Origin of the sequence: Tumidithrix helvetica PCC 7403 (assembly GCF_965232925.1) — a bacterium.
Taxonomy (GTDB): Bacteria; Cyanobacteriota; Cyanobacteriia; order Pseudanabaenales; family Pseudanabaenaceae; genus Tumidithrix; species Tumidithrix helvetica.
Window position 1 is genome coordinate 1 of record NZ_CBDDRA010000030.1, and the last position, 57,671, is coordinate 57,671.

The 57,671-nt window shown below is 45.8% G+C and carries 43 protein-coding genes and 1 tRNA gene (1 of these 44 running past the window's edge); 21 read left to right on the forward strand and 23 right to left on the reverse strand.

All coding sequences use genetic code 11. From position 1 onward, the window contains the following. Positions 1-423: 423 nt before the first annotated feature. Complete coding sequence (gene mscL / locus ACP2WE_RS21415; protein WP_425217566.1) at positions 424-852, forward strand: large conductance mechanosensitive channel protein MscL; 429 nt, start codon at positions 424-426, stop codon at positions 850-852. 89 nt (positions 853-941) lie between these two features. Here mscL and ACP2WE_RS21420 read toward each other — a convergent pair whose 3' ends face one another. Continuing rightward, positions 942-2,315, reverse strand: a complete 1,374-nt coding sequence (locus ACP2WE_RS21420; protein WP_425217567.1) for a 1-acyl-sn-glycerol-3-phosphate acyltransferase — start codon at positions 2,313-2,315, stop codon at positions 942-944. A gap of 567 nt (positions 2,316-2,882) precedes the next feature. Here ACP2WE_RS21420 and ACP2WE_RS21425 point away from each other — a divergent pair. The 3 genes from ACP2WE_RS21425 (at position 2,883) to yidD (ending at position 5,291) form a co-directional block, all read left to right on the forward strand. After that, positions 2,883-3,956 carry a helix-turn-helix domain-containing protein gene (locus ACP2WE_RS21425; protein WP_425217568.1) on the forward strand — a complete coding sequence of 358 codons (1,074 nt, stop codon included), beginning with the start codon at positions 2,883-2,885 and terminating at the stop codon, positions 3,954-3,956. 155 nt (positions 3,957-4,111) lie between these two features. After that, positions 4,112-4,633: a 3'-5' exonuclease gene (locus ACP2WE_RS21430; RefSeq protein ID WP_425217569.1), complete on the forward strand. Its 522-nt coding sequence runs from the start codon at positions 4,112-4,114 to the stop codon at positions 4,631-4,633. A gap of 166 nt (positions 4,634-4,799) precedes the next feature. Next, the gene (gene yidD / locus ACP2WE_RS21435) at positions 4,800-5,291 is read left to right on the forward strand and encodes a membrane protein insertion efficiency factor YidD (RefSeq protein WP_425217570.1); all 492 of its coding nucleotides are present in this window, start codon (positions 4,800-4,802) and stop codon (positions 5,289-5,291) included. Positions 5,292-5,398: 107 nt separating this feature from the next. On the opposite strand, the gene ACP2WE_RS21440 is transcribed toward yidD, so the two are convergent. Then, on the reverse strand, positions 5,399-7,093 hold the full coding sequence (locus tag ACP2WE_RS21440; RefSeq protein WP_425217571.1) for an ABC1 kinase family protein: 1,695 nt from the start codon (positions 7,091-7,093) through the stop codon (positions 5,399-5,401). A 292-nt stretch (positions 7,094-7,385) separates the two neighbouring features. Here ACP2WE_RS21440 and ACP2WE_RS21445 point away from each other — a divergent pair, with 292 nt between their 5' ends. The 6 genes from ACP2WE_RS21445 to gcvT all read left to right on the forward strand — a co-directional run bounded on the left by ACP2WE_RS21445 (position 7,386) and on the right by gcvT (position 17,792). Continuing rightward, complete coding sequence (locus ACP2WE_RS21445; protein ID WP_425217572.1) at positions 7,386-8,105, forward strand: hypothetical protein; 720 nt, start codon at positions 7,386-7,388, stop codon at positions 8,103-8,105. 130 nt (positions 8,106-8,235) lie between these two features. Further along, positions 8,236-11,436 carry an OmpA family protein gene (locus tag ACP2WE_RS21450; RefSeq protein WP_425217573.1) on the forward strand — a complete coding sequence of 1,067 codons (3,201 nt, stop codon included), beginning with the start codon at positions 8,236-8,238 and terminating at the stop codon, positions 11,434-11,436. A gap of 134 nt (positions 11,437-11,570) precedes the next feature. After that, entirely contained in the window at positions 11,571-12,104 is a 534-nt protein-coding gene (locus ACP2WE_RS21455; protein ID WP_425217574.1) for a Rab family GTPase, read from the forward strand. After that, complete coding sequence (locus ACP2WE_RS21460; protein WP_425217575.1) at positions 12,101-13,999, forward strand: adenylate/guanylate cyclase domain-containing protein; 1,899 nt, start codon at positions 12,101-12,103, stop codon at positions 13,997-13,999. The genes ACP2WE_RS21455 and ACP2WE_RS21460 overlap by 4 nt, the downstream gene beginning before the upstream one ends. A 125-nt stretch (positions 14,000-14,124) precedes the next feature. Further along, positions 14,125-16,605 (forward strand): PAS domain-containing hybrid sensor histidine kinase/response regulator, encoded by a 2,481-nt coding sequence (locus ACP2WE_RS21465; RefSeq protein WP_425217576.1) that lies wholly within the window; start codon positions 14,125-14,127, stop codon positions 16,603-16,605. A gap of 44 nt (positions 16,606-16,649) precedes the next feature. Next, positions 16,650-17,792, forward strand: a complete 1,143-nt coding sequence (gcvT, locus tag ACP2WE_RS21470; RefSeq protein WP_425217577.1) for a glycine cleavage system aminomethyltransferase GcvT — start codon at positions 16,650-16,652, stop codon at positions 17,790-17,792. A 7-nt stretch (positions 17,793-17,799) separates the two neighbouring features. On the opposite strand, the gene ACP2WE_RS21475 is transcribed toward gcvT, so the two are convergent. Both ACP2WE_RS21475 and ACP2WE_RS21480 read right to left on the reverse strand, forming a co-directional pair. Then, entirely contained in the window at positions 17,800-18,030 is a 231-nt protein-coding gene (locus ACP2WE_RS21475) for a hypothetical protein (protein WP_425217578.1), read from the reverse strand. Positions 18,031-18,128: 98 nt separating this feature from the next. Beyond that, positions 18,129-18,473, reverse strand: a complete 345-nt coding sequence (locus ACP2WE_RS21480) for a translation initiation factor (RefSeq protein ID WP_425217579.1) — start codon at positions 18,471-18,473, stop codon at positions 18,129-18,131. A gap of 214 nt (positions 18,474-18,687) precedes the next feature. On the opposite strand from ACP2WE_RS21480, the gene ACP2WE_RS21485 reads away from it, so the two are divergent. Then, positions 18,688-20,376, forward strand: coding sequence for a potassium channel family protein (locus ACP2WE_RS21485; RefSeq protein ID WP_425217580.1), 1,689 nt, complete (start codon positions 18,688-18,690; stop codon positions 20,374-20,376). A gap of 146 nt (positions 20,377-20,522) precedes the next feature. Here ACP2WE_RS21485 and ACP2WE_RS21490 read toward each other — a convergent pair whose 3' ends face one another. Next, positions 20,523-21,662 (reverse strand): energy transducer TonB, encoded by a 1,140-nt coding sequence (locus ACP2WE_RS21490; protein ID WP_425217581.1) that lies wholly within the window; start codon positions 21,660-21,662, stop codon positions 20,523-20,525. 15 nt (positions 21,663-21,677) lie between these two features. Continuing rightward, positions 21,678-22,121: an ExbD/TolR family protein gene (locus ACP2WE_RS21495; protein ID WP_425217582.1), complete on the reverse strand. Its 444-nt coding sequence runs from the start codon at positions 22,119-22,121 to the stop codon at positions 21,678-21,680. A 268-nt stretch (positions 22,122-22,389) separates the two neighbouring features. Between ACP2WE_RS21495 and ctpC the strand changes: the two genes are divergently transcribed. After that, positions 22,390-23,670, forward strand: coding sequence for a carboxyl-terminal processing protease CtpC (ctpC, locus tag ACP2WE_RS21500; protein ID WP_425217583.1), 1,281 nt, complete (start codon positions 22,390-22,392; stop codon positions 23,668-23,670). Between the two features lie 465 nt (positions 23,671-24,135). Beyond that, complete coding sequence (locus tag ACP2WE_RS21505) at positions 24,136-26,838, forward strand: ATP-binding protein (protein WP_425217584.1); 2,703 nt, start codon at positions 24,136-24,138, stop codon at positions 26,836-26,838. Positions 26,839-26,928: 90 nt separating this feature from the next. Here ACP2WE_RS21505 and ACP2WE_RS21510 read toward each other — a convergent pair whose 3' ends face one another. Then, the gene (locus ACP2WE_RS21510) at positions 26,929-27,441 is read right to left on the reverse strand and encodes an FKBP-type peptidyl-prolyl cis-trans isomerase (protein WP_330481958.1); all 513 of its coding nucleotides are present in this window, start codon (positions 27,439-27,441) and stop codon (positions 26,929-26,931) included. 171 nt (positions 27,442-27,612) lie between these two features. Here ACP2WE_RS21510 and cobM point away from each other — a divergent pair, with 171 nt between their 5' ends. From cobM to ACP2WE_RS21525, 3 genes are all read left to right on the forward strand, one after another. Then, positions 27,613-28,404 carry a precorrin-4 C(11)-methyltransferase gene (gene cobM, locus ACP2WE_RS21515; RefSeq protein ID WP_425217585.1) on the forward strand — a complete coding sequence of 264 codons (792 nt, stop codon included), beginning with the start codon at positions 27,613-27,615 and terminating at the stop codon, positions 28,402-28,404. Positions 28,405-28,535: 131 nt separating this feature from the next. Then, on the forward strand, positions 28,536-29,921 hold the full coding sequence (locus ACP2WE_RS21520; protein WP_425217586.1) for a hypothetical protein: 1,386 nt from the start codon (positions 28,536-28,538) through the stop codon (positions 29,919-29,921). A 209-nt stretch (positions 29,922-30,130) separates the two neighbouring features. Then, the gene (locus tag ACP2WE_RS21525) at positions 30,131-31,729 is read left to right on the forward strand and encodes a SpoIID/LytB domain-containing protein (RefSeq protein ID WP_425217587.1); all 1,599 of its coding nucleotides are present in this window, start codon (positions 30,131-30,133) and stop codon (positions 31,727-31,729) included. Between the two features lie 5 nt (positions 31,730-31,734). On the opposite strand, the gene ACP2WE_RS21530 is transcribed toward ACP2WE_RS21525, so the two are convergent. Continuing rightward, positions 31,735-35,376 carry a PAS domain S-box protein gene (locus ACP2WE_RS21530; RefSeq protein ID WP_425217588.1) on the reverse strand — a complete coding sequence of 1,214 codons (3,642 nt, stop codon included), beginning with the start codon at positions 35,374-35,376 and terminating at the stop codon, positions 31,735-31,737. Positions 35,377-36,055: 679 nt separating this feature from the next. Between ACP2WE_RS21530 and ACP2WE_RS21535 the strand changes: the two genes are divergently transcribed. Both ACP2WE_RS21535 and ACP2WE_RS21540 read left to right on the forward strand, forming a co-directional pair. Beyond that, positions 36,056-37,405 carry a vanadium-dependent haloperoxidase gene (locus ACP2WE_RS21535; protein WP_425217589.1) on the forward strand — a complete coding sequence of 450 codons (1,350 nt, stop codon included), beginning with the start codon at positions 36,056-36,058 and terminating at the stop codon, positions 37,403-37,405. 44 nt (positions 37,406-37,449) lie between these two features. Further along, the gene (locus ACP2WE_RS21540; RefSeq protein ID WP_425217590.1) at positions 37,450-37,635 is read left to right on the forward strand and encodes a hypothetical protein; all 186 of its coding nucleotides are present in this window, start codon (positions 37,450-37,452) and stop codon (positions 37,633-37,635) included. Positions 37,636-37,662: 27 nt separating this feature from the next. Here ACP2WE_RS21540 and ACP2WE_RS21545 read toward each other — a convergent pair whose 3' ends face one another. The 7 genes from ACP2WE_RS21545 to ACP2WE_RS21575 all read right to left on the reverse strand — a co-directional run bounded on the left by ACP2WE_RS21545 (position 37,663) and on the right by ACP2WE_RS21575 (position 45,510). Then, positions 37,663-38,826 (reverse strand): hybrid sensor histidine kinase/response regulator, encoded by a 1,164-nt coding sequence (locus ACP2WE_RS21545; RefSeq protein WP_425217591.1) that lies wholly within the window; start codon positions 38,824-38,826, stop codon positions 37,663-37,665. 106 nt (positions 38,827-38,932) lie between these two features. Beyond that, on the reverse strand, positions 38,933-43,498 hold the full coding sequence (locus ACP2WE_RS21550; protein WP_425217592.1) for a PAS domain S-box protein: 4,566 nt from the start codon (positions 43,496-43,498) through the stop codon (positions 38,933-38,935). A 223-nt stretch (positions 43,499-43,721) separates the two neighbouring features. After that, positions 43,722-44,030, reverse strand: coding sequence for a HigA family addiction module antitoxin (locus ACP2WE_RS21555; protein WP_425217593.1), 309 nt, complete (start codon positions 44,028-44,030; stop codon positions 43,722-43,724). A 9-nt stretch (positions 44,031-44,039) separates the two neighbouring features. Further along, positions 44,040-44,321 (reverse strand): type II toxin-antitoxin system RelE/ParE family toxin, encoded by a 282-nt coding sequence (locus tag ACP2WE_RS21560; RefSeq protein ID WP_425217594.1) that lies wholly within the window; start codon positions 44,319-44,321, stop codon positions 44,040-44,042. A 308-nt stretch (positions 44,322-44,629) separates the two neighbouring features. After that, entirely contained in the window at positions 44,630-44,995 is a 366-nt protein-coding gene (locus tag ACP2WE_RS21565; protein WP_425217595.1) for a clan AA aspartic protease, read from the reverse strand. Next, positions 44,992-45,264 carry a hypothetical protein gene (locus tag ACP2WE_RS21570; protein WP_425217611.1) on the reverse strand — a complete coding sequence of 91 codons (273 nt, stop codon included), beginning with the start codon at positions 45,262-45,264 and terminating at the stop codon, positions 44,992-44,994. The genes ACP2WE_RS21565 and ACP2WE_RS21570 overlap by 4 nt, the downstream gene beginning before the upstream one ends. Before the next feature lie 39 nt (positions 45,265-45,303). Beyond that, the gene (locus ACP2WE_RS21575) at positions 45,304-45,510 is read right to left on the reverse strand and encodes a hypothetical protein (RefSeq protein ID WP_425217596.1); all 207 of its coding nucleotides are present in this window, start codon (positions 45,508-45,510) and stop codon (positions 45,304-45,306) included. Positions 45,511-45,888: 378 nt separating this feature from the next. On the opposite strand from ACP2WE_RS21575, the gene ACP2WE_RS21580 reads away from it, so the two are divergent. Continuing rightward, complete coding sequence (locus ACP2WE_RS21580; protein ID WP_425217597.1) at positions 45,889-46,551, forward strand: TMEM165/GDT1 family protein; 663 nt, start codon at positions 45,889-45,891, stop codon at positions 46,549-46,551. A gap of 45 nt (positions 46,552-46,596) precedes the next feature. On the opposite strand, the gene ACP2WE_RS21585 is transcribed toward ACP2WE_RS21580, so the two are convergent. The 3 genes from ACP2WE_RS21585 to ACP2WE_RS21595 form a co-directional block, all read right to left on the reverse strand. After that, positions 46,597-46,668, reverse strand: a tRNA-Cys gene (locus tag ACP2WE_RS21585). A 109-nt stretch (positions 46,669-46,777) separates the two neighbouring features. Beyond that, entirely contained in the window at positions 46,778-47,149 is a 372-nt protein-coding gene (locus tag ACP2WE_RS21590; protein ID WP_425217598.1) for a cyclic nucleotide-binding domain-containing protein, read from the reverse strand. Positions 47,150-47,304: 155 nt separating this feature from the next. Further along, a complete protein-coding gene (locus ACP2WE_RS21595) occupies positions 47,305-47,991 on the reverse strand; it encodes a GIY-YIG nuclease family protein (protein ID WP_425217612.1) in 687 nt (228 codons plus the stop codon). 175 nt (positions 47,992-48,166) lie between these two features. Between ACP2WE_RS21595 and ACP2WE_RS21600 the strand changes: the two genes are divergently transcribed. After that, a complete protein-coding gene (locus tag ACP2WE_RS21600; protein ID WP_330484338.1) occupies positions 48,167-48,721 on the forward strand; it encodes a thioredoxin domain-containing protein in 555 nt (184 codons plus the stop codon). Between the two features lie 111 nt (positions 48,722-48,832). Here ACP2WE_RS21600 and ACP2WE_RS21605 read toward each other — a convergent pair whose 3' ends face one another. The 5 genes from ACP2WE_RS21605 to ACP2WE_RS21625 all read right to left on the reverse strand — a co-directional run bounded on the left by ACP2WE_RS21605 (position 48,833) and on the right by ACP2WE_RS21625 (position 57,188). Further along, positions 48,833-50,161 carry a serine hydrolase gene (locus ACP2WE_RS21605; protein WP_425217599.1) on the reverse strand — a complete coding sequence of 443 codons (1,329 nt, stop codon included), beginning with the start codon at positions 50,159-50,161 and terminating at the stop codon, positions 48,833-48,835. A 67-nt stretch (positions 50,162-50,228) separates the two neighbouring features. Beyond that, on the reverse strand, positions 50,229-51,161 hold the full coding sequence (locus ACP2WE_RS21610) for an RNA methyltransferase (protein ID WP_425217600.1): 933 nt from the start codon (positions 51,159-51,161) through the stop codon (positions 50,229-50,231). Further along, entirely contained in the window at positions 51,158-51,520 is a 363-nt protein-coding gene (locus tag ACP2WE_RS21615) for a hypothetical protein (protein WP_425217601.1), read from the reverse strand. Before ACP2WE_RS21615 ends, ACP2WE_RS21610 begins: the two co-directional genes overlap by 4 nt. 17 nt (positions 51,521-51,537) lie before the next feature. Further along, on the reverse strand, positions 51,538-54,327 hold the full coding sequence (secA, locus tag ACP2WE_RS21620) for a preprotein translocase subunit SecA (RefSeq protein ID WP_425217602.1): 2,790 nt from the start codon (positions 54,325-54,327) through the stop codon (positions 51,538-51,540). 203 nt (positions 54,328-54,530) lie between these two features. After that, on the reverse strand, positions 54,531-57,188 hold the full coding sequence (locus ACP2WE_RS21625) for a hypothetical protein (RefSeq protein ID WP_425217603.1): 2,658 nt from the start codon (positions 57,186-57,188) through the stop codon (positions 54,531-54,533). Positions 57,189-57,305: 117 nt separating this feature from the next. Here ACP2WE_RS21625 and ACP2WE_RS21630 point away from each other — a divergent pair, with 117 nt between their 5' ends. Next, a protein-coding gene (locus tag ACP2WE_RS21630) for a 2-isopropylmalate synthase (RefSeq protein ID WP_425217604.1) crosses the window boundary here: on the forward strand, positions 57,306-57,671 show its 5' end (the start). 1,260 nt of this gene lie beyond the right edge of the window; only the first 366 of its 1,626 coding nucleotides appear in the window; the start codon lies at positions 57,306-57,308; the stop codon falls past the right edge of the window.

A 57,671-nucleotide genomic window follows, 5' to 3' on the forward strand; every position in this document is an offset into this window, starting at 1 on the left:
TACCACGTCTAGGTTCTACCATTGGCGTTTTTCCCAAGCCTACCCCTTTTTAGACTTGTGTAGCAACTAAAGTCTCGCACTGAAAGTGCGTAGTTTCGACTAGCGTTTTGGGACAATGAATAGAAGAGCTAGCGGAACTAACCTCTCTTTTGAAGCACTTCTTGGCACAATATTTCCTAAGATTTGCTGTCTAAATGTCAGCACTGTACAGCCAACAGCGTAACTATTTTTTCCAAAAGACTGTTACAATTTTTCGCAGTTACTAGCATCATTCACTAATATTTTATAAAAAATCCGAAAAAATACTATTTTTCTTTTTTGTTTACTAAATGTTAACTTAATTGGTTTTATTACCAAAGTGATTGACAGCAGGCTCTAGTAACGAGTAAGTAAGTTGATAATTGTAGAGATGTAAGTAAAGCTATGGCACTAAGAAACGGAAGAAGATCTGCAACTGGTTTTTTGAGAGATTTTCAGGAATTTATTGCTAAAGGAAACGTTGTCGATCTAGCAGTTGCTGTGATTGTTGGTGGCGCATTTGGCAAAATTGTCGATTCTTTTATTAAAGATATCGTTACCCCAGTGATTTTGAGTCCTGTCTTATCTGCTGCTGGAATTAGCGAACTGGAAAAATTGTCACTTAACGGCATTAAGTACGGTGTATTTTTAGCGGCAGTCCTAAACTTTCTGGTGATCGCGTTTGTGATTTTCCTAATGATTCGTGCCCTCGAAAAATTTAAACGCAAAGAGGCTGCTGCCGAAGCCGAGGTTGCTGCCGAAGTGGATAACACTCAAGAACGGCTGGCAACAGTTTTAGAAAACCTCACGGAAGTCTTAAATCGCAACCGCTAAATCAAATTTATCACTCTATCTAGCCTCCTCTTGGCAACACTTGCGAAGGGGAGGCATTCAATTGCGAGATTAGCGCGTCCCTTTCTATATCAAGCCACGACCGATCGCTCTACCAAGCCTTGAAGAGCATCATGTAAATCCTCAGTGACCTTACTAACGCATTCCTTTGCTGCTACGCGACTCGATTGATAGGTGGCAAAGCGATCGCCGATCGAGATCGGCTCCCCAATCGATAAAATCAGCTTGCGATCGCCCAAATAAGGAGTTTTACCAAAGTTCTCAGTTTTAACCCGACTCAAGGCTCGCCAGATCAGTAATAAAGTTTCGGCATAGCGACTAGCACTAGGTAGCTCGGATACGTAATTACCTGTAACCGAAACAATACTTTCGGCAATTCGCATGTGCCACTGACTCGAAAAGGCTTCTTTTGCCAGTTGATCGGCAAATCCACGTTCCAAGGTTGAGATCGAATCGAGGTCTTTAAAATCAGCGCGAAAAATCCGATCCCAGCCTGCTTGTTCTAAACGGCGACAGCGATCGGTAATTGTTCCTTTGGATGGTATCGCAAATTGAGATTCCGATACCCGCAAAATATGATCTAACACAATTTGAATGCGATCGCCTAGATCTTGAACCTCGGAAATGTTGGTGGCTGGGGTATGGGATGGATAGAATTTTTGATAATGATCGCTGACATATTTCACCAGATAATGCCCGACTGCGTAAAGACGTTCGTAACGTTCTTCGTGTGCGATCGGGGGCTTAACCATGCCACAGTCCCGTTCGATGTGCATCAACATGCGATCGATATTCTCCCAAGATGCGGGGGCATATTCGTATTGCAAACCAATCGGCAGAATCACGACATCCTCAGAACGTCCTGCTTTTGCGAGGTCTTCTGCTGCCCAAAATCCGATTTGAGCGATGCCTGGCTCTAGTTGACCTACGAGTTCGCTCTGTCCGTTTGTTCCACCTTCGGGTGCCATGGATATGGGGAATCTTCCATCAATCATTTGCTTGCGAATCGCTTGTAGCCCTTGCCGATCTAGTTTGCCGCGAAAGATGGGAATTCCACCCAGTCGTGGAAAAAGCCAATTGACAATTTCGCCCGCCCATAGAGGGATACCGCGATCGTAAACAAAATTGGAATGCACGGGCTGAGTGAACTTAACGCCCATTTCTCTTGCTTTTGCCTGAATTCCATGGGAAAGAAGGTAAAGCATGCTGAAGTGATCGTCTGTGGTGGGATGACGAAAGGCAAAAAGATATCTCGTTTTTCCTGCTTGAAATGTTTGTACAGCTTCAACTAAGCGTTCCATGTTACGGGATTCAATCTTAGAAATTCCACATTTCCACCGTATCCACGCAGGTACTAGCAATCTTAGCCATCGCAGCAAATTAATGTCAAAGCTGGGCGGGTAGTATGCGAGAGGGGGTTGAACGCGATTAAGATCCACTGCCATTTCAAAAGCTCAGTACAAATAATGGGTATTAACTCAGAGACTAAAATAGCCTATTTCCGATCGCTTAGACGGCGATCGCTGTGCCAATATTGATTCTGTCCCTTAGAAACCTCGAAAAACCTAAAGATATCTTGGAGAACAATCTGGTTGGGGCTTAGGTTGCATCGATAGGTGCTAGACCAAAAAGAGGATTTTCTCTGGACGCGATCGCTGCGTGAATGGTAACTGAGGCGATCGTATGGGCTAACTGCCGAGAAAAAGCTTTTGGGTGGGTAAATACCCTCAAAACCGAAAAAACTTTAGGTTTGGGGTTGCAAATCCAAAAAACTGTGGTATTAAGTTGTACGTGAAAACATCAATATGTCTTCTTAGCACTGCCAAATTGTCTTACTTAGTATTTTTTGGATTGTTCAAACACTAAAAATTTAAGGACGCAAAAGTAAGCAGAAACGTCAAAGCTAAGAATTATTATTGGAGACGCATTCACAAATCCGCAATCTATAAAAGCGAATTCACCGAAACAATGAATTCGTATCTTGTTCAATTTATATAGATACCTAACGTCAAATGAATATAGAAGAGGCGCTGGTCTTGATCGACCGAGGCGTACCTAGAGGCTTGAATACAATTCAAGAACTTGTGGTTCGTCATACTTGGGAAGATAAAACGTATCACGAAACTGCTGAGATTTGTGGCTATGATGCTTCCTACATTCGGGATGTGGGCTACAAATTGTGGCGTACTTTGTCTGACAGTTTCGGAGAGAAAGTAAAGAAAGGTAACCTTCACGTCATTTTAAGAAAGCAGGCGCAAAGAGCTTTACAGGATCGAATTTCGCCGCGCCAAATTTCGCAAGATATACAAGTTTCGCAAGATATGTCAGATCGGCATTCAGAGCGAGAACGCTCCGATCTCATCAGCGAACTCAGCCCGAATGGATCGAATGTGATCGATTTTCAGAAAGCTGTTGCCAGTAAGCAGAGAGATTTGGGTAATGGGATCGCTTCATCAGTTCTGTTAACAGATATTGCTGTAGAGGAAAGCGCGATCGATGCTTTTCCTGACAAACTTGATGAATTAGAACGCAATAATACCGATCTCATCATGAAAGCCTACAGCAAGAATTCTTTGAGTGGGTTGCAGGAATTGCAAGTTATGCCTTTAACCACGATCTCAGAGATTACCTACAAAACGAACGAATCATCAGATTTACAGGTTTTGCAAAGAGTTTTAGCCGCCGAACGTCCTGCGGGTTTGGCAACATGGAACCACCGCATACTTTGGTTAAATAATCTGTTGGCGCAACATTTTTCTGAAGCTAAGACACAAATTCGCGATCGCTATCTTCCCTTTTACTGGATGGAAGGGACTTTAGAAGAGTTGTATTACGAACTCAAACACCAAACATCGATCAGAAAGCGATACTGCGCTTGGCTTAACGATACGCAATTTGCCGAAATTGATTCAGATTTTGAGGTCGTTCAAATTACTGATGACTGGAATCAGACGATTGATGCTCGGTTAGAATTTGTGAATGAGATGAAGATAATTAAGCCTCCTACGGATCTTTTGCCTCCATCACAGCGCAAAGCCTTGGCAAAAAAGATGCGAGTGGACCTTTCCTATCAACTTATGGGCTGATTGTTTGGGGGATATGGACTCCCCCTTTTGACCCTATACTATGTGATACCCATTTCACTTAAATTTGCCAAAGATCGAGGTTTGAGTTCCGTGCTCCGCGCGGTCTTTTAAAAACAATGCGTCGCATTACTTTTTGAAAATGGTATGAGGTGCAGATGAGCTACATCATGGTTGACGTAGAGGCAGATGGTCCAATCCCTGGAGACTACTCGATGATTTCCTTTGGTGCGATCGTGGTTGAGCCATCCCTATGCCGAACGTTTTACGCCCAACTCAAACCAATTTCAGAGCAATGGATACCAGAAGCTCTAAAAATTAGTGGTTTCACGCGTGAGGAAACACTGACATTTGACGAGTCTCAAACAGTAATGGAACAGTTTGCTGCTTGGATTGAGGCTGAAAGCTCTGGGCGAACTTTCTTTATCTCAGATAATAATGGGTTTGATTGGCAATTTATCAATTGGTATTTCCATCATTTTTACGGAAAGAATCCTTTCGGATATTCATCAACGAATCTAGGTTCGCTTTATAAGGGTCTGGTCAAAGATACCTTTGTCAACTTTAAGCACCTGCGAAAAACTGCCCATACGCACCATCCCATAGATGATGTGCGCGGAAATGCGGAGGCACTTTTGCAACTCAAAGAGAAGTATGGGCTCAAAATCAATTTGACGTAATCTGGAGCAATTCTATGGGCAAGAATTCCTTGAACTCCCATACAATGTACTTTCCTTAAAGACCCCTGAGAATCGCGGTTTCAATTCATTCTCTGTTCAATGAATTGGCAAATGCATGGAGTTAAAGTAGACTCAGACAAATTTGGTTATTGATGCAGCCTTGCCAATGTTGAGAAAGATTACAGCTAAACAATCCTTTGATCGCGTTTTGAGAGATGTAGCGATCGCTTCGATCTCAGGTTATCAGCGTTATCTCTCGCCCTATAAGGGGTTTTCTTGCGCTCATCGGGTTTTGCATGGTAGCGAATCCTGTTCTGCTTATACAAAACGTCAAATTGCTGAGAAGGGCTTATTGCAGGGACTAAACCTATCGAGATCTAGGTTTTATGCCTGTAAGCAGGCAAGTGAAATTTTAAATGCGCCGCGATCGGAAATATACCTCGCGACAAAACGCACCCCGCCCAAAGATCCATATCCTCCTAAACGCAACGTACCATCCAAGGCATACTCAAGAACATCTAAACAGAACAGTCCAAATCAGCCTAAACAAAAAAACGCGAATCAATGCATAGCAGACGAATGTTCGACCCTAACGGTAGACTTTTGCTGCGGTAGCGATCGGCGCACAGGGCTCCCAAATGTTTGTTCCTTTTTCTAAAGATGCTGCGCGAGCTTTTAGATATTGCCTATCTGCAAGAGCGGGTATGCTCTTTGCGCTTTTTAGAAGATCTGAATATCTATGGAGCAGGCTGGAATCCGAACGGATTACTTTTCTGCAATGCGATCGAGCTTTTCGCGAATCGAGAGTTGAATCAGCGATCGCAACAGACCAATCAAAGATAGCCCTGATAGCATAAACGCCGCGATCGCCCAGCTAACATAGCCCCCACCTGCACCTACCAACAAGACTGCCCCCGATAAGAGCGTAAATCCCGTCAAGCAAGCATAGATCAGGCTCTTAACGGCGAGATGAATGCGTTTGAGCGTGCGATCGCTTTCTGTAGACCGCACCTGAATCATCAGTTCACCTCGGTCTAGTCGATCTTCCAACTTACTTAAAAAAACTTCCGTGGCACTAGGCTGATTGAGCTTATAGGTAATAAAATCTCTAGCTTGTCGGGCTAACTCTCCTAATACATTTCCTTGCCCCTTGGCAAGGGTTAGGCTGCGCACAAAAGGTTGAGCCGCTGCGGTCAAGTTATACTCTGGGTCGAGAATGCGTGCAATGCCGTCCAAGGTTGTCAGCGACTTGAGAATGTAGGTCATTTTGGCTGGAAGGCGAAAAGGCTGCTGCTCAAACATGGAAACCAGTTCGCTTTTCATCTGCTCGAATGCCTTGATATCCACAGGACGCTCGGTAAACCGATCTAACACAAATTTCATCATGCGCTTGACAGGACTCATATCAGGTACAGATTCAATCAAACCCATGTTGGTGAGCATGTCGATCACCTCATTGCTATCTTTTCTCAGCACAGCAAAGAAGGTCTTGACCATCTGGTCTTTATCTAGGGATTGAACTTCAGCCATCATGCCATAGTCATAAAAAATCAGATTGCCATCCTGACTGACCGCCAAGTTGCCTGGGTGCGGATCGGCATGAAAAAAGCCATCTTGGAGTAATTGTTTGAGATAGGCGCAAATCCCCAATTGATTGATTTCCTTAGGATTGAGTCCACAGGCTTCGAGGGCTTGGCGATCGTCAACTTTAATCCCTGGCACATATTCCATCGTGAGGACTTGTGTGGTGCTGTACTCCCAATAGACATGAGGAACAACGATGCGAGGGTATCCCTTAAAGTTTTGACGGAAGCGATCGGCGTTTTTACCCTCTTGGGAATAGTCAATTTCTTGATAGAGGACGGTGAAAAATTCGGCATAAATGCCTTCGAGTTGATATTTTCTCGTCCAAGCAAAGTAACGGCGAAACACCTTTAAAAGCTCGCCGATCGCATGTAGATCTAAATCAAATAATTTCTTTAGCCCCGGACGTTGCACTTTTACCACGACATCTTCACCCGTGTGCAACCTTGCTTTATGCACTTGCCCCAAGCTTGCCGCTGCCAGAGGGGTGCGATCGAAATCTCGATAAATCGCGTGAATAGACTTACCTAGCTCAGTTTCGACAATCGTAATCGCTTCGGTCACGCTAAAGGCGGGCACATTATCTTGTAGTGCTGACAATGCCTCGATATATTCAGGTGGTAGTAGATCGACGCGGGTTGAGAGCGATTGCCCCACTTTAATGAATGTTGGTCCCAGTTCTAGCAGATTAGATACCAACCAGTTTGCCCGACGCTTGCGCGTATCTGAAGAGGCATTTTGCCAGAGGTTATCCCACCAGATAAAAAACAGAAATGTGAAAGCCGTCGTGAAAACTTCACGTTGTCGCGCCAAAGGCGAACTTTTTACTCTTTGCCAGCGCAGTGGCTTAGGGTTAGGAACAACAGTTGTGAGCATGTCACGCTTATATTTAGTGCTGATGCTGCCAATATCTTAACTATTTCTGTGAGATTGTGCTGTTTCTTTCCCAAGACTAGGATTTGATGTTTCCCCCTCACAATGTTCAGTTTACCCGTAATTGATAGGCAAACAATCAAGCTAATTAAATGCAGGCAAACTTGCTATGGTAAGATCGCACAAAAAGATGGTGGTTCTGCCTAAATTTTTTTTGGTTAAATTTTGAGTTGGACAGTTAACAGTAACGGCAGAAAATTCCCAAATATTTTAGAGGTGTAAGCGAGGTACAAGCATGGGTGAAATTACAAGAGAGGAGATACGCGAGCGGCTGGGTAATATCGATCAAATTCGAGACATTATTTTTGGCGCACATTTGCGCGAATATACTAGCCGACTCGATAAATTAGAGTCCGATCTGGGCACAATGCAACAAGAAGTGCGCGATCGCATCAATGAAGTCAAAAATGTCCTCTCTATCGAATTAAAATCCGCAGTGGACTCGATTGATAAACGGCTAAAGGTAATTTCCTCAGCAACCCAAGAGGAAAGTGCCGATCTGCGCCAGCAGATCGATCGGGTAAATCGCAAATTTACCAATGGCATCGAAGCCCTTGATGAAGCAGTTGAAACCCAAAAGAATGCCCTCCGCGAAGAACTCACGGATACGCGAGATCGACTGCAAGAAGATATTCGAGAATTGAGAGCCCATGTGTTTGAAGAACTCGACAGACACTTCTCAATGCTCAAAGAGGTGAAGGTTTCCAAGGATGATATGGCAGAGATTCTGTTTGAATTGGGCATGAGGCTTAAGGGAACAGAATTTGTGCAAGAACTGGAAGAAGCGGCTGAACTCGACTATGAGGAGCTTGCACTACCAGAAGCTGCACCTACACCTGCCCCTGCACCTAAGCGTAGTAGTTTGAGTCCAGATGATAGCTCCAGTAATACTAGTACTACTGCCAGCACGTCGGGCAAAACCTCTAGCCGTTCGACACGATCGCCCAAAGCCTAAATTTCGACCAATTGGGATTTGTGCGTTTTTTGCGTAGCATCATAAGTTTAGGGGCGATCTATCGGTTGCCCCTATCTTAATAAGTGAGATTCCTGTAATCTAGATCTTTAACGAACTAGTGTCATAGCCAATGACAAAAGAGTTTCCAAACAACACATTTGAGTCAAATGCCCAGCAAGATCCTGACTCGCTTGATTCTTTAGAGAACTTGCTACGTTTATTGGCAGATCTCAGCATCATCGAGCGTGCTAAAAGAGAAAAAGCTGCAGCGGAAATCCAGAAAGCTACCCTCCCAAACTCCGAAGCCCAAAACGTTAAAATCCCCAACGCTACACCTAAAAACTCCGAAGCCCAAAACTCCGAAGCTTACAGATCCAAACTACCAAAGCCTCACCTCCCAGAACAGAGCAATCGTGGGATTTCTAACGGGAATGGACAGGATTACCAAAGCGATCGCATGAGAGAAGCCCCCAATACAGAACCCTCTCCTATTTCTAAACTTGCAACCAATGATGATTTAGCCCGCGATCGCTTACCGATTCAGAAAGCTGAAATTCAGAACCTCAGAACTCCAGAGCAAAGCAATACAAGGAATGCTAACGGGAATGGGCAGGATTACCAACGCGATCGCATGAGAGAAGCTCCTAGTGCGGAATCTTCTCGGATTTCCAAACTACCAACGAACAATTTCGGGCGCGATCTTCAAAGCTCTGAACTATCGCCGCGCAAAACATCAGATCGAAGAGATTCAGATCGTTCTAACGGCAATGGACAAAAACGCGATCGCAGGTCAGAAATCCCTGCGGCTCCCATGGTGGCAGAGCAAAATTCCTACCGCGATCGCATTAAAAAAATCTTGGCGATGCCCGTGCAGTCAGACTCCTCATTTCTTGAGAAGCTTCAGAATGCCAAGCTAGAGAGCGATGCATCCCCTGCCATACCAAGCTTGTTGGATGACATCAAATTCCTTGAAATCCCCAGCATTCAGCTAGAAGAGGTTCCCGCTGATTTGCCGAGTCCAACGAAGCCACCTCAAAAGCCCGTTCAAATCCCTCCGTTGGAAACTCAATCTAATATTTCACCCGAAGCAGACATGGGCGCATTTCGTCACCTATCCAAATTATTAGGCGATCTAAATGGCTTGGATAGTACGAGAAATTTAGAAGATACTTCTATCTCAGATGAGAAACCTAAGGCGGTTGATGAGACTGCTCAGCTACAGGTTCTACAGAATATTTTAGTCGAGCCAGAATTAATTCAAGTTCGTAACTTTTTGGAAACGGTAGAACTGAAGTTAACGACCTTAGAACATCAGGTGAATGACCCCGCTTTAGAACTGAAGCTCAAAGAACTGGAAACCCAGATGAGCGACACCTCAGAGATCGGGGATATGCAGAGAAAAATGGCAGAGATGGCAAGTCAGCAAACAAACTTGTTAACCAACTTTCCCACAGAACTAGCCAATCTCAAACAGCGATTGATGGATGTCGAGCAGAATCTCTACGAGCCCGAACAACTTGTGAGTTTGTTAATGCCAGTAATTGTCGAACTGCTTAACCGTAAGGTGACAGAGTCTAAGGAGGATATTAGCCAAGCGATCGTGCCGATCATTGACAGCGTAATTTATCAACGCACGCAAGAAGATAAGGTCGCTATGAGCAATGCTTTAGCTGAGATTATTCCCGCTGCTATCTCTCAGCAGATTCAAAACTCTCCCAAAGAAATTGCCAAAGCGATCGGTCCTGAAATTGGTGCTGCCATTCAAGAACAAATCCGTCTAGATAAAGATGTGATTGCCAATGCGCTTGCCCCTGAAATGGGAGCAGCAATTAAACAGCAAATCTTGTTAGAGCGCGATGCCATGGTTGATGCGCTCTATCCTGTGATTGGGAACACCATCAGCAAGTATCTATCGGAAGCCATTCGTGCGATCAACGAGCGTGTTGAGAGAACCTTTAGTCTAGAAGGTATGCAACGCAAGATGCGAGCTAAGATGCAAGGGGTATCTGAAGCCGAATTGATTCTCAAGGAGTCCATGCCCTATGAAGTGCAGGCTGTGTTCTTAATTCAAAAAGGTTCTGGTTTGGTGATGGTCGATCTACAGAGAAGTAGCGACGATCCCGAAGTTCCAGCTTTAGAGTCAGACATGGTTGCAGGGATGTTAACGGCAATTCGCACCTTTGTAAATGACTGTATTGCCCGTTCGGGTAATGTTTCTGAATTAGATGAGATTGACTATGGCGGTTCCAAAATTGTTTTAGAAGTAGCGGGATATTGCTATTTGGCAGTGGTAATTCAAGGGGAACCCGATAAGAAATTTATCTTAAAAATACGCAATACGCTTTCGGAGTTGATTCAGAAACATGATAAGTGGATCGAGCAGTTTGATGGCGATTCCAGCACCATTCCATCGGCAGTGTATAAACTGTTGCAACCCTTACTCGACAAGCCCGATCCCGAAAAATCCACAAAATCAAATCGAGGTTTATTGATTGTTGGGTTCGCGTTGCTGGGGCTCATCCTTGTACCTTGGGGCTTTTATCAATATCGCAGCAGTGTCGATCGCCGCCTTGAGGCAAAAACTGCGAATGCGATCGCTTCCACCCCTGAGTTGGCGGTCTATCGCCTAAATGTAGCTGCCAATGGAGATAGGCTGCAACTCTCAGGACAATTACCCAACCAATATCTGCGCGATCGCGCCGCCCAAGTAACCCAACGAGTCATCCTCGCCGAAAATCCCCAGTTAACGATTGATAATCAGATTTTTGCGGTCGATGTTCCCCCCGACCCCCTACTTGCCGCCGCAGAGGTACAGCGCGTTACAGCGATTTTAAATCAGACGGCAGGAACCGCGATCGCGACCAGTTTTAAAGGAGACAAGATTACGATTACGGGCAAAGTGACCGAACCCGCGATCGCCGATCGGATCACCCAGTCCCTCGCCCAGATCCCTGGGGTTAAATACATCACCAATACGGTTACCATTCAACTCCCTGAAATCAAAACGCGCATCTATTTCTATACTGGCTCTGCCGACCTACGCCCCGAAGATATGGCAAGAATTTTGGAGGTCAGTGCCTTTTTAGAGCGCTATCCCAACTATAACCTCAAGATTTTGGGTAGAAGCGATCCCATCGGCGATCCGTTTTCCAACCAGCAGTTAGCAAGCGATCGAGGGCAATCGGTCTATGATGCACTCGTTCAACGTGGTGTAGATCGAAAACGGTTACAGGTCATTGGCTTAGACCATCATCTCAATAGCACCGATCCCAAAGAACCGCTATGGATGGCAAGGAGGGTAGAATTTATGCCTGTCTTATCTGTCCGCTAAATTGCGTGGTGACCGTCATCAAGTTGTCAATTTCCAATTCTCTCGTATCTATCAGAACTGACCATAGCAGCCATAATCTCGATATACTGCTAGGAAGCAATATTTTACCTTTGAGGGCTGTGTAAGCTGAATTTATGTCAACCATATCGAAAAAAATGTGCATGATTGGTGACTTTGGCGTCGGTAAAACCAGCTTAATTCGCAGATTTGTCGATCGCGCCTTTAGCGATCAATATCTATCGACGGTGGGAGTCAAGATTTCTCGCAAAATGATCGAACTATCCGACAATAATCAGCAAGATAAGGTAGATTTACAGGTGCTGATCTGGGATATTGAAGGAAGCACAAAATTTAAGGCGATCGCGCCTAGTTATCTACAGGGGTCTAAAGGTGCGTTGATTGTTGCCGATGTCACCCGTCCTGAAACGATCGCAAACCTATCGCAACATATTCAGCTGTTTCTATCGATCAACCCCAAAGGGTATGCGATCGTTGCCCTCAATAAGGCTGATTTGGTAGAACCCGAAAAGTTAGCAAAACTCTTAGAAATTTATCAGTTTTCCGATCAAAGTCGTGTCTTGGCGGTCAAGGCAACTTCTGCGAAACTCGGTGACGGGGTCGATCAAATTTTCCACAAGCTTGCCTATAGTATGGTTCAGCCAGAATGAATCCCAAACCCACCAAACTGCTTCTACCTCATCATATTGAGTACCTCATCGTAGATCAGAACTTGGTGATTCAATCCACTTCGGCACAGATTGCACGCTTTGTAGAAGTAGAAGAAGATATCGAGATCGGTCAAGATGTCCGATTAGCGTTTCCTGAACTGTTTGGCTATGAAGAAATTTTGATGGCTGTATTAAAAGGCGAGCAACCTAATTTCGAGCTAAAAGCAGTGACGCGGATCTTTGAAAATCTACAGCCAGAAGAAATTGAGGACTTTAATATTTCCTTAGGGGATGCTCAAGAGAGTTTAGACGCGTCCAATCCAAAATCCCAGATTTATATTGATATCTATGTCAATCAAGCCCGAGATCTAGCTGATGGTCTAGTCGTGTTTGTCGAAGAAGTTACCGATAAGATGACACTCGAACAAGCGCTCGTTCAAAGCCTCAATGAAATGCATCTGCTGTCAGGGGCTTTAGATACTTCCAGCCACTACATCGAGCAGATCGTTACCTCCATGGCAGAGGTTTTGTTAATTGTTTCCCCCTCTGGCAAGATCAAAACGGTCAATCAAACTGCCCAAAGTCTATTTGGCTACAAATCAGAGGAGCTAGTTAACCAATCCCTGTCGGTGCTAAGCAACGATCCTAGGCTGCTGATTCGAGATCTACAGCAAACTCAAAGGGTTGAAGCCGTCTGTCGAAAAAAAAATGGTGAATGCTTATTGATTTCGTTCTCTTGTACGGTTCTTAGCATGGAACCAGATAGTTTGCCTTCCTTGCTTTACATTGGTCGTGACATTACCGATCGCAAACACCGCGAAGTCAAACTCTTAGAAAATGAAGAGCTATATCGTGTCTTGTTTGAAAGCGCGATCGGGCTTATGTTTGAAAATACGAGCGATCTGATTCAGTGGGTGACACCTGAGGGGCGGTTTGTGTATGTAAATCAGGCTTGGCGCGATACGTTAGGCTATGTGTTAGATGGTGACAGCCCTCCATCGATTTTTGAGATTATCCATCCTGACTGCCAAACAGAATTTCGCGAAAGTTTTAATGCCATTCTTGCGGGTGAGAGCATGGAGCAAATTGTGGCAGAACTGATCGCCAAGGATGAGCAAAAGATCTGGGTCGAGGGCACCATTAGCTGTAAGTTTAACGAAGGTAAGCCCATGGCGGTATTGGTGGTTTTTCGCGATGTCACTCCGCGTTTAAAAATTGAGGCACTTTTAAATCAAGAAAAAAGAAATACTGAACGATTGCTATTAAATATCTTACCTGCGCCAATTGTTGCCCAGCTCAAGCAATTAGTTCCCAATGCTGCAAATATTTATCCAAGTGAGGCAGTAATTGCCCAACATTTTGCCGATGTAACGGTTCTATTTGCCGATATTGTTGGCTTTACTCAAATTGCTTCTTCGCTCAACCCAACTACCCTAATCGATTTACTGAACAATATCTTTTCTGTTTTCGATCGCTTAACCGAAAAACATGGTCTAGAAAAAATCAAAACGATCGGAGATGCCTATATGGTCGTGGGGGGACTACCAGTCCCAAAACCCGATCACGTTGAAGCGATCGCGGATATGGCATTAGATATGCAGGTGGCGATCTCACAGTTTAAACTGGCAGGCAGTCCGTTTAGAATGCGGATTGGTATCCATACTGGGCCAGTAATTGCTGGAGTGATCGGAATCAAAAAGTTTATTTACGATCTCTGGGGTGATACGGTCAATATTGCTAGTCGAATGGAGTCGCAAGGTAGCCCGCAAAAAATTCAAGTTACGGATACTACCTATGAGCGCTTAAAAGAGCAGTATATTTTGCAAGAGCGCGGTATGGTGCGAATTAAAGGGAAGGGAGATATCAAGACCTATTGGTTGATAGGTAAAAAATAGATAAGAAATAGGCAAAAAACAGATAAGAACTAAGGGGAAGGCAATTTGTCAAATAAGATATAAGTAGTAAACGGTAATAGTTTTCAATAGTTATCGCGCAGCAATGCCTGGGTAACCTATAGGTAATGAAACAGTCGAGTCTTCTCAAAAAGCTTTTAGTGCCACCGCAAAGGTCATATATTGTGGTGAATCGAGATTTAGTGATTGTTGAAGAATCCTACGGCGTCCAAAGATTTGCTGGGCTCATCATTAAGGTGGCGATCGGGCAGGATGTCAGGCTTTGCTTCCCAGAACTGATTGGACTCGAGCGCATCCTTGATGAAATTTGGCAAGGAGAGCGATCGGGTTTTGAACTCAAAAGCATCAATCGCACCCAAGTCAAAGGCGAGCCTATCTATTTTGATATTTATATTCTGAGTGCCTTTGACGCTGAAGAAAATCAGAATATTCTGATCTGGTTCGAAGATGTCTCCGAAAAAATGAACATGACGCAAAAGTTGGTGCATCGAGCCAACGAAGCGGAGCTACTATCTCACGCCTTAGCCACGACCAATGACTATATTGATAAAATTATTGGTTCGATGGCTGATGCCCTTTTGGTGACCACCACCACGGGCAAAATCAAAACCTTTAATCCAGCGGCTCAAGATTTATTTGGCTATACCCGTGAAGAATTGCAAGATCGGGCGATCGCAGAACTTATTCTCGATACCAAATTTCTAGAATGCGTTCATCAACAACAGGCGCTCACCGACAAACATTTTCTCGAAAATACAGAAACAATCTGCCAAACCAAAGATGGCACGGATATCTTAGTTTCCTTTTCCTGCTCGATCATTCAGACCGATCAAGAGGGCATCTTTAACTATGTCTACGTGGGGCGAGACATCACCGAGCTAAAACGCACAGAAGATGCACTCAAGCTAGCACGCCAGCAAGCCGAACAATCAGCCCAAACCAAAGGCATCTTTTTGGCAAATATGAGCCATGAGATTCGTACGCCTATGAATGGGGTTTTAGGCATGACCGACCTGCTGTTAGAAACCCCCCTTACCTCCGAGCAAAGAGACTATGTCGAAAATATTCGCTTGAGTGGCGATTTCCTCTTGAGTTTGATTAATGAAATCCTCGATTTTTCAAAACTAGAAGCAGGGGAAATGCAGTTAGAAACCATCAACTTCAACTTAATGAAATGTATAGAAGATGTGATGGAACTGCTGGCACCACAGGCTCATAAAAAAGGGTTGGAAATCAATACCTTGATCGAGAGACAGGTTCCGATCTATTTGCGCGGTGATGTAGGGCGTTTACGGCAAATTCTCACAAATTTAGTCAATAATGCGATTAAATTTACGGCTCAAGGTGAAATCATTCTATCCGTTGAAGTGCCTAATTTGCATCTTTCTCTAGAGCGCCAATCAGATCGGGGTGTAAATCAGGTAACAGGTTGCGAACTTCTATTTACAGTAACTGATACAGGTATCGGCATTGCTAAACAGAACCAAAGCAAGCTATTTACCTCCTTCTCTCAAGTCGATCCTTCTACGACCCGCAAATATGGTGGTACTGGTTTGGGCTTGGCGATTTCCAAGCAACTTGTTACGCTGATGTCAGGAGCAATTGGGCTAGAAAGTCCTATTTTAAACGATCGCGGCTCGCAGTTTTGGTTTAAAGTTCCTTTCTTGCGACAGCCAGCCAAGGATGGCGATCGCTATGACATCGAAACAGCTCTGTTTAAAGGGCGATCGCTACTAGTCGTCGATCGCAATGCCAATAGTCGCAGAGCAATTTTCGAGCAGTTGACGCAACTAGGAATTGCAGTGCAGGCTGCTGACAGCGCAACCACGGCTCTGGAGATGCTGCTGCAAACCGATGGTTCCGATCGCCTCTCTAGTCAACTCAGTTATGATGGCGTTTTAATCAATTTTAAGATGGAACCATCGGATGGAATTGCACTGGGTCGTCAAATTCGTGCCATTCCCATTCTTGAGAAACTGCCGCTAATTTTGATGATTCATACGAATCAGCGCCATCTTGTCTCAGAAGCTTTAAACACGGGCTTTAATAGCTATTTGGTCAAACCACTGAAGTTTTCTCGTTTGATGCAAGCGATCGCAGATGTCTGGGAAACACCTCTATATCCCACATTGCCAGCCAGGATATATAAGGAATCAAGGGAAGCTTTCGACCTACTTTCCATAGACGATCGTAATTCTGCGCATTTGAGAATTCTTGTGGCTGAAGATAATCTTGTGAATCAAAAGGTGGTGCTTAAGCATCTAGAGCAAATGGGTTATATTGCTGAGGTGGTCAGTAATGGTGTTGAGGTACTTGAAACCATAAAAATCAAAGCCTACGATATTATTTTCATGGATTGTCAGATGCCGCTTTTGGATGGCTATGCTACCACCCATGAAATTCGTCGGTGGGAAAATGCGAATCCTACACAACATCGAACTGTGATTATTGCGATGACTGCCAATGCCTTAAAGGAAGACTGCGATCGCTGCCTAGCTGCTGGAATGGATGACTATCTCAGTAAGCCATTGCGTCGAGAGCTGTTGCAATCGAAGCTATCTGAGTGGGCAACTCGAATTCTGCCATAATCGCGATCGCCACAACTTACAAAAAAGGACTTTAAAAAATTATTATGACTGCCATTCCAGCCACTCCACTCAAGCAAACGCCTTTATACGACCTACATTTAGCCGCAGGAGCGCGTATTGTCGAATTTGGTGGTTGGTCGATGCCCGTACAGTACAAGGGAATTGTCGCAGAACATCAAGCCGTGCGATCGGGAGTGGGAATATTTGACGTATCGCATATGGGAAAATTCACCCTGATTGGAGAAGGCGTGTTAGAAGCTTTACAACAGCTCGTTCCCTCCAATTTGGCGAGATTACAGGCAGGGCAAGCCCAGTATACAGTTTTGTTGAATCCAGAAGCAGGCATCATCGATGATGTGATTTTCTATCGTCATGCTGACATGGAGAATTCTGCTGGCAAGTCAGAACATTGGTCGGTGATTGTGAATGCTTCTACCACAACCAAAGACAAAACTTGGATTGTGAACCACTTGAATCATTTGGGCGGCGATCGCGCGTCTATCCAATTCTTCGATTATTCCAACGAACAGATGCTCTTGGCAATTCAAGGACCTCAAGCACTTACCACCTTGCAACCCCTGATCGCAGAGGAGCTGAGTCAAATCAAGCGATTTGGGCATCGGCAAGCCCATGTCCTAGGTACGCCTAGCTTTGTGGCGCGTACGGGTTACACGGGTGAGGATGGCTGTGAAATTATGACCGATCTTGCGACGGGGCGGCTACTATGGCAAAAACTGCTCGATCTGGGTGTGGTTCCCTGTGGTCTGGGCTGTCGCGATACCCTACGGTTAGAGGCAGGTATGCACCTGTACGGTCAAGATATGAATGACGCAACCACGCCCCTAGAAGCCGATTTGGGTTGGGTCGTCCATTTGGCAGAGAAGGGTGACTTTATCGGGCGATCGCCTCTGGAGCAGCAAAAAGCCTCGGGTATACAGCGCAAACTGGTGGCATTAGAAATGGAAGGTCGGAATATTGCCCGTCACGATTACCCAATTTGCTATGACGGCGAGAAGGTTGGCATTGTAACGAGTGGAACCATGTCACCAACTCTGGGAAAAGCGATCGCCTTGGGCTATGTCCCCACGACACTAGCGAAACTCGGACAATCTTTGCAAGTACAAATTAGAAATCAAGAATATCCTGCGCGTGTGGTCAAGCGGACTTTCTATAAACCAGCAAATTGATGGCAGATTAGGAAGGATCTTTAGAAGTGGCGGCCTTGAGTACGAGGACATCCAACGCGATCGCGACAGAAACTCCCAAGGGAATTGCCACATTCACGCCCTCTTTGCAAATTTTAGAAGGATCGAAATCTGCCCCACAGGATTTGCTGCCGATGTGCCACTCCATGAGCCCCACCCAACCGCTTAAAATAATCACCATGGTCACCAAAGGCAAAAAGTGATTTGTTGTAATCTTCATAGCCGATCTAACTTTGTTAACGCTTTCGTCAGTATCGGAGACAATCCGCTGGGGTAGGCGATCGCTTGTGCTAGTTCTCTAACTGACACATGCCAAATTTAGCCCCCACTGATTTTGGCTTTGTAGCCTAGGTCGAGCAAAATCTTCTGAATCTTGGGGGCATGATCGCCTTGAATTTCAATTTCATTCTCCTTGATCGTGCCACCTGCGCCGCACTGAGCCTTGAGTTGTTTCATCAGCGCGTTTAAGGTTTCGGGCTTCATCTGAAATCCAGAGATCGTGGTGACGGTTTTGCCTTTGCGTCCCTTACGCGATGCCTGAACGCGCAAATTTTGCTCTTTGGGTGGTAATTCTTGCGCGGGGCGTTCAAATGCTTGCTCTTGGCTGGCAGAACCAAATTCCTGATAGACAATGCGAGGCTTGGCTGATTTGTCGCTACTCATGTGTCAATTGGGGCTAAAGGTTACAGCTTTTTATCGGTGTTGATTCTGGCAGTTCGCGGAATCGATCGAACAGAATCGATACTACTCAAGGTTAGCGTAAAGCGATCGAGAATTCATCCAGCTCTGGTGCTTTCAGCTACATTCCTCGCGATCGCATTCCCGCACAATAAAAAATAGACCAGTTTTAGGATTGCGCTGCGGAAATTACCTAAACATGAAACCACGTATTATTGTCTGTGGCCTAGAGCGCACAGGCTTTAAAATTCTTACCCTGCTCCAGCGGCAGGGAGCCTTTGTTGTCGGAATTAACGATCGCCCGATTCGTAATGCGGATGCTGAGATTGTGGTGGGGGAGTTGCAAGCAGCCGAGACCCTACTCGCCGCAGGTATTCGAGATGCCCAAACCTTAATTTTAGCTTCTTCCGATGATGCCCTCAATCTCACCATTTTGATGCAGGCAAGGGTACTGAATCCCCGCGTACGTATTATCAACCGTCTATTTAATACCAGCTTGGGAGTGCGGCTCGATTTAACCATTCCCGACCACTTAACCATGAGCGTGGCAGCGCTAGCAGCACCAGTATTTACATTTAGCGCGATCGGCAGCGAAGCCATCGGGCAACTGCGCCTATTTAATCAAACTTGGCCGATTCACGAAGAATATATTGACGAACGCCATCCTTGGCGCGGCAAGAAACTCACGGAGCTTTGGGAAGATCGCACGCGCATGTTGATCTACTATTTGCCCATTGACGATTCCGTCGATTTAGTCACAGCGGTGGTGCATGGACGGAATCTTCGTCTGGGCGATCGCCTGTTGATCGGCACGCAACCCAGTGTAAGAAGTACCTCAAAGACTCTATTTCAGCGTTTGAGTAAGTTGCTAACCAGCTTTAAGCATTTGCAGCAACATAGCCGCTCGATTCTTTTAATGGCACTGGCTCTGCTGCTTACGATTTTCTCAGCAACCATGGTTTATACCAGTTTTCAAATGGATGTTTCGCCAGTTGATGCCCTCTATTTTTCAGTGGGGATGGTTACAGGTGCTGGGGGGAATGACAAAATTCTGGTAAATTCGCCTGATAGTATCAAAATCTTTACAATTGCCATGATGCTCGTGGGAACGGCTGTGGTCGGGATTTGGTATGCCCTGCTCAATGACTTTATCTTAGGTACGCGCTTGAGGCAGGTTTTAGATGCCGCCAAAATTCCCCAACGCGGTCACTTCATTATTTGCGGTCTAGGTAGTATTGGCGTGCAAATTGCCACACAACTGGTCGGCTATGGCTATGAAGTTTTAATTATCGACCGAGATACTGCTAATCGTTATTTAGATACAGTGCGATCGCTGGGTATTCCCGTCATTCATGGGGATGCCAGTCTACCAGCAGCGCTAAAAACTGCCAACCTAGAGCATGCTGAATGCTTGTTGGCGGTTACCAGTAACGATACGGCTAATTTAGAAATAGCCCTCAATGCCAAGGGTCTGGCGCCAAGATGTCGCGTCGTTGTGCGCTACGAAGACCCCGACCACGCCCGTATGGCACAGCAGGTCTTTGAGTTTGAATCTGTACTCAGTCCCCCTGAAATTGCCGCACCGGCGTTTGCTGCTTCGGCTTTAGGAGGCAGAATTTTAGGCAATGGCATTGTGTCGGATAGTTTATGGGTGGCTCTCGCTACCCTGATCACGCCCAATCATCCCTTTTGTGGCAAGTTGGTCAAAGAGGCAGCGATGTTATCTGACTTCGTGCCGCTTTATGTAGAAACGAGTTCGCAAAGTTTGCATGGATGGAATCTGCTCGAAGCTGCCCTCAGTGCAGGAGATGTGCTTTACCTGACCATGCCTGCCTCTCGACTAGAACAGTTATGGCGGGTTACACCCTTTCAGGTAGCGGCTAGTTAACCCCTGCGATCGCCTGTTATACCATTTTCAAAAAGTGATGCAACGCATCTTTTTGAAAAGACCGCGCGGAGCGCGGAACACAAAACCCGATCTGTAGCAATTTCAAGAGAAATTGGTATTACAGAACTTCAATTGGTTGTAAGTATTTATCTTGATGAGGGAAAAGAATACTTGATCGTGACATAGCGGTACTTGCCTTTGTGTTGCTCTTCTTTGATCGGCTGAAATTTGTCATAGTAGCCATTTACAGTTTCCCGTGCGATTTTATCTAGTTCAGCAACACCACTAGACTTAAAAAAACTCTCTTCGACTTTACCATTGGGCGCAACCAAAAGCGCAACCTCAACCGTGCCCTGCTTCCCATTTACATCAGTAGTTTTGGGTGGAATCCACATCACGCCTTTCTCGACTTTTACTGCTGAAATATTTGCTGAGCTAGGTGCAATCTCGGTAAACATAATATTAGAGCCACCAATCTTTTGGATAACCGTAAACACGGTTAAATCACCCAATACTCCCTCATTCTTAGAGCCAGTGGTTGTTTGTCCTGTATTTGTGGTAGCAGGATTGACTGGAGTGCCTCCACCAAGTACATCGTTCCCTTTAAACTCTGGCTTGAGATTGTTCGCCTTTTGGGGGGGCTTTACGGGCTTTTGGGTGTTATCGATCGGCGTGTTATTTTCGTCTGGGACTACTCTGGTTACAGGCTTACGGGTCTCTCTTGGTTCAGTTCTCGTTTCAACAGGCAGAGCATCTTCAGGGTTAAGAGGTGTTACCGATAATGGAGATGAGAAAGGATAAGAGAAGGGATCTTGCGATGGCGTATTGAGATTGGCAAAGGGATCGATAGTAAAAGGAGAAGGCGTAGAAGTACGGGATGTAGGAGGATTAAAATTAAAAGGAAATTTGAGATCTGGCTTTGAGCTTGTGGAAAGAGGCGTCTTAACAGGAAGCTTGACCACAGGAATCGTGGAAATCACTTCGGTTTCCCGTGGCTTTTCTTCCTTTTTGATTGGGTTCGGGGCAAGCAACAAAAATGCCGTATGAATTCCCGCAGATACAAGGATAAGGAACCAGAATAGGTTTTTAGAAATTAAACTTGCGATCGCACCGCCAGCTCTGCCACCCACTTCAAGTACTGAGAATCTAGACACCTTTAAGGTTGCCGTGCCAGAATGCTCGGTTGATGGATTTCCATGTATCGAATGCTCAGATACTGGACTTTCAGATGTTGGGGTTACACCTTTTGAAGTTTTAAATGACGGAAATTTGAAAGGTAGTTTCATATCTTTATTTATGCTTTACGAACGCGAAGTGGCGATCGCAACGCGATCGCCAGCTATACGACGCAAATCTGCTAGTCGATTGACTACTTGCTGATAAGTCACATTTTTGTCTTCTGCACTCATCACGATCAATGCTTGCGGATATCTTGCTATATGTAATCTTACTACTTGCTCCAAGGTGGCGGCATCTAAGACACTGCCATCAACTAGTGTACGTCCCGCATTATCCAGCGTCACAATCAACATATTTTGCTGAGACTGGCTATTGTCTGCGCCGTTGCTTGTGGCGTTATTACTATTATTTGCCACGGGTAGATCGACCCCAACCCGCGAGGGGGTTGCTAACCCAGCCGAAATCATTACAAAAAACGCCAAGATAGAAAACACCACATCTAGTAAGGCTGTGATATTGATTTCTGCTCCTGATGAGGAAGAGCTATATCTTGAGCGGATTTTCATACTTAGTTCATTATCGGATGTCTCATTAGTATCACAAACCTCGCGATCCTAATCGGGAAAAATGGCACAAGAAATCTAAAGTTCATAACACCACTAATCCCAAATAGACGATGGATTCGTGAAGGTGTTCCCATCTGTCTAAAGGAGTGTTTTTAAGTTGTTTTTTAAGTAAGTATTACGCAACCCTCACCACCGATAAACCTGTGCTAAAGTACACTATTATCCTCATACACACTGCGTTAATCTCTTAACCACCCAAGAAATAGTCATGGCAAAACGTGGACTTGTGCTCAGTACAACAGCAGCATTAGCAGCAGCAGTTGCAGTCGTAGGCTTTCAGTTAGCAAACCCCAGTATAGCGGCATTTCGAGATAGTCCCAAAGAAGTCGTGGATGAGGTGTGGCAGATTATCAATCGGGACTATGTTGACGGTACATTTAACAAAGTTGACTGGCGGCAAGTCAGAAAGCAGTTTGTGGAAAACCGCGATTATGCTTCTAAAGCTGAGGCATATCGGGCTGTGCGAGAAATGCTCAAGCTGCTGGACGATCCCTACACGCGCTTCATGGATCCAGAGCAATTTAAGAGCATGCAGATTGATACCTCTGGCGAATTGACTGGGGTAGGAATTCAGCTAGGCATGGACGAAGCAACGAAACAGTTGATCGTCGTCTCACCCATTGAAGACTCTCCTGCATCTAAGGCGGGCGTTTTGTCTAAAGACATCGTGATCTCGATCGCGGGTCAAAGCACCGAAGGCATGGATATCAATAAGGCAGTATCGCTGATTCGCGGGCCTGCGGGTAGTAAGGTCACTTTAGGAATTAAGCGCGGCGAACGGCAGTTTGATGTAGAGCTGCAACGCGCCAAAATTGAAATTCACCCTGTTGTTGCAGAAGTCCGAGACACTCCAATTGGCAAAGTTGGTTACATTCGTCTCAGACAGTTTAATGCCAATGCTGCTAGCGATATGCGTAAAGCAATTCAGCAACAAGCCAATCAAAGCGTGACAGGTTACATTTTAGACCTGCGTTCTAACCCTGGTGGTTTGCTTTACTCCAGTGCTGAGATTGCCCGTATGTGGTTAAACAATGCCACAATCGTCTCGACGATCGACCGTAAAGGTGAAAGCGAAAGGTTGACGGCAAACCATCAATCCCTCACCGATAAACCACTCGTGGTATTGGTGGATGGAGGTTCGGCAAGTGCTAGCGAAATTTTGTCAGGTGCATTGCAAGACAATAAACGTGCAGTTCTTGTAGGAACGCAAACCTTTGGTAAAGGCTTGGTGCAGTCTGTGCATTCTCTTAGCGATGGCTCGGGGATGGCAGTAACGATCGCCAAGTACTACACACCTAACGGTACGGACATCAACCACTCTGGTATTAAGCCAGACTACGTGTTAGAGCTAAGCAAAGCAGATCGAGAGCGCTTAAGTGGCGATCGCGATCTGATCGGTACGCTCTCCGATCCTCAATTTGCAAAAGCCGTTGAAGTTCTAAACGCAAAAGCCCAAAACCCTCAAACGCCTTCTGCAATTCGTCCCTAAGCCTATTACCGAGTAGTCAGACCCAACTATCTGACTACTCTACTTGCGGAAGGCTTTATCTCTCAAAATTACAGGGAATGGGCAACTGGCAAACCTTCGGCCAGATTTTTACTGTTTTGTATAAATACTTAACCAGCAGCATTATTTAGTAATTACCTTCAGTTTGGGATCGGGAAACCTGAAACGCTTTATCTCCCATCATTATCCTTCCCGTCCCCCTTAAAAAGGGGACGCCCGATAGGGCAGGGGGATCAGACCTTTTGGTTCCGATAGGTTTGTTTGCTTTGTTCCAAAATAATTGCTCCGAACTCACATTCATAATTTTGCGGGGTAATATATTTGCCTACATAGTTTATTCTTCGTCTACAATTTACCTGCGCGAATGCTTCGCTCTCTAGCCAAGCTAAAATTTACCTATGCGAATGCTTCGCCCTGACGAGTATCTCCATTCATAGGTAATAGCAGTTGAAAAATATCATTTTGCCAAGGCGAGAGAGTTTAGTGCAGCGCGTGCTGTGGGGCTTGACTATCAGTGTGACCCTCCTTGCCACTGCCTCGATGATGCTCTTGTTGTACGTGCATCAAGGCACACCCGAATTTCAACAACTGGCGACTTGGATTGCGATCGCGGCTTTAATTGCAGGTCTAGCTGCAGGCATCTTTGTGGCACGCTCGATCGTGCGTAGCATTCAGCCGTCACTCACAGAGCTATCGCAGGTCGCAGAAGAGATCTCTACAGGCAACCTCTCGGTGCGATCGTCGATCGCGCGCTACGACGAACTCGGCGAATTTGCTGAAGTCTTTAACCGTATGGCGGCACAACTAGAGGCAAAGACCGCCAAGCTAGAGGCAAGGGATATTCAATTTAGCTTGCAGTCTTTCGATCAAGTCTTGGTCAACACCACCGATCTGACCAAGCTGATCAAAACCAGTCTAGAAAAGGTCTGTCAATTGACCAATGCTCAGTTAGGCAACTTATATCTGTGGGAAAGTAGTAATGCTTTTCCAGATGGGAATCGCTTGGTGCTAGTGGCAGAATGGGGCTATAAAACCAGTCACCTGATGCAAGAAATTGCCATGGGAGATGGTCTGATTGGACAAGCTGCGCAGTTAGGTGAGGCGGTGATTTGGGAAGGAGATCAACTCAACGGACAACCCTTGGTTTACCGCACGCCCGCAGGCGATCTCTTACCTCAGAGTCTCTCAGCTTGGCCTTTGATGCTCAAAAAGAACGTGATTGGCGTGCTGTTTTTAGGTAGCCTTGCCAAGCTTTCGCCCCAAAGTCGGAACCTATTGCGATCGATCGATCGCCGTCTGGCGACCGCAATTAGCAATGCCCAGAGCGTTCAGACGATCGCCCGTCAAAGGGAAGAACTTACAACCGTATTCGAGCAATTGGCCGATGGCATTTTGCTCAGCGATCCAGCGGGAAGAATTCTCAAAATTAACTCGGCGGGACGAGCCATGTTAGGCGTGCCGAATCCCGAAAGCGAAAATGGGGCTAAGACCTCGCCTTTAGTGGCGAAATCGATGGAAGATGTGATCGAGCAGTTTGACATTCGCCATCCCAATGGTGAGCCTTTGGAAATGTCGGAATTGGTAATTTTCCGTGCTATGTCTACGGGGGAGGTCGTAGAGGATTTGGTGGTGCTGCGTCATCCCAATGATAGCGAGGTGATCTTAAGTACCAAAGCCGCACCTCTCGTGGGCATGGAAGCGGAACTGATTGGCAGTGTGATGATTTTGCGCGATGTCACTGACGAACGTTATCGTGACAAGGTGATGCAAGAAACCAATCGCATCATGATCGATCAACAGCGACGCATGAGCATTTTGCAACGGCTCACAAACTTGATCAACCAACAGTTGCAGGACTTAAACGTACTGTTGGAATCAGTCGTAGAAGCGACCTGTGATGCGATCGCTTGGGCAGAATTATGCGTCTTGGTGCTCTACGATCCCAAGTCAGATCGGCTGGTTTTCTCGGCAACGAATGGACTGCCCGAAGGATTTCCTAAGGATGCTGCCTATACGCTCGACCAACAGAATCTGATTATGCAGGTATTTCAACAGGGGATTCCGATTGAGATTAAAGCGGGAGAAGCTTATCTTGTTGAAGAATTACCCGTCAAGAGTGCCCTTTGCGTCCCGATTGAGTCTAGTCGCTCTGGTCGTTTGGGGGTTTTAGCGATCGCCCATTCCCAATTGGAACGCGCCAGTTCTAGAGAGGATATTACGCTGTTGGCTTCCTTTGGGGTTCAGGCAGCGATTGCGATCGGGAACGCTCAACTGATTAACCAAATTGAAGCGCAAAACGCTCAGTTAATTGAGGCAACCCAACTGAAGAGCCAGTTTCTCGCCAACATGAGCCACGAGCTACGCACGCCAATGAATGCGATCATCGGCTTTTCGCAAGTGCTGCTGCGCCAACGCCGCGATGTGCTGAGCGAGAATCAAGCCGACATGGTGGAACGCATTCTGCGCAATGGTAAGAACCTGCTGGAACTGATTAATGACATTCTCGACCTGTCAAAAATCGAAGCAGGACGCATGGAACCTCATCCTGAGTTTTTTAATCTTGACGAACTGATTCATCATACCTGTGAGAGCCTGCAACCACTTGCCTCCAATAAATCGTTAGCCTTTGTGTTTGAAAATCAAATTGGCAAATGTACGGTCTATCACGACCCAATGCGGATTAAACAGGTGATTACCAATTTGGTCTCCAATGCAATTAAGTTCACAGATCGGGGCGAAGTGCGTGTAGAACTTAAATATGGAACGAAATTTAGCGATCGCGATAGTAACCTAGAAAACGACAAGCTAGAAAAATCAAAACTTCCAGAAGAGCCAGCGATCGTGAATGGAGATATTCAAGGTCTAGTGCAGGGCTTGGATGGTCAAAATTCAGCCTTGCCAAGCTCCGACTCTTTAATCGTTGCCGTGCATGATACAGGAATTGGGATTGAGCCTGAGTTTCAACGTACAATTTTCGAGCAGTTTCGACAGGTCGATCAGTCGTCAACCCGCAGACATGGAGGCACTGGTTTAGGCTTAGCAATTACCGAGCAACTGGTTCTGATGATGGGTGGGATGATTGACCTCGAAAGTGCGGTAGGCAAAGGCTCCACCTTCACGGTTGAGATTCCCAATCGATATGGGCAGTAGAAAGAATGTCAATTGTTCCAGAAGCACAGGCGATAAAAAAATAGGGATACATAATTTATATGTACCCCTAAATCGAATATGGAAATTTGACTAAGAAAGACTGAGCAATTCTACATCAAAGATCAAGGTAGCATTGGGGGGAATGACGCCACCTGCACCACGCGCACCATAGCCCAACTCAGGGGGAATCGTCAGAATGCGACGACCGCCCACTCTCATGGTGGAAAGCCCTTCATCCCAGCCCTTGATCACTTGACCGACGCCAAGTTGAAAAGAGAAAGGACTATTGCGATCGCGGGAGCTATCAAATTTTGTGCCATTTTCTAGCGTGCCAATGTAATGCACGTTCACTTTCTGACCTTTTTTGGGAAGTGCCCCAGTGCCAACTTTGATTTCTTGGTACTTCAGACCAGATTCTGTCGTAACGATTTCCGCATCATTCGAAGATGTCATTTGAGCAATTTCCGTAGTAGGGTTATTAGTTATGGTTGCAGGGGTAAGTTCAGAAGCATTGACTGCCGATTGCCCACCGACAATTTGTGCGACGACCAAGACGACAACAGCGATCGCAACAATCGCAAAGCTGATTAAAATTCCTTTCAAGGGTTGTTTCTCCAACTCAATCAACTAGGTTTATATTTTTTGGGGATAGAACCCATCGCGTCCACATGAGGCTGTTAAAATGCCTGTGGCTTTGAGCTAATGGCATCCTATCATTTTGCTTGGCATTCGATCGGAACCTTCAGACAAAATTCAGGATAGCAAAACTCGTAAATGTCCATACAACCTGTCTATATCATTGGTGCGGGCCCAGGAGATCCCGATCTAATCACGGTCAAAGGTCGTAAACTCTTGGCGGCGGCAGATGTCGCGATCTATGCCAGTTCGCTTGTGCCCGAGCAGATGCTAGAGGTATGTCGTCCTGATGCCGAGTTGGTTGCCACTGCCAGCATGACCTTAGAAGAAATTTTAGATTTTACGATCGCAAGGGCGCGATCGCATCAATTAGTCGTGCGGTTGCATGATGGCGATCCGAGCCTATATGGGGCGATTCACGAGCAAATTATGGCTTTGAATGCTGCCGAGATTCCATTTGAGATTATCCCTGGGGTGAGTGCTTTTCAACTCGCAGCCGCCAGACTACAGGTAGAGTTGACCGTGCCTGAGTTGGTACAGACCATTATCCTCACGCGCATTAGCGGACGTACCAAAGTCCCCGAGCGCGAAGAATTATCGAGTTTGGCAGCCCATCAAGCCTCTCTCTGTCTCTACCTCAGCGCCCGTCATGTTGAAGACGCTCAAGCCAAACTATTAGCCCATTATCCCTCCGAGACAACGGTGGCAATTTGCTATCGGCTGGGATGGACGGATGAGAAAATTTTGCTCGTGCCCCTGCATGAAATGGCTTCTGCTACCCGCGACCAAGATCTGATCCGCACAACGCTTTACATAATTAGTCCCGCCTTAGGTGAAGCCCAAGCAAGACGAGAAAAACTCGGTACGGCGCGATCGCGCCTTTACCACCCGACTTACGAGCGCCTGTTTCGCGATCCGAGCAAATCTTAATAAATCAAGTAAAGTAATGAGCCAGTTTAAGGTAGGCTTTGTACTTATTTAACGTGATTTCAACTTCAAGTGGATGATGGCTCCCATACCGACGCGAACTGAATTTTTAATTCTGATTAAATGGTGTGATTATGTCCCGACAGAACAATAGGTCAAAAGATACAGCAGCTTCAGTAAAAGGTTCTAAAAATCGAGTGCGATGGGCAGTTCTAGGATTTGGCTCAGTAGCGGCGATCGCCGTGACAACACAGGCGATCGCACAGCAAATTAAACCACCTATAAGCAAGTCTGTAGCCCTCGCCCCTAAACAATCTAGTGCCGAACGCGAACTTGCTTTACAGAACTCTATTCATGCGATCGCTGAAATTAAGGGCGAGTTCAAACGCTTCACACCGAATGGACAGGGGATTTTCACGGTTCTTAGCGATCGCACCAAAGTCTATCTCTACGATTTAACTGGTAAGCATCTCGCACAGTTTGATGGAGATCTAGAAGATATTAGCCCCACAGGTGCGCATATTGTCACATCAAGTCCTGTGACATTTCGTCCATACGATTTTTCTGGCAAACATATTTCCGTCCCAAGCCAAGCTGTAGTTCGTCTATACGATTTATCAGGTAGCCTTGTCGCCCAATTTGAAGGGATTTTCCCGAAGTTTAATGTTAGTGGACAACGCATCGTTACGCGCAGCGCCAACTCCCATGAGATTTATCTCTACGATCTAAAAGGAAAACGATTGGCTCAAATGACAGGAATCTCTTATCGCTTTAGCGCGGATGGAAAGTACCTGATCGTCATGCCTATTTTTGGAGAATCTATCGATCCTGGAGAGAACAGTCAGCTTTATGACACATCGACAGGAGAGAAACTGGCAGAGTTTGAGGGAGAATTTCACGGCTTTAGTGCTGACGGTAAGCAAGTTGTGACAATATCTTCTCAAGACCAAGCATTTTTGTATGATTTATCTGGACAAAAGCTCAGGCAATTTGATGGCAATTTTGCAAAATTTAGCCCGACGGAATCTCTTCTCGTCGTTAGTTTTAATGAAGAGAGTCGCCTGTATAACTTTTCTGGGCAAGAGATCGATCGCTTTGCAGGATATTCTCCTAGTTTTAGCCCAGATGGGCAACGCATTTCCACTTACAAATATAACAAGATCGCTACATTTCTCTACGATCGCTCTGGTAAGTTCTTGGCTGAGATGCAAGGAGGGTTACCTAGTTTTAGCGCTGATGGAAAAACTGTATTTATCTTCAATTCTATCAATGGCAAGGGCTATCTCTACGATTCATTCGGGAAGCTTTTAACTGAATTCGATCGAGAGTTTCTCGGCTTTAGTGAGGACAGCAAGTTCTTTGCAACCAAGTTTGAACAAAGCAACCTAGTGTATTTACTTGATATCTCAGGTAAAAAATTGGCACAATTTGAGGGGAAAAGCATAAACTTTGCCCCTAATCGGAAAACTATCGTCACAACGCTATCAGGGACTAGCAAGATTTATAGCCTTTTAAGGTAACAGAATGCTTATGAAGCTCTTGTTACTGCTTCCGCGCTATCAAGTAGGAGGAGCGAAACCCTCTCGATCGTTAAGACACATAATATATGGAATTCTCTTTTTATGAAAGAGGGGATTAGAGGAGGAAGATAGGCAAATTTCTACGTAATGACATCAGTTAAGCAAGGGTTAGGAAAGTTATTCATTTTCGATTTGTAGGATGAGGAGTTATGGACAAGAACATCAGTATCTTTAGTAAAACTGTTATTGGCATATTCTGTATCATCAGCTTGTCAGGAGGAGAAAGCCTTAAAGCAGAACAGGATGATAACCCGATTATGCGCGTAGGAATTGTGCAGCGATTTGGGGCAAATCCTCAAGATCGGATTACGATTAAAGCCCCCTCTGGCGATACTCTCACCCTGAGTTTCAAGTCTGGCGAAACCACCCAAACGGTGACAACTTCAGAAGTCGTGCTTGAGATTAACGCGCAACCGCTAGCACAACCGATTGTCGAAGAACGCATCGTGCTCAGCAACCATCGCAGCTTTGAGAATGCTGCAGCCAGTGCGTTTCATTGGCAAGAAAAGGGCATAGCCACTGAGATCGCCCAACCCAAGCGTTGGCAAGTCTGGGCAAAACGAGATATTTATGATTCCTCGTTGCTGCGCCAACTCCTGCTTTTTAGTCTGCGCATTCAGGGCAACGATCTGGTGCAAATAGAGCGCAAAACCCTCTCTCAAAAGGCGATCGCTTCTTGGGTCGTGGGGAATTTTCGTTATAACCGCGATCGTCTCGATATCAGTAGCGGTCGTGGCATTGTCGAGGTGAACAATCGCCCCTATGCAGGCACATTGCGGCTTCAGCCCAATGCTCACCACAACTATACCCTCGTCAATAACGTCCCCCTAGAAACCTATCTGCGCGGGGTTGTGCCCCATGAAATTGGCTATGATGCGCCCTATCCCGCTGTGCAAGCCCAAGCAGTACTGGCACGAACCTACATTCTTGCTAGCCGCCATCGCTTTGTCGTGGATGACTACGACCTCTGTGCCACAACCCAATGCCAAGTTTATCAAGGTCTAGAGGGAACTAGTGAAGTCGCCGATCGCGCGATCGTAGACACGCGCAGCCGCGTTCTCACCTTTAACAATCGCGTCGTCGATGCTTTATATTCCTCCACAACTGGGGGTGTCACTGCTGATTACAACGATATCTGGGATGGCAAACCCAGACCCTATCTCAAGTCTATCGTTGATGCCGTCAATCTTTCCTTTGACACTAATTTATCGAATGAAAAGAACTTCCGTACCTTTATCGCAAGGAAGGACGGCTTTAATGAAGCAGGTTGGCATACCTTCCGCTGGAAAAAGGATGGGACGCTGGATGAGATCAAAGGAACCTTACAAAATTTTTTAAGGCTCTCTGGCGATACGCAAACCAGATTTAACCAAATTAAGCAAATTCAAATTACCGAACGGGCTGCTTCGGGGCGGGTGCAGGAAATGGAAGTAGAAACGGATACGGGTAAAATCAAGGTGAGGAAAGATGAAATCATCGATGCGTTTGAACCACCCGATAGCCTCCTGTTTTATATCCAACCGATCTACGAAGAGAATTCCAATGCTGACTCAAAAGCAGCAAAGGTAATCAAGGGCTATTCCTTTATTGGCGGCGGTCTAGGGCATGGTGTAGGCATGAGCCAAACAGGTTCCTATCGCCTCGCGAGAATGGGATGGTCCTACGATCGCATTCTCAGCTTCTACTATGCTGGTACGCAACTTCAGGTCGTCAAACCTGAATTTTGGCTGGATAAACCTTTGCCCTAAACCTATTAAAATAGCGATGAGTAGGGAATTTGTCTTAGCGCTTCACACAAGGCTTCCATTTGCAGGGGCTTAGTGAGGTAATGATTCATCCCTACAGATAACGCTTCTTGACGCGATTCTTGAAAAGCGTTGGCAGACAAGCCAATAATCCATGTGTTTGTAGAGTCTTTTTCACGAATCAATCGTGTAGCTGTTAGTCCATCCATTTCAGGCATTTGGATATCCATTAAAACGAGGTCGTAAGGCTGTTTCTCTAGAGCCGCGATCGCTGCTTTACCATTATTACAAATATCTGCTTGATAGCCCAATTTCTGTAACAGTCGGCGAATTACGAGTTGATTGGTGAGATTATCTTCCGCTACAAGGATTTGTAGAGGATGTTGTAGAGCAAACTCAGTCGTCCATTTCGATTGAGAGGCGATCGCGGTAGGCTTTGCCGTATCGATTGTAAAAAATTGAGAAAGCGTTTGATAAAGTTGCGAACTTTTGAGAGGTTTGGGAAGACAGGCTGCTACAGGCAGATGGTTAGGAATCTCCACAGGTTCAAAGGCGGTTAGCAAAACCAAGGGAATAGAAGGGAAATGGATTTGGATGCTCGTCGCTAATTGACTCCAATCGGTATCGGGCATGCGCCAATCGAGAATTGCTAGATCGAAGGCAAGATTTTGATGTAAGAGCGATAGGGCTTCTTGCTCGGAAGCTGCGGTTTGGACGGACATTCCCCAAGATTTCAGATAATGCGCGATCGCTTGACGATTGACCGCAGTATCATCAATAATCAGTGCGGTTTTATCGTATAGCGTTGGCAATTTAAGTAAGCGATCGGAAGGAAGTACTTGGGCTTGAATGGAGAAACGGAAAGTCGAGCCTTTCCCCAGTTGGCTTTCCACCCCAATTTTTCCACCCATCATTTCGCATAGCCGCTTGCAAATGGTTAAGCCTAAACCCGTTCCACCATAGCGACGCGTAATCGAACTATCGGCTTGACAGAAAGGTTGAAAGAGTTTCTCTAATTGATCGTTTGCGATACCGATACCCGTATCGTGGATAGAAAATACAAACTCGTGGATGAATGATTCTTGACTGATTGACGAGGCATTTACAGTAACGGTGACTTCTCCTGACTCTGTAAACTTGATCGCATTTCCCAATAGATTTACCAAAACCTGCTTTAAGCGTGAAGAATCGCCCACGATAGAAGTGGCGAGGGGAAGATTCACAAAGGCTCCCAGTTCGATGGATTTCTCAGATGCACGAGGCGCTAGTAAATCTAAAGTCTCTTCTAAACAACTATGCAAATCGAACTCGCGTTCTTCTAATTCTAAGCGACCTGCCTCAATACGAGAGAAATCTAAAATATCGTTGATCACGGATAGCAAGACTTCGCCACCGCTGCGAATGGTTTCGACAAATTGTTTTTGTTCGAGATTGAGTGATGTGTCGAGCAGTAGATCGGATGTAGCAATGACCGCATTCATAGGAGTGCGAATTTCATGGCTCATGGTCGAGAGAAATTCACTCTTAGCCCGATTAGCAGCTTCAGCGCGTTCTCTTGCCTCGGCAAGTTCAAACTCAGTGCGTTTGCGATCGCTGATATCTATGATCGTACCGACCAGTTTTTGTAGCTCATCATTTTCAAGCACAACACTGACAATATCCTGCACCCAAATAATGCTGCCATCTGCGGCAATCGTGCGATACTCCATCTCATGATCTTGATGGGCTAGTGTGTTTGTACAACAATATGCCATCACCCGATCGCGATCGTCGGGATGAATAATATCGCACCAAAAATCCACCTCAAGCCAGCGATCGCAAGGATAACCAAAAATGCGCTCAGCTTGAGGGCTGACAAAGGTCATGCGGTTTGTGAGTGGATCGGCTTCCCAAAACATATTAGGTAGCAGATTGACTAGATCCTGATATTGTTTCTGCGATTCGCGGAGTGCCAGATCGATGCTTTGGCGTTCGATCGCAATGCCTGCAATATGTGCCGCGAGGGCGACAGCTTCCAGTTCTTGGGTGTCAGGTGCTTTGGGTTCGTAATAGTAAACGGCAAAGGTTGCCAAAACTTTACTGCCATCGCGATCGAAGATAGGCATCGACCAGCAAGCCTGGAGATTTAATTTTTTATATAAATCTAGAAGATCTAGGCATCTCGGTTCGCTTGTTGTATCAGCCGCAATAATGATCTCGCGACGAAATGCAGCGGTGCCACAGGTGCCAACACCATCTCCAATTTCAATCCCAACGATCGAGAGACGAAATTCTTCGGGTAAATTGGGGGCAACACTATCGTAAAATTTATGGTCGTTGTCAATCAAAAAGATGCCGCAGACCGCGTTGTTGAGTTGAATCTCGATTGCCTCTACGATCGCGTCAAGGGTTTTGGTAAGAGGCTCGCCCGTTGCAATACTTGCGAGGCTGCGGTTTTGAAGTTCGCGAAGCATTTCGGCTCGCTTACGCTCGGTAATATCTTCGGAAATCCCTAACAGATATTGGGGATTTCCATAGGCATCAAAGATCGGCAGCTTTTTGGTATGCAGATAGCGCAACCCTTTATCTCGGGTCTGAATTGGCTCTTCGGCAATATCTAGCAGTTTCCCACCAGCGATTGTCTCTCGATCTTTGGCGATAAAAAAGTCAGCTTGTTCGGGTGGGAAAAAGTCAGCATCATTTTTTCCTTGTAACGCTTCGCGAGAGTGCCCTAAAAGCTCTTCTAAAGCCTTATTAATCAGAACGAAGCGTAATTCTCTCGCATCTTTGACGAAGGTGTTAATGGGAATATTATCGACTACGGAATAGAGAAGCTGTTGCATTTGTAAAAGTTCATCTTCCGTCTGCTTGCGATCGGTGATATCCGAAAGCGAACCTACAAGTTGCAAAGGTTGACCCGACTCATCCCAAAGTACTTGTCCCTGGATTGCCAACCATTTATACGTCCCATCTTGGCAACGCATGCGATATTCGCAAGTATATAAGTCCTCTTCATAACTGAGATACGATTGTAATTGCTGCTGTAAATGATGGCGATCGGCAGGGTGGACGTAGGTATACCACTTGTCAAATGTGTCGATCGCTTCGTAGGGATAACCCACCGTTTCAAGACATCGGGGTGATAGAACTAATTTCCCCGTAATCAGGTTATGCTCCCAAATCCCGCCATAATTTTCTTCGAGCGTAACTTGCCATCTTTCTTCGTTTTCTTGGATTGACTCGTCTGAGTCTAGATCGCCTATATCTGTTGGCAGCGAATGTACGAGGCTCTCGGCACTGACGAGCCCAATGGGATAGCCGCGATTGTCAATAATGGGCAAATAGCGGAGTTGATGCTTTTGGAACTGATAGAGGATCGATGAAAAATCGTTGGCACAATGCTCTTCTAAGGCGATCGGCGATCGCGTCATAACTTCGCCCGCAGTAATTTGGTCGAGGGGTTCTCCCGCGACCGCGATCGCATTTTGTTCGGTAAAGATGCCCACCAAGCGATCGTTGCTTACAACTAAGGCACAGCTAACGGACATGCAAGCATCCTGAGAAGAATCCCCCTTTGCTCCCATGCACTTTAGCAAGGTCGAGATCGGCATTTCTCGCTCAACGATGAGCATTTCTCGTTTGATAATCCGATCTAAAGCAAAGTTTTTCACCCTGTCCAAGAGAAACGTTTACATACTTATGACTACAGGACTTCAGCAAATCACTTTATTCTGAAGAACTTATTCTGAAGAACACAGCGATTTATAAAACGGGTTTCTTGCCACGAATGTGATGCAAGGTTTTCATTCCTATATGCCTAAGCTCCAGACTAATTATATCGCGATCCTAAAACGAGAATTTTGTTGAGTGCTTAAAAAAAACTTACCTGTTGAGCGTCCTACAGGCAAAGATTGTATGGTTTGAATATGCGTATTTGCAGCAATCCAGACAATTTTGCGCTTAAAAAGATTCTAAATAATTTTTTTGCATAACTGCCCGTTCTCTCAGAACTTATAGCTACAGGTAAGCGTTGCAGATTACAGCAGGGATTTTGGGAGGATTTACGGCTTAAACAGAAATTTCTTATAAATTTTTTATTGATTGACGGGAACTTTCTTAAAAAATTCACTTCTTTATGTGTAACGCTAAAAAAGTCGAATTATGGCTTTAGAAGCTTGTATGAAGATCTAAATCCATAAAAATGAGTGTTCCTCGCCAAAAATGACAAATTAATATTTAATTTAGTCAAAACAGGAACTTTTCTTTAAAAACTCATTCTTTACATACAGCAAGTAGATCGCGTCACTAGGACTTCAACAGATTTACATCATCCAATAACGGAGAATCCTAATGAGTATTCTGAAAATCAACGAATTAGCCCTTGAGTTAGTCAAACGTGATTTTAGCGATGGACATAAACCCACTAACGGTGGCCCAACCAAAACCTCTCGTGCTTTAGCACTCATTCACCTTGCTGCCCATGATGCTTATGCAAAAGTGACAGGAAAGCTAACGCCACAACTTGCCACTTTGCCCAATAAGCCCGCTGCGATCGGTACTGACGAGGTCACTGGGATTGCCGCACTTTTAGGAGCTGGCATCCGAGCTGCGGTGCAACTCTATCCTGATGACGCAGCCTTTATTGCGACAGAAGCTGCCAAAATTATTGCCACTGGAACTAATGCGATCGCATTAAGATATGGCGAGCAAGTTGCTGATGCTTGGTTGAACGAACGGAAGAATGATGGTTCTGCACTACCCCAAGAGGACACGCTTTTCGATCGCGCTCCCGGTCGGCACCGCCGCGATCCGCTTAACCCCAAGCAGACAACGCTGGGTCGCACATGGGGACTGGTAAAGCCCTTTGTGCTTAAGGATGTTGTCGCGGATGCTTATTTGGCACCACCTCCAGCATTAAACACCGTTGAATATGCCAAAGCCTTTGACGAAGTGATTGACATTGGCAGAGACTCCATTATTCGAGGGGGTACAGATGCCAGAAGAAATGCCACTGTCGGTATCTTTTGGGGATACGATGGCTCTAATAAACTTGGAACACCCCCAAGGCTCTACAACCGAGTTGTACTAGCAATTCCAGCAGTTCTAGCTCTCCCCCACGATCGGCAAGTGAAGCTTTTAACGGCGATCAATGTCGCCATGGCAGATGCAGGAATCGCAGCATGGTACTGGAAGTATGAGTACGATTTTTGGAGACCTGTTGTCGGTATTCGCGAAGCCGATCAGGGCTGGGGCCCAACTGGAAAAGGGGATGGTAATACCCATCGCCAAAAGGGAGATCCTTTTTGGCTACCTTTAGGCGCACCAAAGAGCAATCCTATTGCGCCTGAAAAGCCAACATCGATCGCTGAGAATAGTAATTTTACGCCTAACTTTCCTGCCTATCCTTCAGGTCATGCTACGTTTGGTTCGGCTTGTTTTGAGGTAGTTGCTGCTTTTCTTGGTAAGAAGCCTGAGGATATTACCGTGCAAGACTTTGTTTCTAGCGAATTTAACGGAGAAACCACAGATAACACGGGTGCCACTCGTCCAAGGCTCGTAGAGACTTTTACTCTGCGAAAAGCGATCGAAGACAATAAGATTAGTCGTATCTATCTTGGCGTGCACTGGTCTTTTGATGCTACGGGCGGTCAAAAAGTGGGTAATGATGTTGCGGCGAAAGTGGTTGCGGCTTTCAAATAGCCTGCGCTACCAGATGAATCATCGTTTCTCTGCCTAAAATTGTAGTGGCAATTCATGAATTGCCACTACATGCAAATCAAAATGAGGTTCATCTCGTATCTTTCCCAAGTATGGAGCAGTTTGAGTTATACCGGAACGATTCAGCCCTAGTCAAGCTTGCAAATCTCCGTCAATCAGCGATCGCTCGCACAGAGATCGTAATTGGGCAGGAAGGTAAGCCTTATCTTTAAGGTGGTTAATACCAATTTCTCTGCTTATTACTTGTCTAGAAAGCCAAGATTTTGAGGAATTGTGACTGTGAAAGTCGTTCCCACGCCTACTTCACTTTCTACTGCAATACTTCCTTGATGAGCATTGAGGCACTTTTTAACAATCGCTAAACCTAGTCCAGTCCCCGATATTGTTTTGACATTAGTACCACGGCGAAATGATTCAAACAAGTGCTCTCGATCTTCAGGGGATATGCCGATGCCTTGGTCTTGAATGCGAAAGACAACTGCTTCGGTCTCGCAAGATAACAGAAATATCACCTCACTGCCATCGGCAGAATATTTGATCGCATTAGACAGAAGATTGGTCAAAATATGTCCGAGTAGCTTTTCATCTAGGTTATAAAATGCTTTGTCTGCTTCTTGACAACCGCAAACCTTAAAAAGAATCGTGTGTTTGCTTACCAGCATGGATTGAAAATCATCGATCAGTTCCTGACAAAAAGAGAGAACATCTGTTGGAACGGGATGACATTGAAAATGTTTTGCTTCTGTTTCGCTGAGGGTGAGCACATCTTCAATCAGTTGAACCAAGGTGTTTGCTGCCTTTTTTAGTCGTTGAAATTTCTGCAATCGTTGCTCTGGGGTGAATTGTGTATTGCGAAGCTCTAGCGAATCAATTCCCAAGATAATTGTACTCAAGGGATTGCGGAATTCATGGGAGATCATAGAAACAAACTGAGATTTCAGTTCGTTTAGAGTCTTTTCCTGTTCTAGCGCTCGTTGTAAAGATTCGCTTACTTCTCGTTCTTTATCAAGTGCTGTTTGCATTATGACTTCAGCTTGGTGTCGGGTCAGAGCAATTTCAATCGCAGTACTGAGATTTTTGGTTTGTACGGGTTTGATTAAATAGCCAAAGGGTTGCGTTTCTTTTGCTTGGCTTACTGTTGCTTCGTCCGCATGGGCAGTCAGAAAAATCACGGGTAAATGATACTCGGCACGAATTTGGGTAGCTGTAGTAATGCCGTCAATATTTCCTTTGAGATGAATATCCATTAGGACTAGGTCTGGATGATGCTTAGCTACAGCTTCTAGAGCTGTTTGGGCGCTGTCTGCGATCGCAACAACCATATACCCTAATTGTGTTAACCGTCGTTGAATATCAAGTGCAACCAGTTGTTCGTCTTCGACAATTAAAATTTTGGCACTCATAGTTTGTAATTTTGATATTTGTAAGGTTGTCGTCCTAAAAAATAGTAATTAATGAAATTAATATGAAAATATTAAAATAACAACCTTAAACTCAAGAGATTTCTATCTAAAAAGTAATGACAAAGGCAGTGCCCCCTTCACGGTTTAGCGCGATGGTTCCTCCTAATTGGCGAGTTAAGGCACAAACAATCTGCATTCCCAGCGACTCTGTATTACGAAAGTCGAGGGTTTCAGGAAATCCAATACCATTATCTCCGATCGCCAACCGATGGCGAGAACTTTCGTAGGTAAACATAATATCGATCTTGCCGGCATGCTTATAGGGGAAAGCATATTTGATCGCATTAGAAACCAGTTCGTTAACGATCAAGCCGCAGGGAATCGCAATATCTAACTCCAGATTGAGATTGGCTACTTCTACCTGCCATTGAACTGCTAGGTTAAGCGGAAGATAGGATTGGAATACATCTTCAATTAAATCTTGGATATATTCCGAAAAGTTGAGACTGGCGAGGTTACCAGAACGATAAAGCCGTTCGTGGATCGCTGCCATCACATTAATCCGCCGCTGACTTTCAAGGAAGGGTTCCAGAATATTAGGATCTTCAATGGAGGCGGATTGCAGATTGAGCAAACTGGAAACGACTTGAAGATTATTTTTGACGCGGTGATGTACTTCCTTAATCAACAACTCTTTTTGCCGCAATTCGTTTTCTAATCGGGTATAGAGATCCATCTTTTGACTGGCAATACCAAGTTCTAGTGCCACCCATTTGAGCATCTCAAGTTCAAATTGCTGCCAATGGCGAGGTGATTCTATCTGATCGACCAATAGCAATCCCCAAAGTCTTTCGGCACGGAAGATCGGCACGGCTACACTTGCCCTAGCTTGCAACTGAGCTAAAAACTCGGCGTAGCAGAGGGCAATATCATCAGTCTCGCGATCGCTAAGAACGATCGTACCTCCTTGTTTGAATCCTTCAAGACAGCCTTCAGAGAAGTAAGGATCGGAAACTGTTCGACCTAAGATTGACAGATCTGGACGGGAAAGAGCTTCCTTAAAAATTGTGCCCTTACCATTATCATGTAACTGGCAGACGATCGCGCGATCGCAGTTGAGAAATTGCCGAATCAGACGTAGGCAGGTTTCAAGGACTTCATCAAGATCGAGCGACTCGTTAATCGTCTCGGCAACCTCCACCAATAAACCTTTGACCGCTAGATTAGTTTGTACTTGTTGGAACAGATCGGATTGTTGAATCGCGATCGCCGTGCTGAGTGCTATTTGCTGGAGTAGAATAATTTCCCGATTTTGCCATTGGCGGGGTTGAGCGTTTTGATAGGCTGCGAGCAGTCCCCAGAGATTGCCGCGCACAAAGATCGGCGCGATCGCATAGGCTTTTACTTGAAATTGTTCCAAAATCTCGACATGGCATTGAGTATGCCCAATCGTATAAATATCGTTAACAGCAAAGGTTTCGTTATTGCGATAGCGGCCGCCTTGGGTTTCTTGTAGATAGGTATCTTCCCAGACCGTTTGAATATTAGGTCCCACCAGCGGCATCCAGCCTTCACCTACAGACTCAGCTACAAACCTCCCGCTCCAATCAGCGTCAAATCGATAAATTGCCACCCGATCTACGTAGATTGTCCGTCGCGTTTCAGTCAGAACCGTATTGATAATCTCCTCATAGTTCAAGGATGCGTGAATGCGTTGGGCGACAAACCGCAGCAATCTTTCTTGCTCCGCCTGTTGTTTGAGTGCTTCAGTACGCTCTTTTACCCGTTGTTCTAGATCGCGGTTTAGGACTTGCAAAGCGGTTTCTGCACGTTGCCGTTCTGCCAGTTCTAGTTGCAGTTGATTATAGAGATTAGCCTGTTGGATCGCGATCGCCAATTGATCTGCTACAGACTGCACCAATACAGTTTGTTCGTCGTTCCAATGAAATGGATGCTGTAAAGAATTGACGGCAAGACATCCCCAAACCTTTCCTTCAATCTCGAGGGGCTGCATTAACCAAGTTCCAGAAAGGACTTGAGGAACCCCGCAAAAGAGTCCATCTGCAAGTATGTTGGGGTATTCAACTCGAGCGAGTTCCCTTTGCTGGCAATCGAAACAGTCTTCAGGAATTTCTAGCCCTACCGTATCGGGTAAGTGGGGATGATAGGAAGCCTCAATGCGCCAACATTGCCGATCGGTCACATATTGCATGACCTGAACGCGATCGATTTTTAGCAGGTTTGCCGTTTCCGCCGTAGCGGTAGCAAAAATGGTGTCCAGATCGAGAGAATTTCGAATCACCTGAAACACGCGGTTGATTGCCTGCTCCCTTTCGGTGCGTTGTTGTAGGGCTTCTTCGGCTTGTTTGAGGCTGGTCAGATCGTGGACGTTGATCGCCACTCCTGAAATTGTCCCGTCTAACTCGATATAGGGTGAGTAAGATGCTTTGACAAACCTGCGCTTACGATCGGGATAGGTAATCCATGCCTCCACGATATGATTGCTTTCCCCTGCAAGGCAGCGATCTAGCAAAACTTTACTATAGGTCTGAAAAAATTCTTCTCCTAATAGATCGCTAACGCTATGTCCAACAATCTCTTCTTGTTTTTTTTGATTCCAGACCGTATAGGTTTGGTTGATGACTTGATAGATGTAGTTGCGATCGATCAGGGCAATACAATCTGGGGTAGCGGAAACAATGCGTTCGTATTGACGCAAAATATTCTCGGCAGCTTTGCGCTGGGTGATGTCTTCTGAAAAGCAGAGTAAATAGAGTGGCGCTCCGTCGCGATCGTAGAGAGGAACTTTCACCGTATGGAGTAACCGTCTACCCAAACTGTGGCTATCAATAGGTTCTTCGGGGATATCTTCGGGAACGCCGTTTTCAAAAGCTTCTAAATCTTTTTGCTTGAAAAAATCAGCCTGTTCTTTGGGGAAATGATCGTGAACCGTTTTGCCGATCGCCTGTTCGGCTGTTACCCCAAACATGAGTTCGCTGGTTTTATTCCATAACAGCATTTCCCCAAAATGCTCGGGTCTTCCATCTTTAACAAAGACTGCCACAGGTAAGCGATCGATCGTAGTCTGTAAAAAGTTACGGGTTTTTTGAAGGTCTATTTCTATTTGTTTGCGATCGCTGATATCCCAAATATAGCCATGCCAAAGGGTGCTCCCGTCAGGTAATCGTTCGGGCATGGCATGTCCTTCTAACCAGCGCATGCCTTTTAGCGGTAGGACTACTCGATACTGAGCCTGCCACAATTGTAAACTATGAGCGGATTGCGCGATCGTTTCGGCAACATAGGTCAAATCTTCTGGATGCAAGACTGCAAATACATCCTCAGCGGTTTCTTTGACTTGCTCGGGAGTAACCTCATAAATGTCTCGAATCCCTTCACTAACATAGGGAAAGCAGGCGCGTCCATCGGAGTGCTGACGATATTGATAGATAAATCCTGGTACCTGTTCTGACAGTTTGCGAAGAATTTCATCGCGCTCTTGTAGAGCAATCTCAGCCGCCTTGCGATCGCTAATATCTAGCAAGATCCCTAACACCCTTATTGGCGTATCGTTCTCATAAAAACTTTGTGCTTTTGCCCGGAGCCATCGAATATTCCCGTTTGGCAACACGACGCGATATTCGATCTCATAGTCGATCTTGCTGCGTAATGCATGAGATAAGCAGGCTTCAAGGGGAGCGACATCATCGGGGTGGATGACATTGCGAAAGGTCTGATAGCTGGCAGAATCTGTCTTGGGATTAAGCCCCAGTAACTTAAATACTTGGTCGTTCCAAATCAGATCGCCGCTCTGAAGATCCCAATCCCAAGTACCGACTTGATTGAGATCTAAAATCAATCTCTGGCGTTCCTCTGCTTCGCGCAGAGTGGTCTCGGCATGGTTGCGTTCGGCTTCAATGCGTTTGCGATCGCTGATATCTCGACAAATACAGAAATCAAAGAACTTCCCGTCCCATTCCATCCTATTGTTTGAGATTTCTACATCAAATACTGAGCCATCCTTACGCCGATGGCGAGTCTCAAAGATTCTTCGCATCCCCACTCCATGTTTCCAGCGATCGACGGTTTTATGGAGTTCGGCTAGGTTCCATTGGGCTTCCCAGTCCATCACATTTAAAGCTGTTACTTCATCAAGCGTGTAGCCCAACATCTCAGCAAATCTCTGATTGGCTTCCACGACTTGATTCTGATGAATCACAACAACGCCGTCAAAAGAGGTATTGAGCAGTGTTTTAACCCGCAGTGCCTCTCTAGCTAAAGCAGTTTCGGCAACTTTGCGATCGCTGATGTCCGTACTTACCCCTGTAACGATCCAGCAATTAGCCTCTTGGTCGCGTTGGGCGCTATAGATGGCTGAAATCCAGCGTAGGGAACCATTTTTATGATAAAAGCGATATTCAATCGTCCTTACCAATTCAGAAGAAATATCATCAAATATAGGTAAAACCTTGGTTTCCCAGTCTTCGGGAAATATACAGGATTGCCAAAGCGCCTTGTCTGCGACGATTTCTTCTGCCGTGTATCCAAATAGTCTTTTGCTGCCTGCCGACTGATAGGCGTACTCCCAATCTCTGTTGTCATAGACCCGATAACAGACAATGGAAGCGATCGCGCTATTGAGAATATTATTCAGTTCGGTTCCCGTAAGCATTGGATTTACTCTGACCTACCTAAATGATTGTAGGCGATCTAAAGTTTTTCACCCATAGTGTAGGGGGTAGCCAAAAGAAAAATTTCGCAGCCGTTTCAGCCCTATATTCGCCCTGAATCCTTTCCTCAAGTCTTTGGCTGACTGTTTCCCCGCTTTTGTTAAAGCTTGGGCGATCGCAAGTGAAGCAAAAAGCTTAAAAGAAGAATGTCCAGCTACAGAAAATTTATTTCCCTTGACTGGTCAAGACGGCAACTTCCTTTTTCAATCGATCTCCTATTTCATCCTCAACTAGATCTAAATCGTAATCCATTTGCAGTCCCAGCCAAAATCGTGGTGACATATTAAAGTAGTGAGCTAAGCGAAGGGCTGTATCTGCTGTGATACGCCTCTTGCCGTGAATGATTTCATTAATGCGTCGTGCGGGAACTCGCAAAGCCAGAGCTATTTGATTTTGACTAAGATTCATGGGCTTTAGAAATTCTTCTAAAAGCACTTCGCCAGGATGAATTGGCAGCAATTTATCTTCGTTCATTCTTTTACCTCAATGATAATCAACGATTTCTACGTCTAAAGCATCTCCGTCTTGCCATTCAAAGCAAATTCGCCACCGATCGTTTACTCGAATGCTATGTTGACCTTCTCTATCGCCAACCAGACGCTCCAAACGATTAGCTGGTGGTACACGCAGATCTTGAAGGGTTTCTGCACGATTAAGCATCCGTAGTTTTCGCAATGCCACTTGCTGAATGTCTGATGGCAATTTATGCGATCGATGACGTTCAAAAAGCTTTTGAGTTTCTTTATCCTTAAAATTTCGGATCACACCCTAGCAATGTCGCAACTTATTTACAAGTATATAACGTATTACGTTTAACGCCAAGAGATAAACCCTGCCTCCCCGTTCCATTCGCTGGTTCTTAAAGAGGTTTTTAGAGAGGAATATTCTCATCGTTAGATAATGCGCGATCGCTGTTGCAGCCGTTTCAGCTCTTTGTTCGTGCTGAATCCTTTTCCCCTAAGCTTTGGCTGCCTGTTTCACCTCTTTTGTTCAAGCTTTAGCGATCGAAGCCTAATTCGCGATCGCAAGTAAAGCAAAAATCTTAAAAGAAGAATGTCCAGCTATTGAAGGATTTATAACTCATCTATTGTCACCAACCCACCTTCAGTAAACTGAACTACAAGTTCTTGCTCGTTTAGTAAGGCAGTTCCAATCAAAGGTCGCCGACCTGTAGCGAATATACGAACTTCTCGTTCATCACCGTCCCAAAGGATAATCGCTTCGTGAACTGCTACTAAGACTTCGCTATTATCAGCTAAGTTTACTGGCAGATCGTATAGGAAAGGTAATCCCAATAAGGTAACTGCCTCTGGTGGCAAACATAGGTAGTCAGTAAAGCCTGTGTCTATGACAAACTCAATCGGAAAAGTCGAGCTGTTTGGAAGGGAAAATGTTAATGAAACGATCGCATGTCGATCTATCACAATACCTGAAATCACTTGCTGACACGCTCCATTACACCACCCAACGAAGCAGCCACGTTGTAACCAATACAAATACCAAAAAGTCGAGCATACGGGTGCTTTGCAATCAGTTTACGCGCAGCTTTTAGCCCAGTTTCATCAATTTCATAGTCACCTGTTTCAATATCGATGATGACCATCTTACCGATGTTTTCTTCTACCTCAACTTGTTTGCGAATACTGCTTTCATACAGTTGCTTTGCACGTCGCGCCACTTCTTCACGGCTTAAAAGAATCGCTTGCATACGCTGTCTCGCTATCTCTTTAAATTCTCCCATAATATCTTACAAACAGAGATGATGGGCATCCAGTAGCATAAATAATAGGGGTGGTATAGCCGAAAAGATAATGTATTCATACAATTCAGGCTTGCCTAAGATGATAGCGATGGTTTCAGTCCATGCAAGGATTGCCCAGTTTTTTATACTGTTTCCAATGTCATCAATCTTGCGAATGGAATTATCTATATAGTCGAGTTCCTTCTTCAACATTTCCAGCCGAAACGTGAAGGCATCATCTTATTTTTACGATTTGCGTTTAGGTTCGCTTTGAACTACCATAGATACATACCGAAAGGGAGTAGCTGCTGGTAACTTGCCGTAACTTCTACAGATGTAGCGAGAAAGCAAACGTTTATCAGTTTTCCAAGTCAACATACTGGCTCTTGCACATTTGCTGCAAACCTGGTTTGGAAGTAAGTTTTTAACTCTTTAGCGCAGCAAAGCTAGCCTAGAGAAGCATTTTAAAACACTTAGTAGCGAGACTTTCACTTAGTTCACTCATCGTATCTGATGTGAGCTTGGTGGAGTCTCGTATAGCCCTATCAAGTTCCGTCACGTTACTCAGACATCATAACGGAGCTTGATTTTATGTTAACTGCATTTACCGCAGGGCTTTTGCTGATTACGATCTCAGAGATTGGCGATAAATCTTTTTTTATTGCCGTCATTTTGGCGATGCACCATTCTCGCCGATTGGTATTTGCAGGCGCAATGCTGGCATTAATGATCATGACCGTTCTATCGGTTTGGGTCGGGCAGTTCGCACATTTTATTCCTAAGGTTTATACCCACTATGCCACCGCTGGGTTGTTTCTCTTATTTGGCTTGAAATTACTCTGGGATGCTAAAAAGCTCAAAGCTAAATCTGGGGAATGTCTAGGAGCCGTAGAAGCAGAAGAATTTTTAGAAGAACAGGAAAAATCGCAGAATGCATTCCAAGCAGGAAAATTAAAACTGGGGAAACTGCTATCCAACTATCCGCAGGTTGCGGTCGTGCTGAAAGCATTTACGCTGACCTTTTTAGCTGAGTGGGGCGATCGCACCCAAATCAGCACATTCGCCTTAGCAGCATCTCAAAATTCCATAGGCGTGACCTTGGGGGCAATCTTAGGACATGGCATCTGCGCTTTGTTAGCTGTAATTGGCGGTCGCCTGATTGCTTGCCGCATCTCTGATTGGCTTGTCACCGCGATCGGAGGCAGTCTGTTTCTGGTGTTTTCAGGTATAACACTAGTGGGCGAAGGCATTTAAAGCGATCGCGCCATAGATTTTCAAAATAAAATTCTCAAACATTAAAGGCGGTGGGGGGACTCGAACTCCCGGATGAGAGCTTTGCAGGCTCCTGCCTTACCACTTGGCTACACCGCCATAGAATTGCCTTAAGACTAGCTTGGCTTGCCCATTATAACAGAGACAGGAAAAACCAGTAAGGAAATTCTAGAGTTTTTAATTGATTTGCTTAAAATTCAGAAAAACTTTAGAGCGTCTCGCGGATATGACGTAAGCGATTTGAATAACTACGCATCACTTCGATGGCAAACTCTGGCGTTTCTTGAACGGCGAATAAAAACTGCAACCTTTGTAAATAGGCGAGTTGACAATCTGTTTTAGCAATTGCAGTCGAAGAACGGATGGAATCGTCATGAACTAGTGCGCCTTGTCCGAATATGTCGCCTTTTGAGAGTGTCTCTACGATCTTGTCATGAACGAGAATATCCACTTCACCTTCGATAATGCCGAACATGGCAACAGCTACTTGTCCGACCTCAAAAATAGTTTCTCCCGCCTTATAAAACTTTGGATCTGGTGTTTTTTGAAAGATGCTAATCGTCTTCACAGGGTCTAACATAAGTGTGTTTTAGCAGAAAAATTGAATAACAGGACTGTCCATCCCAATGTTTGTCGATCGGCGATCGCATATCAAATGGCACTTACTGAAATATCACACAAATCTGGGCGAACAGACTGGTATTTCCCTGAATTTAAACTCCACTTAAACTGGATTTAATGTGGATCGGAATTCACAGTTTCTTTTGTTTGCTTAGAAATTACTGCGCTCCAATCATCATCTTTAACGGCTGATTCTAATTTCTGTCTTTGTTCGAGGTCGTTGCTGCTTTGATGAGCGATCGCATCCAGTTCGCGACTTAGTGCCGTATCAGCCATCGCTTTCCGAATTTTGAGCTTTTTCTCTTCGTAAGCTTGCCGCTCTTGGGCGGTCATGGCAGCCGTTGCCGCTTCGCTGACCGTACTTGCCCAAGTACTGCCTTCTTGATTGCCAAAGGGAATCTCATCTAGCTCAGCCAACCAGCGATCGCGCAGACTTTCCATGACTTCGCGTTTGGGAAATTTAAAGGTTTGCACCCGTACAAAAGCACAAATTTCTTCGCCAAATTGAGCTACGTGACTATTCAGCGAGAGCAAAACATTACGGGAATAGCTCACATATTGCGTTTGGCGATCGCGATCCAGCACGGCATAGACTGCGGCGACTTTAGCATTAGAGGCGCGATCGCTCCAGATTGAAATCGGCACAATTTCCGTCCCATCATTTTCTAGATTGGGGGCTGTTACCGAGGAAGGGGCATGTTCCTGCTCAGAACTATAAAGAAACGAGTGCAGTCCCTGATGGGCTTCAGGCACGCCTTGATGTTCGATAGATAGCGCTAGATCGGGAGCATCATGATTCATAGTTGTTTGGCGAATTGATTTGGGCAAGACTTGTAGCGGTTTCACGATCCTACCCGATCCGCGAGACTCAAGTTGCTTGAAAGTACCAAGCCTGAGTAAGGTTTAACATAAGTTAAGATCTTTAGTATTTATTCACTGGCTTTCATCAAAACTAGTTCATGTATTCAATTCTTTTATGGATTCTACTTCTACGCCTGACACAAATCGCTCCGATCGCTTGCGAAATGCCTTGATTGCCCTTGCCGCGATTGCCCTAACCATTGCCCTGTTTTTTGGAATTCGCACCCAAAATATCAGTACCTCCCTAGAAACTGTGGCGCAGGCTGCTACACCGATAGACTCAGCCTTGGCGAACAACAAGCCGACGATTTTGGAGTTTTATGCCGACTGGTGTACGAGTTGCCAATCGATGGCAGCCGATAATTTGGCTTTGCAAAAACAGTATGGCGATCGCGTCAACTTTGCCATGCTGAATGTGGACAATAACAAATGGTTACCAGAAATCACCAAATATCGCGTCGATGGCATTCCAAGGTTTATTTTCTTGAGTAGCGATAATAAGGCGATCGGCGATGCCGTGGGCGTGATCCCGCACAGTATTATGGCGGCAAATATCGAGGCAATGATGAGCGATCGCCCTCTACCCCATAACAGTCTGAGCAGCGATCGGATCTCAACGTTCAAATCTCCTCAACCAGCCGATACAACCAATCCCCGCGATCATGGCTGAGCGTAAAATGCTTTCCTTGGATTAGCTCCCTATATTGGAAAGAATCTGTACGAGGCAACGCGATCGGGGGCAGGCACACACCATCTACTGCCCCTACAGATCCTAAGGGCATTATGGCTGGGTGTTTTGGGTTCTGGTGCGGGTTTCAGAATTGCTGGGCGTAGTAAAAGGTGTAGCTGTGTTATTAGGTGGATTGGTCGTAGGGGCTGGCGAAGCAGATTCTGTATCAGGCTTGCGGGAGGCTCCATCAAAATTTTCATAGACCACGCGGGAAACTTTGCGAATTAGCTCATTGGCTCTTTGATCGTTATTTGGACGTTTGACCAAGGCTGCCATGATGTAACGTTTGCCATTGGGCATATCGATAATGCCTGCATCGCCAACAACAGAGCCAATATCTCCCGTTTTATGGGCAATTCTAGCGCCTTCACCTAAGCCTTTGGGTAAGAGGGTATTGGTTTCTGTGAGGCGCATGATATCCATAAAGCGATCGCGGCTGCGCGGCTTGATCAATTTGCCTTGATCGACCAGAGCTAAAACATTCACCAAGTCTTGAGAACTAATGGTATTTGTGCCCTCTAGATCGGGTAAAGGATTGCGAAGCACCGTAGTGGTTAAGCCCCAAGATTTAAACCGTTGATTGAGTGTTTCTGCCCCACCAAGGCGCTTGACGATCATATTTGTGGCGGTGTTATCGCTGTAAATAATCATGATCTTGGCAGTTTCTAAAGCAGAAAGCTTGGTGCCTAGCGGCTGATACTGCAAACTTCCAGATTCGCCCACCCTGACATCAGAGGTCATCTCTAGCTGTTCGTCGAGCTTAATTTTGCCAGCATCGACATCCTGTAAAAATGCCACGAGGATAGGGGTTTTGATCGTACTGGCACTGGCGATCGGCTGACTTGCCCCGATATTGACATAGTTACCGCCGTCAATATCAATCACCATGACTTGTAAGCCTAGGTCGCTCTCTTGGCTAGCGAGTTGTTTGATTTGTGACTCTAAGCCTAAGGCTTGGGTTTTGAGCAACGCAGTCGTTGTCTCTGGGGTTGGTTTTGTGGGGTCTTCGTTGAGCGTACTGGTGGCAACTGGGCTAGGGGTGGTGTTCTTGGCGACAGAACTATTCAAAGAATGGTTGTGCCATAGGGAAATCATCGTTCCCGCAATCATGCTTAAGCCTATGCCTGCGATCGCAAAACGAGCAAACTGCCATACAACCGATCGAACCGCAGATTTCTGGGGATTGGGTCTTATCCCCGTTGGTCTATTCCCTCTTTTCGGTCTAGATTCTAGTTTTAGGTCTGGCTTGGCATCTGGCTTGAGCGATCTGCTGTTGATCGACCTTACCTTTGAATCGCTAGCTTCAGGTGCTTTGGTTGGATTGGCTAAAGCCCTACCACGTTCCTTGAGTCTACGGAGTCTAGCTTCTCGATTTTTCATTGAAAAGGTTTCTGAGGATGAAAACGTTCTTTGCTCCACTGTGGTTCCTTTGCGCTCCTTGACACCATTACCGATCTGAGAACCGATCCAAAATTGCCCAATTGATTTGCCTGATTATACCCCTAAGCATAGAAACCTCTGAACTCGTCAGGTGGGCTCGATTAAATAGCTGCCTCAGCTTTTGCATACGCCTAAAGGCTGTATGTGGGTATAAATAACCGATCTTAAGTAAAACTGCCTCAAGTTGAACGTAAAAAGCTTCTACTCGATCGAGGGGGGCAGATAAATCTGGGATTTTAGATGCGGCTATCGTTTGAGATTCATCTATGGTTGGTGACTGTACCAAATCTTCCGCCATTTGGCTAGTAGAAATTTTTGGCGATTCCCCAAGTGGGGATGCGTGTCGCCGCGCAGATTCTCTAAGACTCCGTTCTTGAAGACTTAATTCGCTCACATGAGAATTACCAAGAAATGCAGGATTTTGCCTTGCTTCGTAAGCTAGACGCACTTCATAGCAGCAAATCGCTACCGCTTGAGCGAGGTTAAGCGAGGGATAATCATCCGACACGGGAATTCTGATCGCCCGTTGGCAATATTGCAGTTCCGCATTGCTGAGACCGCGATCCTCTGCCCCAAATACGATTGCAGAGCGATCGACTTCCATTAACCAAGTCATGCCAAGGCGGGGATCGCTGATGGGTAAGGTTTCTGGGCTAAATCCTGCCTGTTCGCCTGTGCTGGATGTGGTGGTGATTCTGCCAGCGGTGGCGATCGCCCGTTGACAGCCGACTAGGGCGTCAGGTAAGCGATCGACAATTTTTGCTTGTGCCAAAATCGATTTGGCACGCACTGCCATGATTTGAGCGTCATCGCTGAAGCGATCGCACCGAGGATTCACGAGCCATAGCTCCGATAGCCCCATGTTTTGCATCACCCTTGCCACAGAGCCTAGATTTAGCGCCCCTGCGGTTTCAACCAGGACGATACGAATGTTTTTCACGGGCTAGGAATCAGCGCTTGCAGGCGATCGCACCAAGCTTGGTGGTCGTCAATCGTAAGCACAATGCGCTTGTAATACTCGTCTTTTAGATCGAGGGTTAAAAACTTGCCATCTCGCGATTTGGTGACGTACCAAAACTCTCTACCACGCGCTGTGTAGTAAGTACCCGCCTTGATAAAGTTGGGCACAAACGAGCCTGGGGCACGAATTTCATTCCAGTTACTCTTAGGCTCAACCGTACTGACATGGGTAATACTCGTCAGGGGAACTGCGATCGTGTTGGCAATATGCACAGCCGCCAAACGTTCCTTGACAGCAAGATGAAGTTTAAGCTGTTGGTCGATAATTTCAAGTTGCATAGGTTTTTAAGGAAAAACTAAACAAACTCAGCCGTGATTTGAGGTTGGGGTTGGGGGTTAAATTCAAACAAGGAGTAAACGACATTGCGACGAATATCCGTCATCATGTCAAGGAATAGCTCGTAGCCTTCACTCTTATATTCAATCAGGGGATCTTTTTGTCCGTAGCCACGCAAACTGACGGCTTCTCGCAAACTCTCCATCCCTTGGAGATGTTCGCGCCATAGGGTATCAATTTGCTGCAAGATAAAAAATCGTTCGGCTTGTCGCATTAAACCAGGTTGCAGCCCTTCGATCTGAACTTCTTTGATCTCGTAGGCACGACGGACTTCTTCGCGCAGAAATGCTTGCAGTTCTGGCATAAACATCTCATCGAGGTGATCGGGCTCAAGGTCTTGCAGTAGGTTGACAAACTCCTTGACCTTGTTGACCATGCTGACCAAATCCCATTCTTCAGGGGGGAGGTCAGGGTTAACATAGGCGGCGACGATATCATCCATCGTGCGCTCGGCATACTCAATCACGCGATCGCGTAGATCTTGCCCCTCTAGGACGCGAAAACGTTCCGAGTAAATGGCACGACGTTGGTTGTTGAGCACTTCGTCATACTCAAACACCTGTTTGCGAATGTCGTAGTAGTGGGTTTCTACCTTCTTTTGAGCCCCCTCTAAACTCTTGGTCAAAAGCCCCGAACTAATCGGCATATCTTCTTCAACTCGGAAGGCGTTCATCATCGCTGCGACGCGATCGCCTGCAAAAATCCGCATGAGATTATCTTCGAGGCTCAAGAAAAATCTTGTAGATCCGGGGTCACCCTGCCGTCCGCAACGACCGCGTAATTGGTTATCAATGCGACGCGACTCGTGACGTTCCGTGCCAATTACATGCAAGCCACCCAAGCGCACGACTTCGTTGTGTTCGGCACTGGTGAAGTTGTTATATTCTTGCTTGATCGCACTGCAAGCTTTACGCAGCTTTTGAATGACTGGATCGTCCGTGGGCGCTTTTTCGGCAGCAACGGCTAGTTTGTCTTCGGCTTCGAGTTCGGTGATACTTTGTTGCCCCAGTTCTTTGACGGCAAAATCTACCGCTTCTTTGAGTAATTGCTTTGCATCATCCGATAGCTCGCAGGGAAATAGGTTGGACGAAGCTTTCCAAGTTTTGGCTTTTTTGGTGACGGCAAACCCCTGAGCTTTGGCTGGGCGATTTGGGAAGAGCACCTGACTGGTATTCATCGGATCGCCATCTTCAGGAATGACAATCTGGGGCATGAAGAATTCTCTTACCTTTAAGCGTGCCATGTAGTCAGCATTACCGCCAAGGATGATGTCTGTACCGCGACCTGCCATATTCGTGGCGATCGTTACTGCCCCCTTACGACCTGCTTGCGCGACGATTTCAGACTCCCGCTCCACATTCTCGGGCTTGGCGTTGAGCAAATTATGGGGAATTTCCAATTCAGTCAGCAACTTTGCAAGCAATTCTGACTTTTCTACGCTGGTCGTACCAACCAATACGGGGCGACCGAGTTCGTGCATTTCTTTGCATTCCATTGCCACGGCGCGCCATTTGGCAGATTCGGTTTTGTAAACTACATCCGATAGGTCGCCACGCCCGCTCTTGCGGTTGGTAGGAATCGTGGTGACTTCTAGGTTATAGATTTTGCCGAGTTCGGCTTCTTCAGTTTTGGCTGTGCCTGTCATACCGCCTAATTTGGGGTAGAGCAAGAAGAAATTTTGATAGGTAATCGAAGCAAGGGTTTGGGTCTCATTCTCAATCGTCACATTTTCTTTTGCCTCGATCGCTTGATGTAGACCGTCGCTCCAGCGCCTTCCAGGCATGACCCGTCCCGTAAACTCATCGACAATAATCACTTCGTCGTTGCGCACGATGTAATTGACATCCCGCAAAAAGATTTCCTTGGCTTTGATCGCATTAAATACGTAGTGCGCCCAAGGATCTGCTTGATCGAAGAGGTCTGTGACACCTAAAAGCTTCTCGGCTTCCTCAAACCCTTCATCGGTGAGAATGACGTTGCGCTGTTTCTCATCGACTTCGTAATGCTTTTCTTTTTCGAGTTGTCTTGCGATCGCTGCCCCACCCATATATTTCTCAGTGGGGCGTTCGATCTGCCCTGAAATAATTAAAGGCGTTCTGGCTTCGTCAATCAGTACCGAATCAACTTCATCAATGACGCAGAAATTAAACGGGCGTTGCACGACATCCTCCATGATGGTTGCCATGTTGTCCCGCAGGTAGTCAAACCCTAATTCGCTATTGGTGGCATAGGTGATATCACAACCATAGTTGCGCTTGCGTTCCGATGGCTCCATCGAGTTTTGAATTAGCCCTACGCTTAGACCGAGATAGCGGTGAACTTGTCCCATCCACTCCGCATCCCGACGGGCGAGGTAATCATTCACGGTAACGATATGGACGCCTTTGCCAGTGAGGGCATTGAGATAACTGGGTAGTGTGGCAACTAGGGTTTTACCTTCACCGGTTTTCATCTCGGCAATTTCGCCCCGATGCAGCACCATTCCCCCTAGCATCTGCACGTCATAGTGGCGCAGCCCCAATACGCGGGAACCTGCTTCGCGCACGACTGCAAAGGCTTCGGGTAAAAGATCGTCTAGTTCTTCACCTTTTTCTAAGCGTTGCTTAAACTCAGCAGTCTTGCCCCGTAGAGCGTCATCCGAGAGTGCTTGAATCTCTGCTTCGAGCGAGTTAATCAAAGCTACGTCTGGACGCAACTTGTCAAGTTTGCGCTTGTTGGGGTCACCGATGAGATTTTGAAGGTTGAACATAGCTGCTAGAGAGTTTAAATACGAAACGAACCAACTGTATTAAAGAAAATTTTGGTTTATATCCTATAGTACCCGAGGACAGTGATTGCAAAGAGTACGGATTTTGCGAAAGTCTATATTAAGTGGTTATCGGTTATTAGTTATCAGTATCTAGACTCACGATCCATCTAAAAACTGACAACTGACAACTTAATAACTGTCAACTACCTCAATGTCCAAACCTCATAATATCCGTTAATTTCGGTGAGAATTTGTCCGCCCACTTTGCTAGGTAAAACCCCGATCCAGCGGCGGGCGCGATTGCCAATGTCACTAAAGAGCAATCGACCTGTGGTAGTAAACACAGCCACCATCGGATAGTGACGATCGCCTAAGTCTACTTGGCTGCGATTAATTTCTAGCAACAACTCAGGTTTGTCATCTCCGTCAATATCGATCGATTGAAACGACCACTGCTGTAGTTGTTGGCTGAAATCTTTTATGCTCAGCGATACCTGCCCCAATCTGCCAATTTCTCGGTATAGGGTGTTAATAATACTATTTGCGGTCTCTGGAGCTAGTGCCGAAAGATAGACCATTTGGCCTCTGGTGTCAGAGATCGATCCGCCTGTGGTTACTAAGGCAGGAATGGAGCCTTTGTTTAAAGATTTTGCTAGCTCCTCATTACCCGTGGCGAGTAAGCGAATATTGCCATAGCCGTCTACCGAGAGCGACTGCGCCAACAACGAAGCTGTCAGCAATTCTTCAGGGTTTTCGGTGATTGCGATGCCAATCCGATTATTTTGCTCTAAGCCTAAAACTTTCCAGGCAAATAAAGACGAGCGATCGATTAACTCTGGGAAAGGGGCATTTTTCCAAGTATCGCCATCTCGGGCGATCGCCACATCAATTACGTACCATGCCTGTCCTGTCAGGAGTTCAGGGGGTGTCAGTTGCCATTGTGCGCCAAGTTTACCCTTGCCTAAATAAGAAATTGTACCTAAGAGTTGCTGGGGCTTGAGGGCGATCGGGTTTAAATCGAGTTTTTGCAATAAGGCAAGCACATCCTTTGAGTCCGCTTGTTGCTCTTTGAGCCAGCGCTCTGCTTGCCGCAATCCCTCGCGATTGAGCACAACCAACCCGCCCCAAGCTTTAACCGCAGGTGAGGGCTCTATTTTGAGTGCAGTTTGCACGCGCATCCAGATGTGCGTATCGTATTTGGCGAGCATGGCAGCAATTTTCTCAGCACTGCCTTCTGTAGATTGGATCTTTTCTAGTGCTTCTTGCCAATGACCATCAATAATTTTGACTAAAATCTGTTCGCCAAAATCAGAAAAAGGTTGCCTGGCTTGGCTAGCTGAAAGTGTGGCATGTAGCGAAATTAGCTCGTACTGTTCCTGTACGTAAGGAGTAAAGGTTTTGCCTTTTGCTTTGAACTCTAGCTTTAGCTCGTTGAATTTGGTTAAAGCTGATGACCATAAACCAGCACTGGCAAGGGTTAAGGCATTACTGTATTTGCGAGGCAACCCTAACCCTTCATTGAGTGTCACCTGACGCAGTTGGATATAACTCTTGGATTCATGGGAAATATTATCTTCAACTTGGAAGATCGAATAATTGGGTTCAAAATCGATGCTTTGGTTGATTACCAACTGTGATTTAGGTGCAGTCTCTTGTTCGGTATTTTCCTGCTTACTATTGTTGTTGCCTAACGCCACTTGCCACTTAGGAAACTCACCCAAAGGGCTTACCCAGTCTTTGAGCATTACCATCGTAGGCTGTGGATCGGGGGTGTAGTTAAATACTTGCCCATACATTGTGTCATCGGTCTTCCCATAGGCTACAAACCATACGCCTTGACTGGGGGCAGTTCCTACGATCGCTTTGAGTTTGGTGAGCGGCATGCGGTTGTAGTTGAGCCTAGTGTTGACTTGGGCAGAGCGATATTTGATCAAAGGTGCTTTGACAAAGTACTCATCCAACCCAGGGGTTTGAATTGAGGTAATGAGAACTAGCTTTTCGCTGCCGCGATCGCTAATGGGGTGATACAGCCTAATTTCTCGAATCGCTTTATTTTCAGATTGGAGCACCGCATAGATTTGCTCGCCAGTTTTGAGTTCGAGGCTATCCCCTAGGCTCAGTTGCGACTCGGCAAGTTCGGCTTTAATTTGCGAGAGGGTTTTGGGTTGATTCCACAGTGAGGGGGTAAAGATCGGGGCTTGGGTGGAATATAGCCAACTCATCGAGAGGGGATTGGACAAAAACTGTGCGCCCAACCAGATACCACATCCTACAATCGGGATGCTCAGCATAACAAACAGATCTGACCAGCCAATCTGACCACTAGGTAAAGGTTTCTTGGACTTTCGCTTTGGCTTTGATGTTTCATGGTGCGCCAAAGTTGGTTTGCGCTCGGTTTTTTGGTAGGGGACTAGATCGGAGGATAGATTGGGTTGTGATTCTGGCTTGGGCTTGCGATCGAGCTTTGACTTGTTTTTGGGCTCAGGCTTAAGGTCGGGCTGTGAATTAGGGGGTGGCTGCATTTGATGAGCCTTGCGATCGCGGACGCGCTTGAGTTCTCGATCTAAGAGGGACTCGGTTCGCTGAATTTTCTTTTGAGGCTGGGTTAGGGATTGATGGGTAGATGGCGGCTGAACTTGTGGTGGGACTTTGGTCTGAATTGGGGGCTGTGAAGGATTGCGATCTGGCTCCCACTCTGTACGAATAATGCCAAGATTGTTGCTGTGGTCAAGGCTTTGATTTGCTGTGGGAATGTGATTTTGCCCATGGCGATCGCTGAGGTCAACATTTTGTTCAGCTTGACCGTGAATTCGATCGATATTTCGATCTGGATTTTGATCTGTGTCTAGCTCTATTTCCATGCGCTAAAATCAAAGCACAAATAATCGCAAAAAGGAAACTACAAATCTAGTTTTTTTCTTGGACTTTTATTTTTTGTTTAGGCAGTTAAATGATTTTTATTCAACTTGTGACCAATTATGTCTACATCAGTACCTGTTTCAGAGCCAAACGTCGATCTTGACCGCGTGATTATTTTCGATACTACACTACGGGATGGCGAACAATGCCCCGGTGCCACCCTAAACGTCGAAGAAAAGCTGATCATTGCCCGTCAACTGGCTCAACTGGGTGTAGATGTGATTGAAGCAGGGTTTGCGATCGCTTCACCTGGAGATTTTGAAGCTGTCCATAAAATTGCCGAGACCGTCGGCACTGCCGATGGCCCGATTATTTGCAGTTTAGCCAGAGCGATCAAAGCCGATATTAAAGCGGCGGCGGAGGCAATTAAACCTGCTGTCCACGGACGCATTCACACCTTTATCTCTACCTCTGATATTCACCTA

Excerpts from the sequence above, each read along its gene's own strand:
- ACP2WE_RS21450 (WP_425217573.1), top strand. The coding sequence starts at position 8,236 with ATGACAAAAGAGTTTCCAAACAACACATTTGAGTCAAATGCCCAGCAA.
- mscL (WP_425217566.1), top strand. The coding sequence starts at position 424 with ATGGCACTAAGAAACGGAAGAAGATCTGCAACTGGTTTTTTGAGAGAT.
- ctpC (WP_425217583.1), top strand. The coding sequence starts at position 22,390 with ATGGCAAAACGTGGACTTGTGCTCAGTACAACAGCAGCATTAGCAGCA.
- ACP2WE_RS21465 (WP_425217576.1), top strand. The coding sequence starts at position 14,125 with ATGAAACAGTCGAGTCTTCTCAAAAAGCTTTTAGTGCCACCGCAAAGG.
- ACP2WE_RS21520 (WP_425217586.1), top strand. The coding sequence starts at position 28,536 with ATGTCCCGACAGAACAATAGGTCAAAAGATACAGCAGCTTCAGTAAAA.
- ACP2WE_RS21595 (WP_425217612.1), bottom strand. The coding sequence starts at position 47,991 with ATGAATCATGATGCTCCCGATCTAGCGCTATCTATCGAACATCAAGGC.
- ACP2WE_RS21615 (WP_425217601.1), bottom strand. The coding sequence starts at position 51,520 with ATGCAACTTGAAATTATCGACCAACAGCTTAAACTTCATCTTGCTGTC.
- ACP2WE_RS21570 (WP_425217611.1), bottom strand. The coding sequence starts at position 45,264 with ATGCAAGCGATTCTTTTAAGCCGTGAAGAAGTGGCGCGACGTGCAAAG.
- ACP2WE_RS21605 (WP_425217599.1), bottom strand. The coding sequence starts at position 50,161 with ATGAAAAATCGAGAAGCTAGACTCCGTAGACTCAAGGAACGTGGTAGG.
- cobM (WP_425217585.1), top strand. The coding sequence starts at position 27,613 with ATGTCCATACAACCTGTCTATATCATTGGTGCGGGCCCAGGAGATCCC.
- ACP2WE_RS21495 (WP_425217582.1), bottom strand. The coding sequence starts at position 22,121 with ATGAAAATCCGCTCAAGATATAGCTCTTCCTCATCAGGAGCAGAAATC.
- ACP2WE_RS21555 (WP_425217593.1), bottom strand. The coding sequence starts at position 44,030 with ATGAACGAAGATAAATTGCTGCCAATTCATCCTGGCGAAGTGCTTTTA.
- ACP2WE_RS21425 (WP_425217568.1), top strand. The coding sequence starts at position 2,883 with ATGAATATAGAAGAGGCGCTGGTCTTGATCGACCGAGGCGTACCTAGA.
- ACP2WE_RS21485 (WP_425217580.1), top strand. The coding sequence starts at position 18,688 with ATGAAACCACGTATTATTGTCTGTGGCCTAGAGCGCACAGGCTTTAAA.
- ACP2WE_RS21480 (WP_425217579.1), bottom strand. The coding sequence starts at position 18,473 with ATGAGTAGCGACAAATCAGCCAAGCCTCGCATTGTCTATCAGGAATTT.
- gcvT (WP_425217577.1), top strand. The coding sequence starts at position 16,650 with ATGACTGCCATTCCAGCCACTCCACTCAAGCAAACGCCTTTATACGAC.
- yidD (WP_425217570.1), top strand. The coding sequence starts at position 4,800 with ATGTTGAGAAAGATTACAGCTAAACAATCCTTTGATCGCGTTTTGAGA.
- ACP2WE_RS21455 (WP_425217574.1), top strand. The coding sequence starts at position 11,571 with ATGTCAACCATATCGAAAAAAATGTGCATGATTGGTGACTTTGGCGTC.
- ACP2WE_RS21430 (WP_425217569.1), top strand. The coding sequence starts at position 4,112 with ATGAGCTACATCATGGTTGACGTAGAGGCAGATGGTCCAATCCCTGGA.
- ACP2WE_RS21420 (WP_425217567.1), bottom strand. The coding sequence starts at position 2,315 with ATGGCAGTGGATCTTAATCGCGTTCAACCCCCTCTCGCATACTACCCG.
- ACP2WE_RS21575 (WP_425217596.1), bottom strand. The coding sequence starts at position 45,510 with ATGTTGAAGAAGGAACTCGACTATATAGATAATTCCATTCGCAAGATT.
- ACP2WE_RS21445 (WP_425217572.1), top strand. The coding sequence starts at position 7,386 with ATGGGTGAAATTACAAGAGAGGAGATACGCGAGCGGCTGGGTAATATC.
- ACP2WE_RS21460 (WP_425217575.1), top strand. The coding sequence starts at position 12,101 with ATGAATCCCAAACCCACCAAACTGCTTCTACCTCATCATATTGAGTAC.
- ACP2WE_RS21440 (WP_425217571.1), bottom strand. The coding sequence starts at position 7,093 with ATGCTCACAACTGTTGTTCCTAACCCTAAGCCACTGCGCTGGCAAAGA.
- ACP2WE_RS21580 (WP_425217597.1), top strand. The coding sequence starts at position 45,889 with ATGTTAACTGCATTTACCGCAGGGCTTTTGCTGATTACGATCTCAGAG.
- secA (WP_425217602.1), bottom strand. The coding sequence starts at position 54,327 with ATGTTCAACCTTCAAAATCTCATCGGTGACCCCAACAAGCGCAAACTT.
- ACP2WE_RS21590 (WP_425217598.1), bottom strand. The coding sequence starts at position 47,149 with ATGTTAGACCCTGTGAAGACGATTAGCATCTTTCAAAAAACACCAGAT.
- ACP2WE_RS21600 (WP_330484338.1), top strand. The coding sequence starts at position 48,167 with ATGGATTCTACTTCTACGCCTGACACAAATCGCTCCGATCGCTTGCGA.
- ACP2WE_RS21490 (WP_425217581.1), bottom strand. The coding sequence starts at position 21,662 with ATGAAACTACCTTTCAAATTTCCGTCATTTAAAACTTCAAAAGGTGTA.
- ACP2WE_RS21625 (WP_425217603.1), bottom strand. The coding sequence starts at position 57,188 with ATGGAAATAGAGCTAGACACAGATCAAAATCCAGATCGAAATATCGAT.
- ACP2WE_RS21475 (WP_425217578.1), bottom strand. The coding sequence starts at position 18,030 with ATGAAGATTACAACAAATCACTTTTTGCCTTTGGTGACCATGGTGATT.
- ACP2WE_RS21545 (WP_425217591.1), bottom strand. The coding sequence starts at position 38,826 with ATGAGTGCCAAAATTTTAATTGTCGAAGACGAACAACTGGTTGCACTT.
- ACP2WE_RS21525 (WP_425217587.1), top strand. The coding sequence starts at position 30,131 with ATGGACAAGAACATCAGTATCTTTAGTAAAACTGTTATTGGCATATTC.
- ACP2WE_RS21535 (WP_425217589.1), top strand. The coding sequence starts at position 36,056 with ATGAGTATTCTGAAAATCAACGAATTAGCCCTTGAGTTAGTCAAACGT.
- ACP2WE_RS21550 (WP_425217592.1), bottom strand. The coding sequence starts at position 43,498 with ATGCTTACGGGAACCGAACTGAATAATATTCTCAATAGCGCGATCGCT.